The organism is Bradyrhizobium zhengyangense (assembly GCF_022012555.1).
Classification (GTDB): Bacteria; Pseudomonadota; Alphaproteobacteria; order Rhizobiales; family Xanthobacteraceae; genus Bradyrhizobium; species Bradyrhizobium zhengyangense.
Map to the genome: position 1 here is coordinate 1 of NZ_JAKLTZ010000025.1, position 57,671 is coordinate 57,671.

The following is a 57,671-nucleotide window of genomic DNA, read 5'->3' on the forward strand; positions in this document are numbered from 1 at the left end:
CCGGGCGACATCATCCCGGAATGGTGGGCGAGATCATCTCGGAATGGTGGGCGACATCAAATCGGAACGGTGGGCGAGATTATTCCGGAATGGTGGGCGACATCGAGCGGAATCAGCACACAGGTCTCTCCTTTTGCGGGTTGCCTCTGGCCTCAATGGTACAATTCAAACCGGACGGACCTTCTCGTTATCCCCACATCGTTGGAGACTCCAAATGCCCTTCGTTGATTTCGCGGAGCTGAAGACCCGTGTCTCCTTGGAGGACGCCATGCGACTGCTTGGCCTCACCCTCAAGGCGCACGGCAACCAACACCGAGGCCCCTGCCCGGCCTGCAAGTCAGGCGGAGAACGAGCTTTGGTCATTACCCCCGGACGAGGCTTCTATTGCTTCGCCAAGCGCGCAGGAGGCGACCAGATTGCCTTGGTGGCTCACATCCAAGGTTGCACCCTTCCCGAAGCAGCAGCCTTCCTGGGCGGGAACAGTACCGTTTCCACGACCGGCCGCCGGAACAGTACCAGTACTGTTCCTGTTACCGTTCCCCCTGCCCACCAGAAGAAGCCAGGCTTCGATGCGGAAGCCTACGCGGCCAAGCTGGACCCGGCTCACGAGTCCCTGTCGGAGCTTGGGATTTCGGCCGAGACCTTCCGGGACTGGAAAGCGGGTTTTGCGAGCACCGGGACCAACCGGGGCCGCTTGGCTATCGCGCTCCACGACCCCATCGGGAATGTCCTCGGCTTCGCCGGCCGCGCGCTCGGGGCCGAGCAGCCGGTACTCACGATCCCGAACGGGCTCAACCCGCAGGAGATCATCTTCGGGGCTCACCGAGTCGACGCCGGCACCCTCTACCTGGTCCGGGATGTGCTCGATGTGCTGCGAGCGTACGAAGCCGGCGCGATCAACTGCGTCTGCTTCCTTTCGGAGATCACCGGCCTCCAGGTCGAAATGCTGGCCGCCCTCATGGCAACCAAGCACTGCGACACGCTGGAGCTTTTCTGAGCAAGAGGCCCGCTACGCGCGGGCCTTTCTTCTCCCTACTGCCCGGCATCCGTGACCTCTCGGATGCCGCCAGTGAGGAGAAGCGCTATGAGTGATGCAGCAGATAAGACAGCTCGTATTCGCGAGCTAAACGACAGCTTCCGCAAGACGTTTGCCGGCGGCCGCATGATGATGTCGGCCAGCGTGGCCGCTTTACCAGAGATGGTGCGGTCGACGGCGTGGCTAAAGGTGTCTGATTTCAACGAGTGGGACGCCGGCAACGATCCCCACCATGAGCACGACTTTCTCAGCTTCGAGCTTTGCAATCGCACATTTTTCTGGAAGTGCGATTATTACAACAAAGCGATGGACGGCGGATCTGAAGATCCATCCGATCGAGAACAAACAGTTCGCGTCGGCACATTGATGCTTGCGGAGGACTACTAATTGAGATCCCTTCGCATCAGACAAAAAAGGCAGCCCGATTGGGCTGCCCTCTTTTAACTCAGAAGCTTTAGAATGACCGCAGCCGTGAGCACGAAGATAATCTGCACGAGTCTTCGTTGAGAAGATCCGATTGAAGGTTGCCATGCTAGCGCTGGTGGCCCAGGCCAATTCCGAGCGTCCGCGCCTTTTGCCGCAGCGATCCCACACTGCGCTTTGTCTGCTTCGCTATCTTTTCTACCGGCGTCCTGGCTTTGGAATGGGCGCGCAATTCCTTCACGTCCGCCTTCGTATACGCCCGTCGCGCCGGCTTCTTCGCAGCCTTCTTAGTCTTCTTTGCCTTTTTCACTACTGACTCCTCAATTAATGTGGGCGCGTTCTACCAACATCGCGCCCATTTCTCAACCTTGCCGCGGTGTAGAATATTGGTAGCCCTGCTCCTTCCCACCTAGGCCATCGGTCAGCTAAACGCACTGGCGAGTGTTATGCCCCGTTGGGGGACCGTCGAGACACGCCCCTACTACGTTCGATTCGTAGAGGTGCTCCACCAGTGAGCAGGGCTAACTCATTCAGGAGAGTATCATGCTCGTACCCTACGTGCTTCCCATGCACTTGCAAACGCATGTCCGTGGCCTGTTCGTTGTCCAAGAGATGTTTGACCCTACCGAGTTCGCGAAGCTGGTTGAGGCGTCAGACGTCATCCCAAAGAGGCTGTTGGCGGATTACTGCAAGGACTATGAGGAGCTTGCCGAGTATGAAGGTGCATCAATCTTTCGCGACGTACAGCTTCCATGGATAATTGTGGTCTTTAAGTCGGAGCCACGAAGGATTCGAGGCATCGCACTGCATGAGACCGTCCATTTGGCGGATCACATGACGTGCAATCCCGAAAACCGGGCCCGCTTCATCGAACACGTCTTTATGACGTTTTCCGATGACCTCGATGATCGTCAGGCTCGCCACTGAGGCGAGCCTTTTTCTTCGTATCGGAGTTGCGGTTGATGGTGCGCGGGATGGCCTGAAGGTTTATGAGAGCCTTCGAAATCTGATTTTGACAGATGCGCATGCTGGTGCGGAACGTTTAGCCCCGTCAGTTCCAATAGAAATTGTGCCGTGACCTATCCTCCGAAAGGAGCGTCGTTCCCGGTTTCTTGATCTCTAAGATGTCCAAATAGCCGTCCGAAGTTACGACACAAAAATCCGCATACTGCGTGGCGGCAACGATAATGTTCAGCTTCTCCAGGCGCCGGATGTAGCTCTCTTGAAAGAACAAGATGTTCTTCTCGAAGTATTTTTGCCACCAGCTCTCATCGTGGCCGGCAGTGACTTCCACATCGAACTCCTCCACCAACCGCCGTAGGTAGATAAGCTGCACGTCCTGTTTGGCTTGATAAGCGGTAGGAATGTCGAGCGACTGGCTCGTGGATGCGCCGGTAACAAATTTCGTCAGGGCCTCCCGATCTTCCGCTGAGATCACTCTCTGATCTACGCTGGTCAAGATCTCTGCAAACATGCCGCGCTGATAGGCGTGATAGTTCGCGGAAGGAAAATGTTCGGGGTATACCTCAGCGAGCATCTGCTGGCTTAGCTTCAGGTTCAACTGCCGGGTGCCATCCCAACGCTGCGTGCCGTACTTCTTGATTACCCGCGCCGATAAGCGAACTTTATGGAGCGCCCCGTCCTTCAGCACCGAATTTTCGTCCGGGGTAATGGTCAGCGTGAAATTCTTGAACTTCTTCTTGAGGTGCTCAAGCGTATGCTTCAGCCCCCCAAAACCTCGACCATTTGCTGGCAGAAATGCGGGCGTCTTACCAAATCCGGTGTAATAAATGGTCGTCCCGGCTAATTGTCCATAGCTGCGGGCGGTAAGTTTATATGCGCGTGGTCGGGCCATAATGAGCTGAATGGAAAAATGGAATCAAACTCCCAAAGTGTACAGCTTCCATCGTTCCCGTCCAGCGCGAAGGCCCGCTTGAGCACCGGTTCGATTGGCGCGCTATTTGCGCTAGCAGTTGTCCTGAGTTTGAATTCCGGTCGCGCGCCTCGCTAAGCAGCAGATACTTCTTCCCCGTCTTACGCGAAAGCCAAACAAGTTGTGAAGCTTGATGCATTGGAAAGCTTTGCGGTACTGTTGACCGTTCTGCACATCGCTCAAGTCAGTATGAAATCCTTCGCGCTCAGACTGTGAAGAGTAGTATTTCGCAAATCAATGATATTCAGTGTATCGGTGACGATTGCAACATCAGGTCCGACCTGGAAGCTGTGATGCAGGATCAAGTCGAAAGTTGCTGCCGTCGACGCATGGGGGTCCGCCTGGTGAAATAGTGAATGATCGAGCTCCAATACGTCATGGTTGGATGACGTCGCATCGAAGTTATTGACAATGTCCAGTCCAAATCCCGGCTTGAATACGAACGTGTCAGCGATATTGGCGTTACCAGACTCGAACCCGCCCTTAGCGACCTGCACATTGATAGCTTGCGTGTCTTGGATGCCACCGTCGGACGCAGCGACAACAACTTGATAGCCATGTCCATCCTGCGGCGTCGATTTGAAAGAAAGCACGCCGGACGTCGGATCGATGGCAAATAGCTTTTGGTCTTGGCCGCCGACGATCGAATACTTCATATTCGTATTGGGATCAGGATCAGTGGCGTGAACCGTATCGACGTATTTTGTGTCGTCGGCGATGATGATCGACGCTGAACTACCACCGCCGTCGGAGGTGATGACCGGCGGATGGTCGGTGACGGTGAGGTGGAAAACGTCGGTAGCCGCCAAACCACCGGTGTCTGTTGCCGTTATCTTGATGTCAAAGCCACCTACATCGCTGGCAGCCGGCGTGGCGCTGAGCGTCCCCGTTGCCGAATTGAAAGTAAGCCACGACGGCAGCGCGGAGCCGTTGCTTAACGTCGCCGTGAGCTTCAAGTGGTCGCCGTTGTCAGGATCCTGAAAAGTGTTGCTGGGCAAGGTTAATGAAAACGGCGAGCCGGCTGTTGCGGACTGGCTCACAGTCTGATGGAGCAGCGTTGGCGCGTCGTCGGCGCCGGTAACATTCAACGTCAGGGTATCCGCAGTAGTTAGAATACCATCAGTAACGCCGTAGTGGAACACGGCGAGGTCGCTTTGCGACGACCCCAAGCTGTTGAACTTCGCGATACCTGTGGCCGTCAGAGAAAGAATCGAACCACTCAGCGTGTAGTCGGTCCCAAGGACGAGTGACCTCCCTCCTGCAGTCGTGACGGCTGCATCCAGGCCGTAGACCGACAGAGAGTCTCCTGCATCGGGATCCCTCGCTCCCGACAGAAGATCCTGGTTGAATGTAGGACCGTCCTCTCCCATGCTCCGCGTAATCGGCGAGACGACGGGAGCTGCATCCGCAACCCTAATTGTAAAGCTCTCTGATGCGGTGTTTCCGGCCGCATCGACGGTATTGACCGCAATTGTGTGGGTGCCGAGCGCAAACGTATCGCCGGAATGCACCACGCTACTGCCGTCCATGAACACGACCGGGTCGGCTCCGTCTACGAGGTCACTCGCCGTCGCTGAGAATGTAACTTTTGCGCCCGCCAAGCTCGTTGCATGCACCGTCCGGTCGCTCACCGGCGTCAACGTCGGCGGCGTCGTATCGACTACTTTGATCGTGAAGTTCTCCGCAGCGATATTCCCGGCCGCATCAACCGCACTTGCAGTGATGGTATGCGCACCTAATCCGAAAACATCTCCGGAATGGACGACAGTATTGCCTTCCTTAAATACAACCGAATCCGCGCCGTCGACCAAATCGAGGGCTATCGTCGTAAACAGCGCCACTGCGCCTGCCGGGCTCCCGGCCTCATTCGTCTGGTCCGAGACCGAGCTCAAAACCGGAGGGGTGGTGTCGATGATAACAATGCCGGATGGATTTGCGACTGCTCCCGCCAGGTCGGCGTCATTGTTAGTCAGGTCACGTACGACCGCGCCATTCAGGTCGGTCCCTACGACAGCTACGTCGGCGCTGTTCTCGCCGGCGGACACAAAGTAAGTAAAGACTAGTTTGGAAGAATTAGCGAGCGCTGCCGTTGCGGCCGCGTCGAAACTTGCTACCCCTCCGTCGTCGAGCGACAGCGTTGGCACGCCACCCGTCACGATCACTGGCTTACTGAAAGTCAGGATCAGTTGCACCGAATGTCCGACGCCGAGATCTCCGTTGCTCGGATTGATCGCTAACGAAGACACCACCGGCGGCGTTGCAATGTAATTCAGCGATGCCGAGATAGCGTCGTTCAGATTGCTCCCGGTGAGCGTGTCAAGCACATTTTGGAATTGTTCCGGATGCTCGGCGAGCGTCTTGAGCGCGTCCGACGCGGCTCCCTGTGCCACGTTTTCTACCGCGCCAACATCCGCGACGAAGTTGGGACCGGAGCCATCGGCCGTTAATTTGCCCATCAACGCGCTGTTACTCGCCGCAATAGCCTGCGCCGACGCGCTTTCTTCGCTGGGGTCGAGGCTCCTGCCCTCGATCTGAAGGACGGAATCGATAAGGCTTTTGACAATAGCGTCGTCGGTTAAGTCCAGAATCTGACCCTGTCCAAGACTTACAACCTGGGCCGCCAAGGCAGCAACTGTATCGTTCCATGCCGTGCTGTAATGATTCGCGTCTGTTCCGCCGATAATCGACGCGATCATGCTAAGCGTATCGCCGATCTCGGTCCCGGCGGCGAAACTGACAGAACCCGCCTGGGCGCCGGACTTTGCGGCGGCCACCGGATCGAGAGAAAGCAGGTCAAGGCCGACATCAAGCCCAAACGCCGCGAGGACCTTGCCCTCGGCATCGGGAACCCCATCATCCACGAGCTTCGATACGATTGTCGTCAGCGGCGTGATGACCTGCGAACCGGAAGGAGCCGACAGAGTGCCTGCGAAAGGAAGGCCGCTTGACGTGTCCGTTCCGCCGAACAGCACAAGACGGCCAGAGCCCCCTGCCAGATCGAATCCGCCGGTTGCATCTGTCGTCGCAATCGCTTCTCCGGCATCGACCCGTCCATTGCCGTTGGCATCGGCAAACACTGTCGCCCCGCGAATATACCCGTCAGCGCCGAGGAATAGAGAACCTTTCCAGCCGACGTCCAGCAGACCTGACCCAAGTTCGCTTCCGCTTCCATTTGGATGACTAAGCAGATTGATTGGGGGGGCTCCGGCCCAGCTCCCATACTGAAATTCAAGGTTCGTTATCCTGTAGAGCTCTCCAACAACGGCTCCGTTGTAGGAGAGTTCGACATGGGTTTGCGAATCTGCATCGTCAATTGTTTGCCAACGGTACCCTGCTGGCGATTCGTTGATTACAACGTTATTGACCGCTCCTGGCCCTCCGTCCACGTAGTGCACTTTGTTGGAAATCGGGCTCCAGAAGAAGGTCATGTTTTCTGGTGCGAGCAGGCCACGCGAATCGTAGACACCTCCCAGGTCCACGTCGTCATTTCCGTCGATATGGATCAGAGGCGAGTTCGGCTGTCCGACACCGACCTGAATAGAAGGACCTTGATACAAGCTATTTGTTTCTAGTGCTTGGCCGAGTTCACTGATCGAAGGTTGCGCGAGGACTTCGTGAAAGACGCTCTGTGGATCGATTGCAAAGGCAGTAAGCTTCTGGATGTCTGCAACATAGAGTTCAGGGCTATGCTCCTCGAACGACCACGTATTCGATACATCACTGTTCAAAAAAATGTCGTGGCCTTCCTGCGACTTCGGTTCAATAGATGCAAGCACTCCGGCTGCAAGCACCGCCGCCTCCGCGGCAACAGGACCGGCGGAAGCTTCCACCGCCAAAGGCACTGCGGCGAGAATCAAGTCCTTTTCGGCCTGGGGAAGGCTCGACAACTTTCCCAACCCATAAACCAGATCGTCAGTATGAATGAAATTGTTCGCGAGCCCGTCGGCTATCTGAACATCGGCTTCCACGCCGGGATAGCCATCTGTGTAGGCCTCCACCTTTACCGACTCTGGCAGGCCCGGCTTGATTGCACTCAGGAAATAATCAACCATCGCCGAACCAAGGCTATGGCCCGAGACCAAGACCTGATCAACCTTGTTGGCATCAATGAATTGCTTCACGACCTCTACAAGCGGAGCGAACTTTGCCCAATGTGTAGCAAAATCCAGATAGTCTAAAAAATCGCTCGCTTGGTCCGTGCCGGCAAAAGAGATAGTAAGCGTGCGCTTACCGCCCACGAGCGCGGTCAAGACTAGGGCGTCGGCTTCAGAGGGATCAGACAAAAGTTGTTCAGCTGAATCAGTGCTGTGAGCTTGGTAGTAGCCGTTGACGAAAGAATATTGAATTGCCCCCTCTTGTCCACGCGAGTTGATGCCGAGTTCGTCTGCCGAGAGAGCATGCCAGTGATCCGATTGAATAGTAGTCAGCGCAGGTTGATTCGGTGACCGCCCCAAAGCTAAGCTATCGTGGAATGTCTGCTGACTCGGGTAGGCATCGAGAGCGAGCCGAAGCATTTCGGCCGCGAGACCGTCAGGTAGGGACACCTCCTGGGCCTCCCCATGAACTGTCACTGTCGCCGTCTTCCATTCCGAACTTCCGCCGTGACTGTCCGTCACCTCGTAGAGGAAAGTGTCGGTCGTCGTCACGCCCACGGGCAAATACAAAAATTTCCCGTTCGGATCGTAAGTGAAAGTGCCGTCGCCATTGTTGATGACCGTGCCTTTCGTTCCGGCAGTGTCTATCTTGAAAGTAAACGTGTCATTCGCATCTGCATCTGTAAAAAGTGCCGTTAAGATGATCGGCTGGGGATTCGTATCTGCGTTCGCGTCGCCTGATATGTTCGACGCAGCCGGCGACGCTCCTCCGGCTTGAGCGGGTGCGAGCTCAACCATGATGGATGAAACGTCATGGTTGAAACCGGAAATTTTATGGAACTGGGCCGAAACGTCGACTCCACCTGTAGGTCCGTTCGAATCAAACAAATAGACTGCAGAACCCGAGGAACCTGAAGAGTCCGCCCGCGTTCGCCCGGTGACATCAACACTGGCGTTGCCGGCGTTGTCGCCGATGCCACCCACCACCCACGAATAAAGCGCAGTATGGAGTGGTCCGATTGTAATCGAGTTCTGACCTGCGTCGGTATCGTAAAGATAATTCACCGGGATCGTCTGCTCGACACCGGTGTAGTCTGCCGCGTCGATGTTGATCGTTCCAATAAATCCCGGGGCCGTCGTAACGCTGATGTTGTGCGCTCCGGTGGGCGGCGCAACTAAAACATATAGATATTGTTCCTCACCTGCTCCGCCAATTTTCTTGACAAGCGAAAGCTCTTCGCCGGCGTAGATGACGGACGTAACCACATCGGGTTCGCTGAGGTTAGCACCGTTTCCGCAGGCTATCGAAACGACAAGAAGTCTATTCGAGCCGGCGACACTGATTGGGACCGTGAAGGGACTTGCAGCGGAAGCAGTGCTAAAGTACTGCGCCGCGGTCGAATCCACTGCGATTGGAGACGGACTGGCCTTAATTTCAGTTTCACCGTCCGAACCGGCGGACACGGAAAACAATACGCGCGATAGGTCCTGAGCGGGATCAAAGTTGAGGTTATGTGCTTTGCCGTCCTCTACAATGCGAAGCACGTTCCCCGCTCCCAGAAAGACGGAAGCACCACTGTCGTATCTCACAGTTGACAATTCGATCGTGTCGCCAATAGCGAAACCAGAAATAGTGCCGGTATATTCCGAAGGATCGCCAAGCTTCAACATGCCGCCAGCGCCTGGGAAATCCACAAACGGGCGCGAGCCGTAGCCATATCCGACAATGGACCCGTTATTGCCAATGCCGCTCGCTACTGCACCATAGGGCGAGAGAAACGATGGATCATCAATCGACGTGAATGCTCCATTTGAAAAGAGATATGCGTGATAAACGTTGTTGCTGTCCCAGTATGTTCCTACGATCTGTCCGGCGTCATTGATTCCGAGCGCTTGGGTTCGTCCAGCTCCTAAAGGATCATCGAATGTCGTAAACGCGCCGTTCTCATACACGAAGCCATGTTGGCCCGCGCCGTCATTGTAATAGCCGACGATCTCTCCAGCATCATTGACTGCGGAAACGTGTGTTGTATTCGCCCCCGCAACGCTGATGCTAGTAAGAGTGCCTGCTATCTCCAAAAAGCCGCGTTCGGCAAAACCAGTACTGCTGTTGCGGTAGGTCCCAACAATCTCGCCACTATTGTTGATCCCAGTCGCGCTAGTATAGAACGGATTCAAGGGATCTGCGTCGAACTGAAACTCACTTCCATCGCTGTAGCGGACAAATGCGTGGACGAACTGTCCGTCATAATAGTCTCCAACAATATCACCGCTACCATTTACTCCCTCGACTACTGTTTGGTCTCCGGGGAATGCATAGTTGAAAAGCGTGACGCTTCCGTTTTTGTATATAAAACCTTGGTCGCCGAAAGACCCAACGACTTCACCGGCATCGTTCACGCCATGTGGTCGGCCAACGTTTCCTGAAGACGGATCGACAAGAGAAGCGGAGAGGCTCGAGAAAGCGCCGTTTGCGAATCGCACATTGACACTCGAAGCCTGATCGAATTCCAAGGTACCGTGCGTTTCAATTGACGCGCCAACGCCGAGTGCGGGCCCTTGAACAACGAGTCCTCCAACCTTTACGTCGATGTTGCCTTCGCTGCGGAGTGTCCCTGTTATAGTGAAGGTTCCGCCGGTTATAGCCAGCGTAGCGCCGTAACCTTCTATATCGAGTTGGGATACTTGGTTGTCATGGGCGCTGGTTACCGTATATGTCTGCGATCCCGGCAGCGCAACGATAGCAGTGGACGGCGGAACGGAGTCGGCCCAATTCGCTGACGTATTCCAATCTCCATCCAGATCAGTAGACGCTGGCCCAATCCATCTGACGACCGTTTCACCAGGCGGTGGACCGGAGTCACCATACGCGCCGTAGTACAACAAGTTCGAGAGCAGAATTTCCGAAGGAGCTACATTGCTATAGGCGAAATGTGGATCAGCAATGCTCCCTAAAATTACAACTCCCGCACCATAGTGCTTTAGGCCGATGGCAGTAACGGGATTGCCCAGACCGTCCGTTCCGGCCGTGACCAGCGGCGTGAGGTCAGACAAGGGGAGCAAGTCAGGACCCGCGATGATGCCATCCGAGAACCAGTTGCCTGTCCAGTTGGCGCCCGCATCCCCCACGGGCCCAAGGAAGATCGGATCGCTAGGATCTACGGCATCTCCGCCACTAGAAATTCCATTCCACAGCGTCGCTCCGAATCCAAGATAGACGTCGTCGGCGCCGCTTCCATCGTTGATAAAAAGTCGTCCCCCATTGGAAACGAAGGCCTCGATCGCACTCAGATTTGCGTTTAGAAACTGAGCAAATTCGGATTCCGTACCGACACCCGTATTGATAAAAATGAAGTTGTAGCTGCCGTCGAAAACCGCAGGGGTAAACCCCTGAAATTTTGTCCAGTTATCGACCCCGAATGCCAGGTTCATGGCTGTTTCGGGAGATCCAGGGTCGTCCGGAGAAATTCCCCAAGGATTGGTGCTGCCGGTCATGTAGGCGACAGAAGCCATGAAATTATCCCCTGCTCAGCGTTGATAAATGGAAACCGATCGAAAGAACTTGCGCTCCTCTGAGTGAAAAGAACGCACTCCTCTTCTAGTCAAAAGCCGCCATGATGATTTGAACATATTTGTCGCCGCTGAGCGGCTCTTGAACTCTCGATCACCCCTGCCAGTGTTGCTAAATATTCAGGGCATCGGTTGACGACCTTACGATCAACAAAATCCGCGTTCGCGCGCCTCAGCGACAAAGGCTCCTTTTTCTCGTTGCGACAATAGGTGACGTGTCGCGCGTTCACGATCCGAAGTGCGCGTAAGCTCTTCGTACATAATTCGGAACAAAGAATTTGAATGAAGCAACGCGTTCCCTCGGTGCTGCTTCAAGCTTTTCGAGCGGAGCGCTTCTTATCGGCTTCGCACTACCATGGGCATATTGGCGGCTTGCGCCATGCCGAAATCCCACGCGTAAAAGCTGCGAGCAGCATAAGCTCATACCACGCCCCCATCCCAAGCGACTACGCCGCGGGGACACGCGGCATGTCACGGATTCTTCAGCCTTGCCTCTCTAGGGTTGCGTTATTAGGCTGGTGGATCAACACCTAAAATTGATGGTCTAAGGATTGTCGACGCTTGAATCTCGGGAATCCGGTCCTTCTCTCCTGAGCCGCACGCGGGCGGTTACGGCGAGGGATGCAGACGCTTTTGCCTCATGGATAAATCGAGACTTCCCTGTCCCTTCGCAACTGCAAAAGGTCCTCCCTGCCCTGCTTATGCGCCTGATTTCCGAAGAGGTTTTACGAGGGGCGGCGGTAGAATACCTCGGTCAACCTTCTCGGGTACCCGTTCTTGTAGCTTTTGGACTAACCGGCTTTCTCAGCAACGCACTAGCAGCTCAGTATCTCGCCGGCCCTTACCCACATCTTGAACTCGACCTGCTCCATCAGGCGGACCAGTCCCGAGGCTCGGGACCGTTCCTGTCCGACGAAGATATCGCCAAAGCCAACGCCGGCGAGGGGCTTACCGCCTTTCCGCTTCTTTGGCTGCAGCGCACAAACGATCCGAAAGAGCCCGAAGCGCAAGCACTACAGATGGCTAGCCAGCAGAGCTTTCTGCGCATCCATCGCGGATACCGGCTCGCGCGTATCCTCAAAGAGACAACGGCCGATCGCGCCGAGGCCTTTCGCGCAGGCGGCTTTCAAGAACGTCATCGTTTTCCTGTCGGGACACCTTTGCCTGTCTTAGGCGGAATGTTGAAACAAGAGCACGTGGTATTTGAGGCGCGAAGGTCGGATTTCGAGAGCGTTCTGCCGGGATCTACAGTGAGCTATCTTTTCCTGTATTCGCCTCCTCGCTGCGGCTTCACGCAATTCGAAAGGCAGGTACTCGAACGGGCTGCTGACAGTTTAACGGACGAGGAAATTGCCCTAGCTCTGGGGATACGGCCGGGCGCCGTAGCTTTACGCTGGCGTTCCATATATGCACGCGTCACAAAGCATGTGCCCGCCTGGTTTGATGCTCACGCCAGTCCCGGGTCTATGTCTCGCGGAAGAGAGAAGAGACGGCGAGTGATTTCATTTGTAACCGAGCACCCGGAAGAACTCCGGCCGTACCCGATCCAATAGATGTTCACCTCTTGGCGCGCGAGAACTCGACCTCGCATTATTTAAACAGCAGCGTGGCGCCTCTTAAAAGACGCTCGCTTGACCTCGGGCGATGTTCCTTCGAAGACATCCGACACGCCTTTTCCGCCGGCTTGCTGAGCCTCACGAAACCGGACCTTAATCCGACAGGAGTAGTTTTGTGAAACGCAGCGCCCTCGGAGACCATTCGAACGGGAAGTGCGGCGGGCTCGTCACATCGCGGCCCGCCTGCTATTTAATATGTCGGCAGGGCAATATTGCTGGTGTGCGGTTTGTCGTTGGCGGCCGAGCCAGTTAGTCGCGTAAGACCCGATTTTCGGCACGCTGGATCACCGCTGAAACGTTCACGCGAAAGGCACCGCGGGCCAGCCACGCCATCACACCTACCTGGTGCTGAAATCGTCAGAGCCGCATTTCCCTATTGCGCGCACGCGAAGGTTGAGCAAAGATGGGCCGTTCGTGCCGGCCGCTCGCAGGATTTCATACGACGACCGGCCTCAATTGCTGTCGAACAATCAATTCCCGATTAGGACACTGCACCGCGCCAAATAATTAGAAGATACTCTGCAACTTCGCTTTTGCTTGCCTGTGTGTGGCCTTCCCCAAGCGCCCGATCAATTTGGAGAGCGATAATGCGTAAATCAATTACTGCAGGATTGTGCCTTTTGGCTTTCGCCGTGGCTACTGGCCGATGCGCGGCGAAAGAATGCGACCCAATCGAAATTTTGATACGAGATACAGCCTCGGCGGCATCTGACCAACAACGAAAGCTGATCAAGGATACTTCTAAAGACACTTCTACGACCAATAAGGAAAGCTCATCCGGAGGCGTCAACTTTTTCGATATCGTGAGCGCCAACGGAGGACAAGCAGACGAATTCTCAACGTCTCTACGTGAGAAATTCCATCTCGACTTCTCTTCACGAGATCGACGCTGGGAGACCTACACTTATTTGTCTGACAATGCTAAAGAGGCATACATTGCGTGCCTCAAGGCTCAGGATCAGTCGATCTTTATCCTGCCATCCGACAACGCGATGACCTCACCCGAAATGTCCATAACGGTAAAGCTTCACCCGTTCGTGATCTACCAGAAGATTCCCGTCAAATTTTCAGCGCAGAATGCCGAGATCATCGACCGTGAGCCAGACGCCGAGATGGTCCCTGGCGGAAAATCCGTGATCAACTTGAAGCGCGATCTTGATAAATCAATGAACTTCAAAGCGAAGGTCGGAGATCAGACAGAAGAAATTACACTCCCGGCGCGACAGGGTTTCAAGCTTCAACGAGAGCTTCGCTACTCAGCCGGTACCACCCGCTACGGCCACGCATGCGACGAGTGTCACGATACGCACCCCATTTGCGTTGTACTAGACAACAATGATGATGCCGTTGTAGTCCCCGGCACTTCCCGATTTATCGATATCGTCCACCAGGAGGACGGCATTAAAACGACTGTAAATCCAGTGCCGAAATATAGCCCGAAGCAGGCCTGCTTACAGGGCGCACAAACCGTGGGCGCCAACAATGCAAACGCCAATGTGTGTGGTTACGCGGTAACGGAAGTCATCGCCAAAGTACCACTAAATGCTCAAGCGTCGGCATATGCGAAACAACCGGCCTACGTGGGAGATCCGAAAACCTGCCATTGACTTTAGCATCTGATGTATCAAAGAGGCTGCCAGCAAGGGCGGCCTCTTTGACGCATGAATGTTTGCCGCAGGTTCGTTGATTCCCTTGGCAAGACTGCTTGAATTCTTGAGTCCGCGGAAAAACCGCACTTGGCCAAGTAGACTTCGGCACACTCCATCGAACACATCCGTATGACGATTCCGATGACCGTGATCTTCGATCGTACCCGCAAACTGCGTCACTTCGGGGTGACGTCTGACGAGCGCGCTCTGGGTAAGTGCACTGCCTACGCAGCCGCGGATGTCTTTTTTCGTAACGGCTTCGGTGAGTTGGGGCACTTCAACCGTAACGTTAGACTTCCTTTTCCGCCGAGTTTGCCACCGGTGCCGAGAAGCCCAATCTGTCCTTCCGCGGTGATCTCCAATTGAATATCTAGCGCGTCGACTTGGAAAGACCCAATTGAGTCCGGCATAGTAAGGGAGCTTTCGAGTGAACTTAGAAGGAGCGCATCAGCGGAAACCCAACTTCGGCATGCCTTCTCAGGCCAGCTTTGAGACATGGACGACCGAAGCCTCGTGACTTGATCTTGCATTGCTAGAGCGATTCGTAACCGGCAAATAGCTACGAATCCATCTCGGCTCCGAATGCCGACCGCGGCAGTGGCGACCTCAATCCTAAAAATGGAAGGGCTCCGATGAGTAACCGCAATGCCCAGGTGCGCGAGCTACCCCGCAGGAAGTTCAGCAAAGGCCAGAAGCACGGCCGCCAGCACGAAACCGTACGGCTGCTGAATTGCCGCAGAAGCTTGCCTACTTAATCAAAGACGTATTGGAGCTTTGTGCTATTAGCCGAGCCTCGTTGTACGTGGAAATCAGCAAAGGACGACTGCGGATTGTGAAGCGCGGACATCGATCCCTGATCCTTGCCGCCGATCTCCAAGAGTGATCAGAAATTGGTCCGCATCGCGCGGTCTAACATGAGCCATCGCTGGTGAAACTCAAGCCACAAAGACACAAGAAGCGAACTTCCTTTCTTCCGGATGGTAGCAAAGAAAGAGATAACGATCCTTTTTCTTCGTCGCTTGACATTGCGTAAGGTACGAAGAAAAGCGATCAAAAACGTTCCCAGCGTACCTGTGCTGGCAAATTGCGACGCGATGGTCCGCTCTCGCGACCAACAGTTTGTCTAGCGGTTCGAACGATGGATAGCCTGTAGAACCACTTACGTACCAACTACAGCAAAGCACGAGCGGAATACTATTCGTAACCCACCAGTCACCGCCTGTGTTTAGATCACGCCAGAGCACGTCATAGGACCATCCCCTTTGGCGATCGTAATCGTTTGACGTGAATCCGAGACGACGACCTAGCGCCGAAAGACGCTCAATGAATGTCTTTGACCAGACTTCCTCATTGATAGAATCATAACTCGAAGCATCGAGGCCTGATCCGCGCTTTCCTATCATTCGGGTCAGGTACGATCGATTGTCGGCCCATAGCGCCGACTCTTGCAAGACCGATGAGACAGCAGCAATAACCTTCTGTTCAATTTCGTCCGGTCCTGGCTCGCCCTTCATGTCAATAGCCTCCGACGACTTCTGAGTTGAGGTATCTAAATTTTCGTCGCGTCCTAGGTCTGTTGTAATATTTCGCGGTGCTTTACGCGACCGGCAATAACGACGTGTCCGCGCTAGAACATCAAAACGAGGAGCTGCAACAAAGCAGAAAGAAAAGCGGCTGCGCCCGCCGCAGCGCTCAACCGCGATTGCTTCGCAAACGCTACGCTTATCGCAGCATCGTTCGCCAACTGCTCGGCACGCGCATACAGCACTTTCTGCTCAAGAACGAACGGCTCGTTGAATGGATCGCTCAGCGTAAGCGGCACCTTTGCAGACCAGATCCAAAGGCACCAGATGCAGCGGCGAGCGGAACTGATACCCACTGCAAGATCGAGCCGAGATGTGGCAATAGATCCATTAACAGCCTCCGGTCATTTGGACGGCAGGGGCGGATCGACAGCCGCGTTGAATGTCGCGCGATTGGCGCGGGCTCGCGTCGGATTACCATCTCCTTTGAGCGTTCCCAGATTATCGAAGAGGATCTTTGTGCACTCGGAATCAATCAATTCCAAGTATTTCCGAAATTCTACCAGGTGCTCGTCGAGAGTTTTTGCTGGATCGAATTCGAGCGGCATACGACCACAATATTGGTGAAAAGTAATTTGGCGAGATGTGCTCACCCCGGCCAGTCCGAGGTTGACGTGTAGATAGTGTACAACCTGATGAGCATTCGTCCAAAGGATTGGCATTCAAAGGCGCATTAGGATACCGGATCGCCCTTTGCGATCCCCAACGCAATATGGCCTGTTCAAGAAATACTCTCCATTGCCCAACGCCCTTTCCGCATACTGATCTATCACGACGATGATCGCTGGACGTGCTGATAGCAGTACCCCTCCATTGTTGCGCGGTGCCGCATTCTCTCAAGCGCCTTTATCCAAGGAGTATTGTCTGCCTTGTGTCGTACCACTTGAGTGGATCACGCGAGCCCACGGTGTCAGCTCCGCTTGCCGCCTACGCGGATTTGCGGCCCGAGGATGAGCTTGTCCTTCCATTCGTATTTGCGGCGAGATTCGCCGACTAGCCGGTCGCGCTCGGCGCACAGCTCGTCGACCTTATTCAGCATCCGCGCCAACAACTCTTCTGCAGACTTCGTGCTGATACCCGCACGTTGAAGATCGAGAATTTCCCTTCGCTGCCGCGCAATCTGCCGGCGCCGTTGCTCGATGTCCCCTCGAATGAACTCAAGATCCATGGTCTTGTCCTCTAACTCTCGATAAGAACAAACTAAGAACAAAGATGCAAGCTGCAAAATATTCTTTGCCGTGCGACAGCGCTCGTTTGGCGGTGCCAAATCGGTGCCACGCGATTTCTATTTGCTGAGGAGAGTGTGCAGCGGAAATTAAAAAAGCCGCTGCGCGGCAATCACTTGGGAGTGGTGGGCGCACCAGGGCTCGAACCTGGGACCCGCTGATTAAGAGTCAGCTGCTCTACCAACTGAGCTATGCGCCCGAAAGGCGGTCAATGCCTTGCGAGGCCGGTCGTTTAGCAAAGCGATCCGGGTCTGGCAAGCGATGTGACGCATGTTTTCCAAGGTTCTTCCACAGCCCCCTGAAATGCGAAAAGCCGCTGGATTCCAGCGGCTTCGCGGAGGTTGATCCCGGGGAAATCCGGGTGCGCTCAGAGCCGGCCTTCCCGGTCTCCGCCGCCGTCCCGATCGCCGCCGCGCATGTGGTCCATGCCGCGGTCCATCATGCGACCCATGCCGCGCTCCATGAAGTGGTGGGGCGGGCCGTCTTCACCGCCGCCGAACGGGCCGCGGTGGCGGGTCAGCAGGGCAAGGCGCCGCTTCTGGCCGTCATCGAGGGTCTTGTAAAGCGGATCGGCGGCATCGGCGATCTTCTTCAGGGCTGCCGAGCTCGCGCCCATGTCCTCGGCGCGCTGACGCAGGCGGGCGACCGGATCGTCCGGCTTGTCGGCGTCCCTGTTCGAGTCTCCTGGACCGGCGTTCATCCGCGCATTGGCGCGGTCGATGCGCAGCTTGGCGAAGTCGCGCACGGCGGCCTCAACCGGCGGCCACAGCTTCTCCTGATCGGCGTTGAGCTTCAGCCCGGCATGGACGGCAGCGATCCGCGCATCGACCAAGGCGGCGCGATCTTCCGGGTTCATTCGCATGTGGTGGAAGTGCTCCATCCACGGGCGATGAAATTGGGCATAGACCGCGCCGGAGCCGGCGATGCTGAGCACGGCGATGGCGGCGATGGTGAACTTCCTCATCCGAACCTCCTCTGGAAGGATACCCTGAAGATGAGCGTCGCGAAGCCAGTGTGCAACTTACAACTTGGACAGAGAGGCCACTCTTACGAAGATGTAACTCCTTGATCTGGATCAAAATCGCCAGCTGGAAATCATTTGTAACAAAGGGCTTCCGCGTCGCAGCACGGAAGCCCCTACATTCATCGAGCGCCTAGATTAATTGGTCGTGCTCTTGGCTTCCTTCTGGAATTCGTCGATCAGCGGCTGGCCGACGCGGCTTGCGGCGTCCTTGTAGACTGGCTCCATCGCCTTGCGCATCGCCTCGTCCTGCTCGGGCGTGAGCTTGATGATCTCGCTCTTGCCGCTCTTCTTGATCTCGGCCATCGCATCGTCATTTTCCTTCTGCGACTGTGCGTTGTTGAAGTCGGTGGCTTCCTTCATCGCCTTCGAGAGCTGGTCGCGGATGTCGGCCGGCAGATCGTCCCAGAACTTCTTGTTCACGATCACGACGTAGCCGATGTAGCCGTGATTGGTCTCGGTGATGTACTTCTGCACCTCGTGCATCTTCTGGGTATAGATATTCGACCAGGTGTTCTCCTGGCCGTCGACCACGCCGGTCTGCAGCGCCTGGTAGACTTCCGAGAACGCCATCACCTGCGGCAGCGAGCCTAGCGCCTTGAACTGCGCCTGCAGCACGCGCGAGGACTGGATGCGGAACTTGACGCCCTGATAGTCCGCGGGCGTCAGCAGCTTCTTGTTGGCGCTCATCTCCTTGAAGCCGTTGTCCCAATAGGCAAGGCCGATGATGCCCTTCGGCTCGAGCAGCTTGAGCAGCCGCGCGCCGAGCGGACCTTCCGTCACCTTCCGCAGCGTCTTGAGATCAGGGAGGATATAGGGCAGATCGAACACCTCAAACTCGCGGATGCCAAGCGGGCCGAATTTGGAGTTTGACGGCGCCAGCATCTGCACGCTGCCGAGTTGCAGCGCCTCGAGCTCTTCCTTGTCCTTGTACAGCGTCGAGTTCGGATAGACCTCGACCTTCACCTTGCCGTTCGTGTACTTCTCGGCGAGCTCCTTGAACTTCTCCGACGCCTTGCCCTTCGGCGTGTCGGTCGCGACCACGTGGCTGAACTTGATGATGATCGGGTCGGCGCTGGCAGGCCCGGCAAGGCCGAGCGCCAGTGCAGCGATGAACGCCGCGATCGCGAAGGTGCGCATTTTCTCTCCCTGTTGTTTTTTGGGCTGCCCGGCATCAGGGCGGCCGATCTTGAGCCGGCAGCATCAATAGCGGCTGCGAGGCGGAGCCGCTATTGGCCGTTAGCAGGGCAGCTATTCATCGCCACAAGCACCGTCATTCCGGGGCGGTCCGCAGGACCAAACCCGGAATGACGAGCTACGAGCGTCAGCCCGCCGCAGCCGTCGTTACGTTGTCGCGCTGGCGCTTCATGACGATCTTGTTGAGCGCACCGAGATAGGCCTTGGCCGAGGCGACCAGCGTATCCGGATCCGCCGCGCGGGCCGTCATCGAACGTCCCTCTTGCGACAGTCGCACCGAGACTTCAGCTTGCGCGTCGGTGCCTTCGGTCACGGCGTGAACTTGATACAGCTCGAGCTTGGCCTCATGCGGCACCAGGCGCTTGATGCAGTTGAACACCGCGTCCACCGGACCGTTGCCCTCGGCCTCCTCGATCTTGATCTGGCCGTCGACGTCCAGCTTCATGGTCGCACGCTGCGGGCCATGGGTGCCGGCGATCACGGTCAGCGAGGTCAGCTTGATGCGGTCGTGCGAGGCCGCCATCTCCTCATCGACCAGCGCCTCGATGTCCTCGTCGTAGATATCCTTCTTGCGATCGGCGAGCGCCTTCATCCGCGTGAACGCGTCTTCCAGCTGGTTCGGGCCGAGCTTGTAGCCCATCTCTTCCAGCTTGTGCACGAAGGCATGACGACCCGAGTGCTTGCCGAGCACCAGCGAGGACTGCTTCAGGCCGACCATTTCGGGCCGCATGATCTCGTAGGTGGAAGCGTCCTTCAGGACGCCGTCCTGGTGGATCCCGCTCTCATGCGCGAAGGCGTTGCGGCCGACGATGGCCTTGTTGTACTGCACCGGGAACGAAGTCGCGGCCGACACCACCTTCGAGGCGCGGGTCAGCTGCGTGGTGTCGATCTTGTTCCAGTACGGGAATTTGTCGTTGCGCACGTTGATCGCCATCACGATCTCTTCGAGCGCGGCGTTGCCGGCGCGCTCGCCGATGCCGTTGATGGTGCACTCGACCTGGCGCGCGCCGCCGACGACCCCGGCCAGCGAGTTCGCCACGGCCATGCCGAGGTCGTTATGGCAATGCACCGAGAATACCGCCTTGTCGGAGTTCGGCACGCGCTCGATCAGCGTCTTCATGAAGTGGGTGTATTCCTCCGGCACCGTGTAGCCGACGGTGTCGGGGATGTTCACCGTGGTGGCGCCGGCCTTGATCACGGCCTCGACGATGCGGCAGAGATAATCCATCTCGCTGCGTGTGCCGTCCTCCGCCGACCATTCGACGTCGTCGATCTGATTGCGCGCGCGCGCGACCATCGCGACCGATGTCTCGAGCACTTCTTCCGGCGTCTTGTTCAGCTTCACCCGCATGTGCAGCGGCGAGGTCGCGATCACGGTGTGGACGCGGCCCCGTTTTGCGAATTTCACCGCTTCGGCGCAGCGGTCGATATCGGCCGGATGGGCACGGGACAGGCCGGCGATCACGGCGTTCTTGGAGCGGCGGGCGATCTCGCTTACCGCTTCGAAGTCACCCTGCGAGGTGATCGGGAAGCCGGCTTCGATGACGTCGACGCCCATATCGTCCAGCAACTCGGCGACCTCGAGTTTTTCCTCGAAGGTCATGGTGGCGCCGGGGCATTGCTCGCCGTCGCGCAGCGTGGTGTCGAAAATGATGACGCGGTCCTTGTCGGACTTGTTCACGGGGGCCATTGCAAAATTTCCTTTTGAGCTTTTGCGCCGTCAGTCTTAGGGGCGCTTGAGGTGTTCGGTGATCTCGACCAACCCCTGAGTGCCCAGGCGCGCAGCGCCCAGCCGGCCCTCAGGGGCAGCTAAGAAGAAGCCCGCCAAGAAGCAGGGTGGGCAGCGCGGCCGGGATCGTGGCGGCGGCCAGAGCCACCTCCCCAAAAATCCCATCGATTTGGCCGCGAATCAGCATTGCCAGACCCTTTTGAGCCCCAAATCCTCGGTCAAAACCGTTGACGGTTGGTTGCCGGAAGGCTCAGTGCGCCGTTTCTAGACGAGAAATGGCCGCAACTGCAACGCCAAAAGATGGTCAGGGGGGCTGACCTGGTTGCAGGGCACCGCGGTCCGTGTCCCGGACGCGCTGCAGCGCGGAGCGTTGCTACGCAGGGCCGGGACCCGGGAGGCGACATCGTACAACGCGGATCAGGATAGGCGAAACATACGACAAATCCGAGTTTCGGAAATGCAGAATATTTTGAACCATGCCTGTTGACCCAGCGCTTGGGTGTTTTGCCCGTCGAGCAACGCGAATTCTTGTAGCCGCCGATACGCGGCGCTCAACCTACCCCACCCGGCGCGCGCGGGCCCTGGTTTCCCAGCGATCCAGCATCAAACCAAGCTGACCAAGCTCGCCGGTGGCCGCACGCGCAATCTGATTGGCGGCGGTCACTTCGTTGGTGTTGGCGGGCGCATTGGCGTTCAACCAATCCGGCTGCGCGTAATCGCTCCAACGGCGGGCGTCCGCACGGCGCTTGCGAGACTTCAGATCGCGCAGGAAATAGCCGGCAGCAAACGCGATCCCGAGCAGTACGATCAGTATGACGACACCCACAACCAACTCCGAGACTTGTCCCGGCGCGAGTTCTGCGCAGCAATATGGGCGAGGTCAAGGCTGACCGCTGCATGATTCTCAGGCGAACGAACAGTCGTTCATGCCGGTGGAACCGTCATGCGCACCCGCGGTGGAAAACGCACTCTACTGGCTGGTCGTGGCTGGACAAGCAGTGACATTCGCAGCTGTCGACGTGCCATCAGGATGAGTGCGCAGCCAATTGATCAGCTTGACGCCATCCGGGCTGCCCCAACCCGCAACTGGTGTCCAACCTGGACCTGCCTTGAAGCCGGTGACACCAGACACGCCGTTGTCTCCCTCGGTGATCTCACGAAACAGCTTCGCCGGTCCGAACTCGCGATAGAACCGCGGGGTCACGTAGCCGAGGTTGTGGCCGTTGGCCTGATTGAGCAGCGCGATGAGGCCGCCCCAAAGTGGAACGACTGCTCCGGTGCCTCCCACGACCACCGCGTTGCCATGCACGAAGAGCGTATAGCCCACCGCAGGGTCAGCCGTGGCGACGACATCCGGCAGGCCGCGTCCTGTGCTACCGTCTGCCCGAAGTGGCACCTTGACTCCATTTTGCCAGTCTGGTCGTGCAAACTTCTCACTCACGCCGCCACCTGTCGCCGACTGACCGTCGCGCCAGATCTTCTCCGATTTGATTTTGCCATCCTCGATCTTGACGGTCGTGCCTCCGACCGACAGGACCCAAGGGCTCGACGCTGGATAACTGACGTGGCGGCGCCCGTCAGTCATACCGTCCGTAACACCGTTTTCGCCGGAAGGTGCGATCACCGTGATGCCTTGTTTGGCGGCTTGCTCCAATGCACCGTCAACAAGCTTGATGTCCTCATCCTTCCACTGGCTCTCGGTCAGCCCCCAGCCGATCAACAGCACCGAGACCTGATCGGCCGTGGCTTGCCGAACCGCTTGGGCGAAATCCGCCGCATTGAAACCCTCAGTCTTGGGTACCGGCGCAAAATAGACCTTTAAATGCGCGCGCGGCGCGGTACCGGCGGCGATCTCGATGTCCATCGCGGTTTGCATGTCAGTCCCGTCGTCGGTCATGGACGGATGATTGCCCCCGCCGTTGACGGGCACAGCGATGATCTCCGGCACCGGAAGCTTCAACCTCGAGAAATACTGCTCAAGGTCCTTCCTGTCGAACCCACCACCGAACTCGACAATTCCGATGGTTTGTCCCCTCCCGTCCACGCCCGGCGGGAAGTTGTAGAGTGAAGCGACCAACGGCGGCGACAGCAGGTTCGCCGGGCCTGCCGGCGCGGTGCCCGATAACGACGGCAGCACGGGATTGTCGCTGTCGATTGCGTTGCGGATCCGGCAATCACCGTCCGCGAGCAGACCAGCATCGATGAAGAAGTGTATGTTGCGCTTTGCAGCAGCCGCATCGTTCGTCGCCATCGCTTGCAGTACCAGATTGTACTGCGCCTTGGTCTGCTCCAACGCCTGATCGTCTTTCGCCTTGCTGTGCTCTGACAGGATGTTTCCAACCAAAGACCCGGCCGCCGCGAGGATCGCGAGCGTCAACGGGTCAGCCCTTCGCCACCATGGGGCATTCGCGGACTTGAGCGCCTTTTCCGCCTCGATCTGCCGTACGTGCAATTCGTCCGCCTTGATCTCGTCTTCGGTTTTCGACGGACCATTCTTCGGGGCAACACCAGCCATGTCGCTCTCCCCCTCGCTCCTGCTTCGAATGCTGGACCAAAATGCGGCGCGAGAAAAGTCGGCAATTTCACAATTGCGCGCTTTAGTTGTGTCTCAAATTGCATTCCCAGCCCTCGCAACCGGAAATGAATGGGACTAACCTTGCGCCTGCTCGGCCGGATCAACCGGCCAGCCAACATGACCCGGGAGGACGCGAATGACACGCCAACAGCAGCGTGAGCAGGATGTTGCGCTTTCACGACGAACGCTGGTTCAGGGACTTGCGCTTGGTGCCGCGGCCACGATGGCCGGAACGGGCACGGCGCTCGCCCAGACCGGCCCTGCCGCCCCGCCGACGACGATCACCACACCGCCGCGCGATTTCAGCCCGCGCGGCGCGCCGACCACCTATTTCTGGGACCCCGACATCATCGCGGTCGATCCGTCGTTCAACGATCTCGCGCAGCCCAACACAGCGATCAAGCGGCTTTATACCGGCGTGTTGTGGGCTGAAGGCCCGGCGTGGAGCGCGCAGGGCCGCTATCTGTTGTGGAGCGACATCCCCAACAACCGGCAGATGCGCTGGAGCGAGGACGACGGCCATGTCAGCGTTTTCCGCACGCCGTCGAACTATAGCAACGGCAACTCGTTCGACTTCCAGGGGCGCCAGCTCTCCTGCGAGCATCTGACGCGGCGGGTAACGCGCTACGAGAACGACGGCACCGCAACGATCCTCTGCGACAACTACAATGGCAAGAAGCTGAACTCGCCGAACGATGTCGTCGCCCATCCCGACGGCAGCTACTGGTTCACCGATCCGCCCTATGGCGGTCAGCTCTACGAGGGCGAGCCCGACTCGGGCGGCAAGCTCAATCCCAGGATCGGCCAGCCGGCGGACTTCATACCGAAGAAGCGCGAGTTGCCGACCAACTGCTATCGCATCGATCCCAGTGGCCGCGTCGATCTCGTCGTCACCGAGGACCAGGTGCCCGATCCGAACGGCCTGTGCTTCTCGCCCGATTACAAGAAGCTCTATGTCGTCTCGACCGGCAAAGGCCCCGGCGACACCGGCGCCGGCGGCAAGGGCGAGGTCTTCGTGTTCGATGTCGGCAGCGACAACAAGCTATCGAACCAGCAGCGGTTCAGCGACTTCATGATCGACGGCGTGAAGTGCGGGCCGGACGGCGTGCGCTGCGACGTCAATGGCAACGTCTGGGCCTCCAGCAACGCCGGCCGCGCGGTTGGCTACAACGGCGTAACGGTGTGGTCGCCGGACGGCAAGCTGCTCGGCCGCATCCGCCTGCCCGAAGTCTGCGGTAACATCACCTTCGGCGGTCCCAAGCGCAACCGCCTCTTCATGGCCGCGAGCCAGTCGCTCTACGCGGTGTACACGGCGACACAAGGTGCAGGGCCCGGCTGAGCGACGCAGGCCGTAAGCGACACGGCGCCGGGATCTCTCGCCGGCGCCGCGTCTCCTTGTCACTCAGCTGTTCGGTTGCAGGAACGTGCCGTACTGCTTGCCCTCCGCAACCGTGGCAGCAGCCTGGCCGACGACGCGCATCGCCGCCATCATGGGCCATGGCCCGAGACTCACCCGCTGGACGCCGAGGCGGGCGAGATCCGAAATTTCCGGAGTGCCTTGCGTCACCATGATATTGACCGGCAGCGGCGTGGCCTTAACGAGCTTCTCGATGAGGGCAAGGTCGGTCAGGCCGGGGACAAAGATGCCATCGGCCCCTGCTTCGGCATAGACCTTCGCGCGCCTTGCAGCTTCGTCGAGGCATTCATCCGGCGATCCGAATTTCAGCAAAAATGGATCCGTTCGCGCATTGACGAACAGCCGGACTCCAGACTTCCGCCCTGCGTCTCGCACCGCCCGGATCTTCGCCGCATGATAGTCCGGTCCGGCGAGCTGTCGTTTGCCCCCGAAGAGCCCGTCTTCGATGTTGATACCAACCGCGCCGGCCTTGAGAATCCTAGCCACTGAAGTCGCCGCAGCTTCCGGCGTTTCGCCATATCCTGCCTCCAGATCAATCGATACGGGAACCGACACCGCGGCAGTCATGCGCGATACCAAGCCCTCGACGAGATCAAGCGGCACGTTTTCTCCATCCGCGTAGCCGAGTGCGGCCGCAACCGCACCGCTGCTGGTGGCGATGGCCGGAGACGCCCTTGCGATCGCCTTCGCGGTCGCGACGTCCCAGGCATTGAACAGGATAAGCGGGTCTCCCCGCTTGTGAAGACCGTAAAACGTCTCGGCGTATTTCTGCTGCGTGCTGGCGTCCATGGTCCGTGCTCCCGATCAAAAGCCAGAAGGATGTCGTCGTTGAAAAGTCCTCATCGTGAGGCATTCACTCAATCGGGTGCATGCGCCTTGAACCAATCCATGATCAGGGTGGTGACTTCGTCCTCGCGCTCGAGGTGCGGGAAGTGGCCGACGTCAGGCAGGACAACGCGCTTGTGCGGCCCCTTGAACAGCGACTCTTCCTTGAGCGAATATTTTGCGGTCGGATCGTTGCTGCCGTAAATCGTCAGTGTTGGCGTATGCATGTCGTTGATCGGCAGCCGGCCGAGACGCCCGGCCTCGGTCAGCCCTCCATAATATTTGAGCGCGGCCGCCATCGTGCCGGGAGAGCCGAGCGTCTTCTTGATCGAACGAAGATGCGCTTCGTCCTTGAATGATGGTGACCACAGCTTCCAGAGATAATCGACGAAGGGAAGTCCCTCGATGTTAACCGCCGATTCCGCCCCTGGAGACTGGAAATAGTACACATGGAAGATGGAGCGAACGACGTCCGGATCCCTCCTGATGCTTGAGAACGTGATCGGGTGCGCCGTGTTCATGACCACGGCGGCCTTGATCGCCGCCGGCGCAGTGGCGAGCGCCTGAAACGTCGACGTACCGCCCCAGTCCATGCCAACGACGCACGCCCGGCCGTCGCCGCTCAGCGCTGCGATGAGCGCTTCGAGATCCTTGCCCAAGGCGACGGGATCGAAAACTCCGTCCGCGGGGATCTCGGTCGGCGCATAGCCACGCAAGAACGGCGAGACGGCACGATAGCCTGCGTCCGCGAAAACTTGCAGCTGCTTCCGATAAGACCAGGCGTTGTCGGGAAAGCCATGCATGAACATGACCAGAGGCCCGCTCCCCTGCTCGAGGTAAGCAAACCGCACACCGTTGGCTTGCACGTATTTCAAGGCAGGTTCGCTGCCCAAGGCGTTCGTCGCTACTGCGGCCGTGCTTTGCATAGTCATCGCCTTCTCCCTGTTTCTTCCTCGTCTTCACGCCCCAGCGAATCGCTCTGCACCGCCCGCTGCCGCACAGCCCTGCTCCACCAACTCAGAAGCGCGGGTGATCACATGCAGCGCCAATGACTGCAGGGATCATCATCCAGATAATATGTGCGTAGCGCACATATTTGGTCAAGTTGTTTTTTGTGCGCTCCGCACATATTCTCCCCCGCATGGACACAGGAATCGCGAATTTGCTGGGTGCACTGTCGCTCGCCGTCATGGATCGCATCGAGCAGCGCGCGCGCGACGTGGTGGGCCGGGGTGGCGAGACGCCAGCGGCGTTGATCGTCATCGGCTACGGCCGGGGCATGACGAACGACAAGCTCAGGCGGATCCTTGACTTGTCACATTCCGGTACGGTCCGGCTCGTCGACCGGCTGGTCACCGATGGGCTTGTCGAACGCCGGCCGGGCAAGGACGGTCGCGAAGTCGCCCTGCATTTGACGACGAAGGGCGCTGCAAGCAGGAAGGAGCTGTTGGCGTCAAGGATTTCAGCCGTTGCATCGCTTTTGGACGTGCTGTCGCCGGCTGAAACCAAACGCCTGGGAACGCTGATACATGACTTGCTGGCGAGGCAGGACACATCCGAGATGGATCGCTTTACGATCTGCCGGATGTGTGACGACCAGTGCTGCAGCAACTGTCCATTGCCCACAAGCAAAGGCAAAGGCGATCGCTAGCCGCGAGTCGAGTCTCGCGACGGCATACCATCTCTGGCGGTGGCGCGATCAGCGCCTACACCGCCTGTTTCTTTCGCCGAGCAGCAAGGCTCGGCACCGCTTGTCAATCGTCGCCACGCTTCGGAGGCGCGGGCACGGCGGTCCGATTGGACGGCACGATCTGCGGTTGGAATGCGAACACTTCGCGGCTTCGGTCGTCCACGAATACCTTCAGCCAGTGCACGTCGTTGTTACCGTTCGCCTGATTGTCACCAAACGTCTCAACGCGGACGAAGTTTTCGAGCCGTCGCCCCTTGGCATCGAGAAATGGGCGATCGACCCGGAAATAGTGGGAGTCGCCATGAACGTAAGCGACGGGCCTGCCGAAGGCGACAACTTCATCGCGCAGCGCGACGAGAAAGGCCTGGAAACCGTCGGGATTGGCATCGGTTTCCGCGAGCGTCTTCGGGTCACGCAACGGAGCGCGGGTTCCGTCCGACTGGTCCCAACCCGGATCGGCCTGCGAGATGAACATGACAGCCGCGGCACGGTATGTTCTCGCAACATCGAAGGTCTGCTGCATCCAGAAAATGTTGGCGTTGTTGCGCGCGGCCCATTCGGCGTCGTCGGGTAGCGTATCGCAACGGTTGTTGCACGACCCCTGAATGTTGAGCGTCGCGTAAACCACACCCTTCATGATCCAGCGACGGTTTTCGACGCAACCGGTCAACTGGTTGTTGTGGTCGAGGCACAGCTTGTCGTGCTGGACCTGTTGCTTGATGGGCCGCTGGCCAAGTGAGAGATCGGTGCTGAAGAAGATCTTCCGCTCGTAGTCGAGCCTTTCGCGCGAGGAGAACGACCCATTCGATGCGCGATCGCAGTCGGTCCAGTCGTTGTCGCCGGTCGTGAACATCGCGGCTGAATTCAGCGCGTTGAAATAGCCGAGCGCTTGTTGGTACAGCGCATCGCTGCATGTGGTTGGCGTCACCGATCCAGGCGTCCCGTTGCCAGCCTTCAAGTCGCCGTCATGGACCGTGAAAGCCAGCCTCTGCGCGTTCATGTCGGCGATCAGGTTCGGCACGCCGACCTGCGCCTGGAGGTCGGAATACGGCAAATCGCCCCAGAGCCCGATGGCGTAAGCCCGGCTCTCGCCTCCCCTGTCGCGGTCATCATTGTCGGCGCGCGCGCTAACAATCGAACAAATCGCAAAGCAGGCTGCAAGCACAAGAAAGGCCGTCGCGCGCAGCTTGCCGCAGATGGCCCTCGACTTCCCCTCACCTCGCCTCGTCATCGTCATCGTCACTCCCGAGAGTTGCTTTGGACAAAAGAGGGCTCACCGCAGAAGGCAGCGTTGAGTTGCCCCGCGCCGAGTCCGGTTTACGAAAATGAGAAGAGGCCCGCCCGTGGCTCCAAATTGCCGCCGTGAACGTATCGAGGGGTTGTGACGCCCACGTGAAACATTTCCCGGCGAAGGCGGACCGGACTAGGATTCACGATGACGCGCCAGCGTGCCCCACTGGCGCCGCGGATCCGTTCGGCGATATCCTCGAATTGTCCAAAGACGAGCTGCGACGGCAGGTTGCGACGCCTGCCGCGCTCTCCGAGCATATCCATTTTGCGCGGCCGACTTCGGCGGCGCGTGCCCCCGTTCAAGAGGCAGAAGGTTTCAATGCGTCCAATCGTGATCATTCCCACCCGGCTCGGTTCGACCAGGCTCCCGGGCAAGGCACTGACCGACATCAACGGCAAACCCATGATCGCCCACGTCTGGCGACGAGGTCTCGAGGCGGATATCGGCCCCGTTGTCGTTGCCTGTGGCGATCAAGCCATCGTCGATGTCATCGATGGCTTGGGCGGTCGTGCGGTCCTGACCGACCCAAATCTCCCGACAGGATCGGATCGTGCGCACGCGGCCCTTCAGCTGAGCGATGCGGGAGCGGCACACGATGTAGTCGTCGTGCTTCAGGGTGACCTGCCGACCATTGATCCCCTGACGATACGGGCGACCATGGAGCCGTTGTCGCGGCATGCCGATTGTTCGATCGCCACGCTCGCCACCGAGATCGAGGATCCTCTTGAGCTCCAGGCACCGAGCGTTGTGAAGATCGCTCTTGCGATCCATCCCGGAGACACCATCGGCCGCGCGGTCTATTTCAGCCGGGCCGTGATTCCCGCAGGCGCAGGAACGCATTATCATCACGTCGGCATGTACACCTATCGGCGCGAGGCGTTGGCGAGATATGTCGGCCTGCCACGTGGCATTCTCGAGCAGCGTGAAAGTCTCGAGCAACTCAGGGCGATCGAGAACGGCATGCGGATGGACGCGAAGGTGATCAAGACGGAGCCGCTCGGCGTGGATACGCTGGCCGACCTCGAGCGTGCCCGAGATATCTTGGCGACCAGGACGATCTAGTCTGCGCAGGCAGTACGTGACTTCCGGGCAAAGCGCGTGATAATTGAGCCATGACAGACAAAATTCGCGTCGTTGTTCTCTATGGCGGCAGGTCCGGTGAACACGAGGTCTCGCTGAAATCGGCCGCCTCCGTGCTCCGGCATCTCGACCATGCGCGCTTCGAGGTGATCCCTGTTTCCATCGACAAGACCGGCCGGTGGCAATGGAACGATCTTTCGGCGATCGACCCGGCGCAGGCCTCGCTGCCGATCCTGTCCGATGCGCCCGAGATGCGGCTCGCCAGAGGCACTGACGGACGCGGCGTTCTCATGCCTGTTGTCGAGGGCACAGGCGGCCCGATCGAGATCGACGTCGTGTTTCCGGTCATGCACGGCCCGCTGTGCGAGGACGGCACCGTGCAGGGCCTGCTGGAGCTGGCCGATATTGCCTATGTCGGATCGGGCGTTCTCGCCTCCGCCGTCAGCATGGACAAGGATGTCGCCAAGCGGCTGGCGCAATTCGCCGGCGTGCCGGTCGCGCCCTATCGCGTGCTCACCCGCAAGGCTTTCGTCGCCGATCGCGCTGCGTCTCTCGCCAGGGCGATCCAGGGCCTGACGCTCCCGGTGTTCGTCAAGCCGTGCAACATGGGCTCTAGCGTCGGCATCCACAAGGTCAAGACTGCCGATGCGCTCGGGCCCGCGCTCGATGACGCATTTCGCTACGATCTCAAGGTGCTGGTCGAACAGGGCATCGACGCCCGCGAGATCGAGGTCGCCGTGCTCGAGGGCGAGACGCCGTTTGCAAGCGTTGCCAGCGAGCTCAATCCCAACGCCCAGCACGAGTTCTATTCCTACGAAGCCAAATATCTCGATCCTGACGGCGCACGCGTCGATCTTCCGGCGAGGCTCGATGCAGCCCAGATGGCGCGCGTGCGTGCGCTGGCGGTGCAGGTGTTCGCGGCGCTCGAATGCAGCGACCTCGCGCGCGTCGATTTCTTCCTCGACCGGCAAACCGGCGAATTCTGCTTCAACGAGATCAACACCCTGCCCGGCTTCACCTCGATCAGCATGTATCCGAAAATGATGGAGGCCTCGGGCGTGCCGTATGGCGAGCTGCTGACACGCCTCGTCCATCTGGCGCTGGACCGCTATCAGCAGCGTCACGCGCTGGAACGCGGGTATTCGAGCTAGGTTGTCTTCGCAAACGTAGGCGCGGATCAGGGAACAAGCCATGCGCGTTGTGATCTGCGGCGGCGGCGTGATCGGGGCCTGTACTGCTTACTTCCTGAGCCGCCATGGCGTCGATGTCATCGTCGTCGAACGGACCGAGGTGGCGGCCGCCGCATCGGGAAAGGCCGGTGGCTTTCTGGCGCGCGACTGGTGCGCAGGCACGCCGCTCGACGCGCTGGCGCGACGCAGCTTTGCACTTCACGCGCAGTTGCCTGAGGAGATTGCCGGCGATTGGGGCCATCGCCCGATGACGGCCTACAGCGGCTTTGTTGCCGACGACAACGATCCGCGCCGAAATACGCCGTCCGCACTCGATTGGCTGAGCGATGGCGTCGTCATCGCGCAACGCATCGGGACGACCGAGACGACCGCGATCGTTCATCCGCAAAAGTTCACGTCGGCGATGATGAACGCGGCGATCGTGCAAGGTGCCGAGCTTCGCCGCACCCGCTTCACGGGCATCGTGCGCGATGGGGATGGGGCGCGCGCGAAGGGTGTCGAGGTTGACGATAGCATTATCGAGGCGGATGCCGTCGTGATCGCGATGGGACCATGGTCGCTGCTCGCCGCGAACTGGATGAGCTTGCCTGCTCTCTATGCTCAACGCAGCCCGAGCATCGTGTACGACACGGGCACGCATGTGTCGGCAGACGCCTTGTTTCTCGAGACGAAGATCTACGGCGAAACCACCTCTGTCGAGGTGTTCCCTCGACCGGATGGCAGCACCTATGTGACCGCTTGCCCCGACACAGGAGCCTTTCCCACTGACCCGATCGACGTGAGGCCGGAGCCCAACAGCATGAAATGGGTGGAAGAAATATCGGGCCGACTATCGCCGCTGTTCCGACCGGAGAAGATCATCGCGAAACAGGCGTGTTATCGTCCGGTGACGGAGGACGGCTTGCCGCTGATTGGCCGCGTACCGCAGGATGAACGGCTCTATGTTGCGACAGGACATAGTGTCTGGGGTATTCTCAACGCCCCAGCGACCGGCGAAGCGCTGGCGGAGTTGATCGTCGAAGGCGCAACGCGCAACGTCGACCTCGCGCCATTCGATCCGGCCCGCCTCTAGCCGCTCGATCTGCCGCGGCGGCGATTGCGCTGACACGCTTGCGCGCCGCGATACAGGCGCATGCCCGTCGGCGAAATCTGCATGCCTGCGTGCGGAATAACGCTCCGTCCTGCCCGATATTTACGCAGCTAGACTTTAGTCCCCATCGTACACTCCTGAATACAGTTTCACTTGCCGAGGATTCTCTCGCCGTTATAGTCCGGGCCCAATAGCTCAAAGAAGCTTGGTTCAAGGGAGAGAACAAAATGAATAAAGCACTCTCTGGTGCATTGCGAAGTGCGTTTGGTGCGGCCGCGGCGGGCGTGGTGTTAGCGGCCTCAGGTGCGGCCTTTGCAGCCGATCCGATCAAGATCGGCGTCATCGCGGAAGCGCAGGCGATTGCCGGCGCTTCGATCCCGCAGGCGGCGCAGCTCGCCGCCGACGAGATCAACGCCGCCGGCGGCGTCGACGGCCGCAAGATCGAAATCATCGGCTACGACAATCACTCCTCCTCGGCAGACTCAGTGCGTGCCTTCCAGCGCGCGGTGAACGAGGACAAGGTCAATATCGTCATCGCCAGCTACATCAGCGAAGTGGTGCTGGCGCTCGAGCCCTGGGCGTCGCGGCTGAAGACGCCGTTCGTGACGCCGGGAGCTGCCTCCAATGAGATCAGCAAAAGCGTCCACGCCGATTACGAGAAGAACAAGTACACTTTCCACGGCTATTTGACCTCCGCGGCATTGGCACTCTCGGTCTGCGACGGCGCCAAGGACCTGCTCGTCGACAAGATGCACATGAAGACCGCGGTCATCATGAGCGAGGATGCCGCCTGGACCAAGCCGCTCGATGTCGGCTACGAGGAATGCCTGCCCAAGATCGGGCTGAAGGTGCTCGACCATATCCGCTTCTCGCCTGACACCACCGACTTCACCCCGATCTTCAACAAGATCGAGGGCGCCAAGCCCGACGTGATCATCACCGGCATCTCCCATGTCGGCGTGCAGCCGACGGTGCAGTGGAAGAACCAGCAGGTGCCGATCCCGATGTTCGGCATCTCATCGCAGGCCACCAACGAGACCTTCGGCAAGGACACCAACCAGGCCGCCGAAGGCGTGCTCTATCAGGGCGTCTCCGGGCCCGGCGTCGCGGTGACGCCGAAGTCGGTGCCGTTCGCGGAAAACTTCAGGAAGAAGTTCGGCAACTACCCGTCCTATGCCGGCTACACCGCCTATGACGAGGTCTACTACATCGCCGACGCCGTGAAGCGCGCCGGCTCGACCGACGCCGACAAGCTGGTCGATGCGCTGGAGAAGACCGACTGGGAAGGCACGATCGGCCGCGTCCAGTTCTACGGCAAGGACGATCCGTTCACGCACTCGATCAAGTACGGCAAGGGCCTGATCACCGGGCTGATGTTGCAATGGCAGGACGGCAAGCAGAGCGCGGTCTGGCCCAAGGAAGTCGCCAAGATCGACATCAAGTTCCCGAGCTTCATCAAGCTCAGCAACTGATCGGAATTGCTCCCGGGACCATCTCCCGGGAGCTTCCACTTGCGGCGCTGCACCTTTCCTCAAAGCGGCAGCCTGACTGCCAGCTCATAGAGCGGATTGCCAATCATCAATGCGAGCTTTCCAGATTCTGATCGATGGCTTTGCCATCAGCGCTCTCTACGCTCTCGGCGCCACCGGCTTCACACTGATCTTCGGCGTCTCCGGCGTGCTCAACCTCTCCCACGGCGCCATCATGGTGGCCGCCGCCGTGGCGGCCTGGGCCGCCGCGAGCATTCTGGGTGTCGGCACTTATGCCGGCGCGCTGATCGGCGTCGGCGTCGCCCTCCTCACCGCCTTCCTCACTTACTTCGCCGTCGTGAAGCCGATCCAGGATTCCCGGCGCATCCCGAATGAGGAGAAGGAGATCTTCGTCCTCACGGGAACGCTGCTCTGGGGCATCATGATCCAGGAGCTGATCGCCTATTTCTTCACCAATAACGCCAAGACCGTGCTGCCGATCGTCGAAGGCGTGGTCGAGATCCTGGGCGTCCGCACGCCCAAGAACGAGATCTTCACGGCGATCGTGTGCTGCCTCGTCATCGGACTGCTGTGGCTCTTGGTGAATCGCACCCGCACCGGCAAGGCGGTGCTGGCGGCCTCGATGAACCCGCGCGGCGTGACGCTGCTCGGGCTCGAGCTCACCAACATCTACATCGTGGTCTGGGCGATCTACGGCATCCTGGCCGGCATTGCCGGCGTGCTGCTCGGCATGTTCCTCGGCGTCAGCTCCTACAGCGTGGGGCCGCTGACCGCGAGCGCGTTCTCGATCGTGGTGCTCGGCGGCCTCGGCAGCGTCTCCGGCTCGCTGATCGCGGCCTTCGTTGTCGGTTATCTCGAAACGCTCACGGCCTATCTGGTCTCGCCGGCCTATCGCACCATTCCAGCGCTCTTGCTGCTCGTCTTCGTGATGTACATCCGGCCCCAGGGCCTTCTGGGGAGGCGCTGAGATGGCCGGTTTCTTTACCTCGCGCCTGTTCTTCGTCTCGCTGGCGCTCGTGATCATCGCGGCGACGCTGCCGCTTTATGTCTCCGGCTATGTGCTCGGGCTGCTTACCGTCGCTTTCTATTTCGGTGTGTTCGCGATGGCCTGGGATCTGCTGTTCGGCTTCGCCGGCGAGGTCAATTTCGGCCCGACCTTCCTGATCGGCGTCGGCGCCTACACCGCCGGAATTTTGAATGCGCAATTCGGCTCGTCGGTCTACCTCTGCATCGTGCTGGGCGCGCTCGCTTCCGTCGTCGCCGGGCTCGTGCTGGCGCTGCCCGCGCTGCGCGTGCGCGGGCCGTATTTCGGCCTGACCACGCTGGTTGCGGTGTTGATGCTGCAAAACTTCGTCGTCGTATTCGCGGACCTCACCGGCGGCGAGATCGGCCTCACCATCCCCGATGTCATCACAATCGATGCCGGCGCCAATTACTGGATCGCGCTCGGCTTCATGACGATCTCGGCGGCGATCCTCTACGGCCTGTCGCAATCGCCCGTGGGCCTCGTGTTGCAGGCCAGCGGCCAGGATCCGGTGCAAGCAGGCGCGCTCGGCTTCAACATCGTCAAGCACAAGCTTGCCGCCTTCATCGTCAGCGCGTTCTTCTCGGGGCTGTCAGGCGCGCTGCTGGTGTTCTATTTCGGCACCGCCTCGGTCGGCACCGTCGTCGATGTCGCGGTCGGCGTCAACGTGATCGTCTCAGCCGTGCTCGGCGGCCGCCGCACCGTGCTGGGCGCAGCGCTGGGCGCAATCTTCCTGATCGTCGCCGGCGAATTCCTGCGTCCGACCGGCGAGCTCGCGACCTTCATCGTCTCGGCGGTCGCCCTGCTCGTCGTCCTGTTCTTCCCCGGCGGCTTCTTAGGGGCGGCCCTCTCGCGCGAGGCTCGCTCGTAATGGATCAGAGGCTTTCCAACCGGCCCGTGCTCGAAGTCCGCGGCCTGACCAAACGCTTTGGCGGGTTGACCGCGGTGAAGAACCTCGGCTTCGAGGTCAACAGCGGCGAGATCTTTGGCCTGATCGGGCCGAACGGCTCGGGCAAATCCACCGCGATGAAGAGCGTGATGGGCATCGAGCGCCCGACCGCGGGCGACGTCGTGTTCGAAGGCGAGAATGTCGCGGGCCTGCCTGCGCACAAGATCGCGCGCAAAGGCTTCGGCATGGTGTTCCAGCACTCGCGGCCGCTGAACCGGCAGACGGTGCTGGAGAACATCATGGTGGCGCTGCTGCCGGACAGCCTGTTCATGCTGTTTCCGGACAAGGCGCTGGTCGAGCGCGCAAAATGGATCGCCGACCGCGTCGGCCTGGGCTCCGTGATGAACCGCCGCCCGCCGACGCTGCCCTTTGCCGATTTGCGTCGGCTCGAGCTCGCCAAGGCGATCGCGCGTGATCCCAAGGTCGTGCTGGTCGACGAACCTTTCGCGGGCCTGACCCGCGCCGAGGTCGACGTGTTCTCCGACCTGATCCGCAGCTTCCGCGACGAGGGTCGCGCGGTGATGCTGGTCGATCACAACGTCAAGAGCGTCGCGGCGCTGGTCGACCGAGTGCTGGCGATGTATCTCGGCGAGGAGATCGTCACCGGCAAGGCCGACGACGTCATGAAGAACGAGACCGTGCGGCGGGTCTATCTCGGCGGCGCCATCGAGACCCATGCGCGACCCGAAACCAGCTTCAAGGACAAGGTGCCGCTGCTCCAGGTCGAGAATGTCAGCGTGCATTACGGCAAGGCGCAGGCGCTGGAGAACGTCTCGATCCACATCCACGAAGGCGAATTCGTCTCCATCGTCGGCCTCAACGGCGCCGGCAAGACCACGCTGTTCAACACCATCTCCGGCTTCCTGCCCTACACCGGCGAGATCATTCGCAACGGCGAGAAGCTGCGCGGCACGAGCCCGGCGAAGATCGCCCGCAGCGGCCTCGTCCAGTGCCCGGAGTCGCGCGAGCTGTTCGGCGAGATGACCGTGCGAGAAAACCTCGATCTCGGCGGCCACCATCTGACCGACGATAAGCGCGCCGCGCAGCTTGCGTGGCTGTTCGAGCTATTCCCGATCCTGAAGGAGCGCCAGGGCCAGATGGCACAGACGCTCTCGGGCGGCGAGCAGCAGATGCTGGCGATCGGTCGCGCGCTGATGATGCAGCCGCAAATCCTGATTCTGGACGAACCGACGCTGGGCTTGGCGCCCGTCATCCTCGAGCTGCTGTCCAAGGCACTGGAGAAGCTGCGGCAGACCACCTCGATCACCGTGCTGCTCGGCGAGCAGAACGTGACCTTCGCTCTGCCCCATGCCGACCGCGTCTATGTGCTGGAGCATGCCAGAATCGTCTGGGAGGGCGATCCCGGCCGCTTCGCCGCTGAGGCCGGCGCCGATTTTCTTTGAGTTCACGTACCAACAAAAAACGAAAGGGAAACGACCATGCGATCATCGACGGTTTTGGCTTCCGCCCTCGTCAGCTCCGCGTTGGCGCTCTGCCTCGCAGCTCCCGCCTACGCGCAGTCGAACGACCCGATCAAGATCGGCGTCATCGCCGAGGTGCAGTCGATCGCAGGCGCGGCAACGCCCGGCGGCGCGCAGATCGCCGCCGACGAGATCAATGCCAAGGGCGGCATTCTCGGCCGCAAGATCGAGATCGTCACCTATGACAACAAGAGCTCCTCGGCCGATTCCGTGCGCGCATTCCAGCGCGCGGTGAGCGAGGACAAGGTCTCGGCCGTGATCGCGAGCTACATCTCCGAGGTCGTGCTGGCGCTGGAGCCCTGGGCCGCGCGGCTGAAGATGCCGCTGATCACGCCCGGCGCCGCCTCGAACGAGATCACCAAGGCGATCCACAACGACTACGAGAAGAACAAGTACACCTTCCACGGCTATCTGACCTCGGCCGCCCAGGCCCAACTCGTCTGCGACGCCGCCAAGGACCTGCTGGTCGACAAGATGCACATGAAGACCGTCGCGATCATGAGCGAGGACGCCGCCTGGACCAAGCCACTCGACGTCGGCTACGAAGCCTGCCTGCCCAAGGCAGGCCTCAAGGTCGTCGAGCATGTGCGCTTCTCGCCTGATACCACCGACTTCACGCCGATCTTCAACAACATCGAGGCCAAGAAGCCTGATGTCATCGTCACCGGCATCTCCCATGTCGGCGTGCAGCCGACGGTGCAGTGGAAGAACCAGCAGGTGCCGGTGCCGATGTTCGGCATCAGTGCGCAGGCGCTGAGTCCGACCTTCTGGAAGGACACCAACGGCGCCGCCGACGGCGTGCCATCGCTCGCTGTCGCGACGCCCGATGTCGCCGTGACCTCGAAGACAAAGCCGTTCGCGGCCGCGTTCAAGGCCAAGTTCGGCGCGCCGCCGGCCTATACCGGCTACACCGCCTATGACGAGGTCTATATGATCACCGATGCGATCAAGCGCGCGGGATCGACCGACCCGGACAAGATGGTTACTGAACTGGAGAAGACTGACTACGAAGGCACGATCGGCAAGATTCAGTTCTACGGCAAGGATGACGAGTTCACCCACGGCATCAAGTCGGGCGCCGGCTTCGTGACCGGCCTGGTCTTCCAGTGGCAGGATGAGAAGCAGGTCGTGGTCTGGCCGGAGAAGATCGCGGAAGGCAAGCTGAAGTTTCCGAACTTCGTGAAGCTGTCGCAGTAACAGGCCCAACGCCAGATCACATGCGCGATGCCCGGGCCTTCCCGGGCATTTCGTTTTTGCTCCTTGCAGCGAACCATCTTGCAAATTCGGCAAGGTCGATCAAAGTAACGACCGCACGCAGGCCCCCTCAAGAATCTGCGGCTCATCAAGGAGGACGCATGCTCCCCTATGTCACCCACGATCCTCGCTTCGATCGGCTGGTCATCGGCCATGTCAATCTCGAAAAGCTCACCAGCGGTTGCCGCTGGGCCGAAGGTCCCGCCTATTTTCCCGCCGGGCGCTACCTCATCTGGTCCGACATCCCGAATAACCGGATGATGCGCTTCGACGAGACCGACGGATCGGTGTCGGTATTCCGTTCGCCGAGCTTCAATTCCAACGGCAACACCACCGATCGCCAGGGGCGGCTGGTCAGTTGCGAGCATTTCATGCGGCGCGTCACCCGGACCGAGCATGACGGCTCGATCACCGTGCTCGCTGACAAGTTCGAGGGCCGCCGGCTGAATTCGCCCAATGACGTCGTGGTCAAGTCAGACCATTCGATCTGGTTCTCCGACCCGACCTACGGCATTGACAGCGACTATGAGGGACAGCAGAGCCCGTCCGAGATCGGCGCCTCCAACGTCTACCGGATCGACGGCAGCTCCGGTGCCATCACGCGCGTCGTATCCGACCGGGTGCAGCCGAACGGGCTGGCCTTCTCGCCGGACGAGACGCGGCTGTACGTCGCCGACACCGGCGCGACGCATGTGCGCGGACTGCCGCCGACGATCTGGTCCTATGAGGTCAAAGGACAGACTGTCGGCGACGCCTCACTGTTCGCGACATGTCCAGACGGGCTCTATGACGGTTTCCGCGTCGACATCCATGGCAACATCTGGACCTCCGCGGGCCGCAGCGTGTTCTGCTATGCACCTGACCGGGCTCATATCGGCACGGTCCCGATCGGCGAGATCGTCGCCAATGTCTGCTTCGGCGGCCCGCGCCGCAACCGGCTCTATATCTGCGGACAGACCTCGCTGTATTCGATCTATCTTAACACGCGGGCGGCTGTGTAGGGAGAGGAAGCTACACGGCTGCTCTCGCTGCATATTGCTCGCGTGGGCCTGCCTGATACGTGCCGGAATGCGATGCGCTCGATCGCTCGTCGATGTGGTTCGCAACAAACTCCGCGTCACGCCCGATGCCGACGAACCGGCCTGAGCCCCAGGTGTAGAGCCACGGCAGGCCGACCACATAGGCGCCGTCGACCGAGGTGACGCCCCGCTTGTGGGTTGGATAACCGGTGCCATCGAACATCGGCAGGTCGACCCAGGACCAGTCGGACCGAAAGCCGGTCGTCCAGATGATGCCAGTGACGCCGCTTGCCGCGAGATCGAGCTCTGTGGGCACCGCATCGGGGGACCACACGGGCTCGTAGTGGGGCGTCACGGGCGCCGCAATTCTATTTCTTGCAATGTGCTCGTCGATCATTCGGCAGATGCCGTTGTAGACCCGGTCGGCATTGTCGAGATTGACCTGGAGATCATCGCCAAGCTGCAGGCGCGTCCCACGACCGTCCTTGAGGCGACCGTAGAGTTTCATGCCCTCGAGTGCGAACTTGCGCAGGTCGATGTCGCGGCCGCCGTCCCGTCCGGTCAGGTAGTGGTTGGCGTTCTTGCGGACCCCCTCTTTCAGAGAATGCTTGTCCACGGGCAGGTCATACTGGCCGAGATCGTCGAGCCAGTCGACGGCGTCGCGGCCGCGATAGAAGCGCGGGCAACGTGGCGCGCTGCCGACGGCGAGATGTACCTTGCGGCCAGCCAGGTGCAGATCCTCCGCGATCTGGCAGCCCGATTGCCCGCTTCCCACCACCAGGATCTCGCCCGGCGGCAGCTGATCCGGATTGCGGTAGGCGGACGAGTGGATCTGCATGATCGACGGATCAAGCCGGTCGGCAAACGGCAGCACCTTGGGAACGTGGTATCCGCTGACGGCCAGCACGACGCTGTCAGCAGCGATCTCGCCTGCGTCGGTCTCGAGCATGAAGCCGCGACCGGATTGCCTGAGGCGTGTGACAGCGACGCCCTCGCGAACCGGCGCACCGATGTGCCTAGCGAAATCCTCGATGTAAGTGACGATCTCGTCGCGCAGCATGAAGCCGTGCGGATCACTACCGGCATAAGGAAATCCCGGGAGCTTGCATTGCCAATTCGGCGTCACCAGGCAGAACGCGTCCCACCGCTGGGTCTTCCAGGAATGTGCGATGGTGTTTTTCTCGAGCACGACATGCTCGATGCCGCGCGCCTTGAGTTGTGCGCTCATCGCAAGGCCAGCCTGGCCGCCGCCGATCACGACGACCGGATAGTGAGAGTGAAGGTCGGGCATGATCAGCTCCTGCTAGTCTTCAAACGAGACGATGGTGACGGAAGCACCGGGCGTGGCCTCGAACTGTGCCGCCGTCGCCTCGATCCGGGTGAGTTGCCCGAGCGCACGCGAGCAGAGAAAGCCGTACTTCTCGCGGACACGCTCAGCCGCGATCGTCAGCGCAATGCGGCTACGTTCGCGAAAATCGTCGAGCGCATAGGTCGTGCCGGCGACGAAGTGGTCCTTGATGACGAGCGAGGGCGAATAGCAGGCCTCGATCCGCTCATCGGGCCAGCGCACATGGAAGTGCATCTCAGGCATAATGCACCTCGCGCATCTCCTGATAGGTCGCCATGTGAGCCTTGGCGGTGCGGCCCCAGTCGTGAAATCGGGCGACCTTCGCGCCATTCGCAATCAGGCGCGAGCGCAGGGGCTCGGCGAGTGCACTGAGGGTGGCATCCGCGATCGAGCCTGCGTGATGCGGATCGCACCAGGCAACGTCATCGGCGCCGAGATATTCGGTGAATGGCGCGAGATGCGAGACCACCGCCGGCAAGCCGCTGGCCATCGCCTCCAGCACAGCAAGGCCAAAGCCTTCGCGCAAGGACGGGAACATCAGCGCATCGGCCAGACGAAACAGCGATGGCATCTCGGCATCCGGCAGCGGACCGGTCTCGATGACGGCATCCGCAGGCAGCCCGGCGTCGCGCAGCCGCGAATTGAACTGTTGCCGATAGAGGCCATGGTCCAGCAGAGATGCACCCCCGGCGATGACGAGCTGCGCGGACCGATGCACGGCATGCACCTGCCGGAAGGCCTCGATAATGCCGAGCGTATTCTTCCGCTGCTCGACCCCGCCGATGGAGAGCAGGATCGGGCCAGCGCGAAGGCCGAGCCGGGCGCGCAATACCTGATCGCCAGGAGTCGCTGCGGGCGAATAGCGTACCGTGTCGACGCCATTGCCGACCAGCCCCGCCGAGCGGGACATCTCTGCCCTCAACCGCTCCTGCCAGAACCGGCTTACGACGAATAAGCCGTCGGCGCGGATGATCGAGCGACGATCCAGCTCGCTGAGCCGCTCGTCGGTGAATGCATCGATGTGATGAACGGTGCGGACATAGCGCTGGATCAGGCCACGCTGTTTCAGCGTCGCGAGCGCATTGCCGGAAATGCCGTCCTGGGCGTGGAAGATGTCGAACTGGCGACGCGCAGAATCCTCAAAATACCTGACATAGTCCTTGATGCGCGTTTCGACCGTCGCGACGACGTCGCCCGAGGCGGGCGATGCAGGCACGGAACGCGTCGCGGCGATGCTGCGGCGGAAGAAGCCCTTGCCGGCGGGGTCAGGCGCATGCACGACCGGCATATGTCCGAGGTCCGCGAGCGCATCGGCAAGCGCGAGCGCATGCACCACGCCGCCCCGTGGATTGGTGGAGTGCGTGAGGATCGCAATGCGAAGCCGGGACGAACTGCCGCTCATGCCACACTCCGCCGCTGATGGTTCTGATCTGGCGCACAGCCGATCAGGGGTTGCGCCGCGAAGTCCCAGACAGTTGCACGGGCAGAAGCAGCGCTGATATCGACGCGTGTTCCCGCACTGACGTCTCCGATCGCGGCGGCCGCGATGTCGCGTCGCTGGAAACGCGACAGGATCGCGTCGACGTCGCCGGGCTTGACCGACAGCAGATAGCCGAAGCTCGGGAACGTCAGCAGCCAGCGCTCGAGCGGCGCTCCGGCGGGAATCGGAACCGCCTCGACGTCCAGTGTGATGGCAACCTGCGAGCACTCCGCCAACATTGCGGCGGTCCCGACAATGCCGCCCTGACTGATGTCCTTGGCTGCCAGTGCGAGCCCTGCCTCAGCAATCGACGGCAGGATCTCCAGATCGCCGCGCAACCGCTCCGCGGGCGCGTCGGTCGCTGCCTCCCAATTCGCAAATGGATCGCGGTAGCGGCCACGAAGGTCGATCGCCGCGATGAGCTTGTCGCCAGGCCTGGCATCGAAGCTCGTGAGAAGCCGCTTGGCCCGACCGAGGATCGCGACGGCAAACTGGCTCTGGCTGCTGCGCACATTGGTGTGGCCGCCGATGACAGGCACACCGAATGTCTTCGCGGCGGCTTTCAATCCTTCGAGAATGGGCGCGGCCTCATCAGCGCCGTTGGACCAGATCGCATTGACGATGGCCGTCGGTCGTCCGCCCATCGCAGCGACGTCCGAGATGTTGACCATGGCGCCGCACCACCCCGCGAACCAGGGATCGGCCGCAACGAATTCGTTCATGAAGCCTTCGATGGCGAACAGGGTGTAGCCGTCGCCCTCGGGGATCGCTGCGCAATCGTCCCCCACCGCGATGGCGTCGCTGCCCGACAGATCGAGCGCGGCCGCAACAGCCGCGATATCGGCCTTGGCGGCGATGCCGCGGCTTTTGCGGAGCGTTTCGGCGAGGCTCGTGAGTGCGGCGTCGGTCAGCATCATCAGGCTGCCAGCTTTGCGAGCGAGAGGAAGCCGGTTTCGGGCGTGCGGAACGGCGGGTAATGGTCGAGATCGGCCTCCATGCGATGGTGCGGCCGGCCATGGAGCTCGAATTCGCCGAGCGAGCGCCAATGCATGTGCTGGAACAGCAGCGCGTTCTGACTTTGCACATTGGCAAGGAACCGCCGGCAGCCGCGCGCATGCGCGGAGGACACGGCAAGCCGGATCAAGCCGGCGCCGACCGCGCTGAGACGCCGATAGCTCTTCTCGACGGCAAGGCGGGAGCCCCACCACACATCCGCCTCGTGATCGTCGGCATGAATGCGCACGGTACCGACGACCTCGTCCTCGGCGACGCCGAGCAGCGACACGGCCACGAGCGGGATGGCTGAAACGTCGACCGCGTCGCGATCATCGCCTGAAAACACGCCCTGCTCCTCGCAGAAGACCTTGCGGCGCAAGGCTGCAGCGGCAGCGCGCTCCCAGGCTTCGGTTGCAAACTTCACCTGGAATTCTGGCGCGACGAACGGCTTGAACGGCTCGAACATCATGCACTTGCTCCGCGCTCGTAGGTGGACAGGGCCGAGCAGGCGCCGCATTTGCCGCAACCTGCCTTGATATCGGTGGCGCGCAAGCCGCCGGCGCGCAGCATCTCGGCGAGCGGGCGCAGAATCTCATGCATGAACGCCGCAGACGGCGTCGCATGGCTCTCCAGCGGCGTGCCGGCGATCGGCACGAACGGCACGACGAAGGGATAGACGCCGAGATTGATCAGCCGGCGCGACAGCGCGAGGATTTCGGACGGCTCGTCACCGAGGCCAGCCAGGATATAAGTCGAGACCTGACCCCGGCCGAAGACCGGCACGGCCGCGGCAAACGCGTCCATGTATTGCTCGACCTGGACCTGCGCCTTGCCGGGCATGATCCTTTGCCGCACGGCTGGCCCGATCACCTCCAGATGCATCCCGAGCGCGTCGACGCCTGAGCTTTTCATGCGCTGAAACCAGGCAAAATCATCAGGCGGTTCGCATTGCGCCTGGATCGGCAGATCGACGGCGGCTTTGATGGCCTGCGCGCTCTCCGCAAGGATGCCGGCGCCGCGGTCCGACGTGTGCGGCGTGCCAGTCGTCATCACCATATGCCTGACACCGTCGAGCTCGACGGCGACCTTGGCGACTTCGGCAAGCTGTGCCGGCGTCTTGCGCTCGACCGTGCGACCCGCCGCGAGCGACTGGCCGATGGCGCAGAACTGGCAGGTTTTGGTGCGGCTCTGATAGCGGATGCAGGTCTGCAGCACCGTGGTGGCGAGAACGTCGCGCCCGTGCAGGGTCGCGATCTTCCAATAGGGAATGCCGTCCGCGGTGGTGCGGTCGTAGAACTTGGGTCGCAACGGAAACGAGACGTCGGCCAGCACCACGCCGTCGCGCGAGATGCGGCTGCGTCCGGCCTCGTCAGGGCGCTCGACGAGATAGGGGCTCTCGAAGGCCGGCGCGTTGTGCACCGGGATCATCACGGTGGCGCCATCGATCGTGAACGGCGTGTGATCCGACGGCCCGGCGCCGCCGCGGCGGCTCGTGCCCCCGGTCTTGGGATCAGCGAGCCGAACCCCGAAGGACTGCAACTCGTTGATCAGCTGCTCGGTCGGCATCGCCTGGGGTTGCGACATCTGCACTCTCATCTGATTGGTCTTTCGACATGGGCGTGAGGCGGTTTGGGTGAAAGCCGTGCATCGGACGCGCCGGTTGGTCGTTCAGCACGAGCGACAGCAACTCCGGCCGGGCGTAGTGGCCGACCGAGTCCATCATCCGCTTGCGCTTGGTGATCAAAGCGAGATCGAGATCGGCAACAAGGATGCCCTCACCGCTGGTCAGCGGTGGCGCCAGATGATTGCCTTCGGGAGAGACGATCGCGGTCATGCAGCCGCCGCGCAAACCTTTGCGCAGGCCTTCCTCCGGCGAGATTTTCGCGATCTGCTCCTCGGTCAGCCAGCCGGTGGCGTTGACGACGAAGCATCCGCTTTCAAGCGCATGATGCCGGATCGTCACTTCGATCTGGTCGGCGAACACCTGTCCGACCAGCGATCCCGGAAACTGGGCCGCGTGAATTTCTTCGTGCTGGGCCATCAGCGCGTAGCGGGCGAGCGGATTGTAATGCTCCCAGCAGGCGAGCGCGCCGACACGGCCGACCGCGGTCTCGACCACCTTCAGGCCGGCGCCATCGCCCTGCCCCCAGATCATGCGCTCGTGAAATGTCGGCGTGATCTTGCGGCGCTTCAGGAGAAGCGCGCCGTTAGCATCGAACACGAGCTGGGTATTGTAAAGCGAGCCGTGATCGCGCTCGTTGACGCCGAGCACCACGACCATGCCGTGGCGCTTGGCCGCTTGCGCGACCGCGTCCGTCACGGGACCAGGCACGACGACGGCATTGTCATAAAGCTGGATGTGCTCGGCACCGCTCAGAACCGGCGGACGGACAAAGGAGAAATACGGGTACCAGGGAACGAACGTCTCCGGAAAGACGGCGAACTGGACTCCCTTGCCCGCCGCCTCCGTGATGGCCGCCAGGATCCGGTCGACCGTTCCGGTCGGCGTGTCCAGATCTGGCGCGATCTGAACAGCGCCAGCCCTGATCGTGCGCTTCGCTGTCACTTGTGCTCTCCCTCGTCCGTCGCGCGAGCCAACCGAGGTCAGACTGTCCAGGTGTGGATCATGAACGCGTCGTCCCTGCGGTGAAGCAGGATGAGGTCGAGCACATCGAGCGGATTGATCGGCCGGATGCCCGGAATCAGCGACGGCTCGCCATGGCCGTAAAGCGCCTGCAGCGCGAACCGGCAGGCATAGACCTTGCCGCCTTCATCCATGAATTTCGCGAGCTGGTTATTGAAGTTCTGCGCGCCCGGGAACGCCTCGTCGCCGATCTTCGGAAAGCCGCGCTGAATGCCGAGCGTGACACCGGGACCGTAAAGCAGAACCGAGGTCTCGAAACCTTTCCGCTTCAGGCGCAGCGCCTGGAGAATATTGACGAGGCCGATCGAGCCTTCGAACGCGACGGTGTGGAAGGTGACCAGCGCCTTCTCACCCGGCTTCGCTTTGACGTCCTCGAAAACCTTCTCTTCGTAGTCGACAAGAAAGTCGCCCTTCTGACGCGCGGGCATGTTCACTGCTGGCATAGACACCTCCTGTTCACGTCCGGCCCTCCCGGATCGAGATCAGGTTCTGCAATCAATGTGCCAAGCAGCGTTCTGCACTACAAATCATCACACCATTCAATTTGCATTCATTTATACATTCAATGTTGAATGGAGACCTGACTGGATTTGGATGTGCTCGCGCCGTGCTCGAAAAATAGTGCCTGAAAAATACTAAGCAGCGCGCCTGATCGATGTGCAACGCGCTCAACCGGAACCCTCTTCCAAAGCAGCAGAAATCACCGATACAATTGCGTCTGTGCTTGCAACAATATACAGTCAATTCTACTGACGTAATTGACCGGAACCGAACTATGGCCGACTGGCGACCCGATCTCTCGAGCAGCGACAAGCCGCGTTATCTCGCCATCGCAGACGCAATTGCCGACGACATCGCAGCCGGACGGCTTGTGATCGGCGACCGCCTGCCGCCACAGCGGAAGCTGGCCAAGCGCCTCGACGTCGATTTCACGACCGTCGCGCGCGGCTATGTCGAGGCGCAGAAGCGCGGACTGATTGAATCCAAGGTCGGACAGGGAACCTTCGTGCGCGACAAGCCGCGGCCGCGGCGTTCGGCAACGAGCTTTCCGCCTCGCCCCGTCGACCTCTCGATGAACCTGCCGCCCGAGCCCGACGACCCTGAATTGATCGAGCGCATGCAGGCCGGCGCCGAACATGTGCTGCGCGACATCGCATCGCTGCTGCGCTACCAGGGCTTTGGGGGCACGCAGGCCGACAAGGATGCCGCCTCGAGCTGGCTCGGCCGCCGCGCGCTGGTGCCGGCACAGAATCGCATTTTCGTCTCGCCGGGGGCCCATCCGGCGCTGCTCGGCATCCTCTCGATCCTTGCGAAAGCTGGCGACGTGGTGCTGTGCGAGGCCATCACCTATCCCGGGATCAGGTCGATCGCCGCGCAGCTTGGCATCAATCTCGTCGGCCTGCCGATGGATCAGGATGGCATCGAGCCGCAGGCGCTGACCGATGCCTGCAAGAAGCTGAAGCCCAAGGCGATCTACCTCAATCCGACGCTGCAGAATCCGACGACGCTGACGATCCCGGATTCGCGACGGCGCGAGATCGTCGCGATCGCGCGACGCTTCAAGCTGCCGATCATCGAGGACGACGCCTACGGCTTCATTCCCGAACATGGCCACGGCCACGCGCCCTTCGCGGCGATCGCGCCGGACCTGACCTGGCACGTCGCGGGACTGGCAAAGTGCATCGGAGCAGGCTTGCGCACCGCCTATGTCGTCGTGCCCGATACGCGCTCGGCCTGGCCGTTTGCCTCGGCGCTGCGGTCAGCGACCGTGATGGCATCTCCCCTCACCGTGGCGATCGCGACGCGCTGGATCGAAGACGGCACCGCGGACACGATGTTGCGGTTCATCCGCGCCGAGACGTCGGCACGGCAAAAGCTCGCCGCCGAAATCCTTCCCAAAGGGTCCTATCGCGGCGATCCCCTCAGCTTCAACCTGTGGGTCGAGCTGCCCACACCTTGGAGACGTTCGGCTTTCGTGGAGCACATGCGGCAGACCGGCATCGGCGTCGTCGCAAGCGACGCCTTTGTGGTAACTGACCCGCCCCCCGAAGCCGTCAGAGTATGCATCTGCGGTCCTTCAACGCGGGCGCAAATTAGATCCGCGCTCGAATACGCCGCTCACGCGCTGGTCGAAACGCCAGCCCTGGCGTCGCCGTTTCTCTAACGTCAGCTCGTGACGCGTTCGCCGCGGCCGTAGACCAGCAACATGAAGATGATGACGAGGCCGTAGATTACCTGGCGGCCAGCCTCGGGCATATCCATGATCGACAGCACGCTGTTGAGCAGCACGATCAGCACGACGCCGATCAGCGTGCCGAGATAGCGGCCGCGGCCGCCGAGAATGTTGGTGCCGCCGATCACCACCGCTGCGATCGACGGCAGCAGATAGGCGTCTCCCATGCCCTGATAGGCCTTGGTGGAGTAGCCGGCGAGCAGGACGCCGGCGAGCGCGGCCGCGAGGCCGCAGAGGACGAAGCAGATCACGGTGATGCGGCGGGTATCGACGCCGGCCAGATACGCGGCGGCCTCCTTGTTTCCGATGGCATAGACGTAGCGGCCGAGCGTCGTGCGCTGGAGAACGATCGCGATGAGCACCGACACGGCGATCCAGACGAACAAGGCATTGGGAATACCGAGCGTGCGGTCGCCGGCGAGCATCCGCATCAGGTCGGTGGCGCCGGTCTGCGGCGCATAGCCACCGGTATGAGCGACCATCAGGCCGCGCATCACCGCGTTGACGCCAAGCGTGAAGATCATCGAGGGGACGCGCAGGTAAGCAATCCCGATGCCGTTGATGAGACCGACAACCAGCCCGACGCCAAGCCCGACCGGAATGGCGAGCGGCCCGCCGATCGATGTCGCCATCATCGCCGCGGCGGCGAGCGTCCACGGCACCGACAGGTCGATCTGCGCGATCAGGATCACCATCATCATCCCGGCGGAGACGATGCCAAGGAAGGCGCCGATCTGGAGCTGCTGCAACAGATAGGTCGGTGACAGCAGCGGCGCGCTGCCGAACCGGGCAAAGGTGTAGACCGTGCCGGCGACGAGGATGACGAGGATGAACAACGCCGCGATCAGGATCGGACGGTCGTCGCGAGAGAGCCCGAGGGACGCAGTCGTCATCGAAACAGCTCCAGCGTATTCTTGACGCGCAGGACTCCGAGCGCACTGATGCTGACCGCCCCCAGCAGGATCAGCCCCTCGAACAGCGGCTGCAGCAGCGGCGCGATGTCGAAGATGCGGAAGAAGAACGAGATGACGCGCAGCACCATGGCGCCGAAGATCGAGCCGATCGCGCTGCCGGTGCCCCCCAACAGCGAGGTACCGCCGATGACGACGGAGGCGATGGAGTTGAGCGTGTAGGCTCCGGCCTGCGGGATGTCGGCATTGCCGGAGGAGGTCTGGATGGCGAGGAACAGGCCGCCACAGCCGGCAAAGAAGCCGGCGAGCGTGAAGGCCGCGATCTTGGCGCGCTCGATCGGAAGGCCGGACATGTAGGCGGCGCCTTCAGCGGAGCCGACAGCATAGACGGCGCGGCCAATCACGGAACGGCGGAACGGCACCCAGACCAGGAGCGCGATCAGGATCAGCAGCACGAACGGCACCGGGATCCAGGCCACCGGTGTAAACCAGCTCGCGGCGCCGTCGTCGAAAATATGGACGGTCGCGGCGAAATCGCCGAGCGAATTGGTCAGCGCCCAGTTGAGATCCTCATCGATCTTGCCGCCCGGCGTCGGCCGCAGAAACAGCGCGATGCCGATATAGACCGCGCCGGTCGCGAGCGTCGCGATGATCGGCTGGATGCGTCCGTAGACGACGACGCAGCCGTTGATGAAGCCGGCAAGTGCGCCGGTCGCGAGGCACAGCACGATGCCGAGCAGGATGCCGCTCACCCCGCCGGGGAAGGTGCCGAGGCCGAGCTGCAGGCCGAAGATGTCGAGATGCAGCGGCGTGCCGTCCGCCGCCCCCGTGAGCAGATAGCTTGCGAAACACCCCACCATGGTCATGACGGCGCCCACGGAAAGATCTAGTCCCGATGCCAGCACCGGCACTGTCTGGGCCATCGCCAGCATGGCGAGCGCAAAGATCTCGTCGCCGTTCTGCACCAGCACCGCCGACGAGAAGCCCTTGGGATGGGCAAGGTTGTAGAGCAGATAAAGGATGGCGAACAACAGGACGGCGGTGACGATGCCGATGTTCTGGCGGACCCTGATGGCGATATCGTCAAGCATGGGCGGCTCCGGCAGCATCAGGCGTCGCGGCGTCGATGTTCAGCGCGCTCGCGATGATGTTGGTCTCGGTGAGCTCGTCACCTTCGAGCTCGCGCACGATGCGCCCGTCATACATGATCGCCACCCGGTCGCAGCAGCCGATGAGCTCGTCGTAGTCGGTCGAGTAAAACAAGATCGCCGCGCCCTGATCGGCGAGCTCGCGCATCAGTCGGTAAAGCTCCTGCTTGGTCCCGACATCGATGCCGCGCGTGGGATCGTTGAGCAGGATGAGCTTGGGATCGGTCATCAGCCATTTGGCGAGAACGACCTTCTGCTGGTTGCCGCCTGACAGCGTGGAGACCGCGTCGCCAGGCGCGCCGATCTTGATCTGGAGCCGCGCGATGGCGCGCTTGATCACCTCATTCTCGCGCGCGCGATCGACCAGAGGGCCGGTCGAGATCGCATCGAGCGAGGCGATCACCAGATTGTCCGCGATCGACATCGGCAGCATCAGGCCTTCGGTCTTGCGATCCTCCGGCACCAGCGCAATGCCGACCGACTTCGCCGCCGCCGGAGACGCCGGGCGCACCTCGTGGCCCTCGACGGTCACCCGCCCGGTGACGCCGCGCAGCACGCCGAACAGCGCCAGCAGCAGGGATTTCTGGCCCTGGCCGTCGAGCCCGCCGAGGCCGACGATCTCGCCGGCGCCCACCCGGAGAGAGATGCGATCGAGGCGCCTGTCCCAGCTCAAATTCTCGATATCAAGCACCGGCTTCAACGCTTCACGCGCGGGCTTGGGCGGATATTGGGTCGCGATGTCGCGCCCGATCATGAGCTGAACGATATCGGCGGTCGAGCGCTTGCCCTTGTCGAAGGTCTCGATATGGCGGCCGTTTCGAAACACGGAGGCACGGTCGGCCAGCGCCTCGACCTCATGCATTCGGTGCGAGATGTAGAGAATGGCAACGCCTTCGGCCTTGAGGCGCGCCAGCATGGCATACACTTTCTCGACGTCGGCGCTGGTGAGCGCCGAGGTGGCTTCGTCGAGGATCAAGAGCTGCGGCTTCTTGCCGAGCGCCTTGGCGATCTCCACCACCTGACGACGCGACAGCGGCAGGTCGCGCACGCGCATCAGGGGATTGACGTCCTCGCAGCCGATCTCGGCCAGCAGCTGTTCGGCACGACGGCGCTGCGCTCGCGCGTCGATCAGGCCGAAGCGGCGCGGCGGCGCGGCGATCGAGATGTTGTCCGCGACCGAGAGGTCGGGCATCAGCGACAGCTCCTGGAAGATACAGACGACGCCGGCGGCATTGGCGGCGGAGGGCGTTGCAAAGCTGACGTCCTGTCCGGCAAGACGCATGCTGCCGGAATCGGGCTGCACCACACCCGAGATGATCTTGATCAGCGTCGACTTGCCGGCGCCGTTCTCGCCCAGCACCGCGTGGATCTTGCCGCGCTCGCAGGCGAAGTCGACGCCTTCGAGCGCACGCACGCCGGCGTAGCGCTTGGAAATTCCAGAGAGCGTGAGGAAGGCAGGTTGGGTCAGGACGGCATCGGACATGTCGGGGCTCACGCAGCGGCGGCCCGGCAAAGGCCGGGCCGCAACCGTAACGTCTCCAGTAGGCTCACTGGGTGTTCTTTTCGCTCTGCGACATGATCTCCGGAGCCGTGAAGTTGACGCCACAGGGCGTGAACTGGTTCGGCGCGAAGAAGTTGGCGTTGAGGTCCGGCCAGTAATTGGTGCCGGGCTTCAGGTCCTTGTAGGTCGCGACCGGGATCGGGATCGAGATCAGCTGCGGCATGACGTTGCCTTGCAACGCGGAGATCGCCGCCTTGGTGGCGATCGCGACGAGCGCCGGAGACTGGCCGTAGGACATGCCCTTGAGACCGTCCTTGGCGTGATCGGCTATCTGCTTGCGGTACTCGTTCTCGCCCTCGCCCGACATCGGGACGAAGGGGTGCTTGGCGGCCATCAACGCCTGCACGGTGCCGTCCGAGCCGCCTTGCGTGAACACGCCATCGAAATGGCCGTGCACGGCCAGCGCGTCCGCCGTCACCTTCTGCGAAGTGCCGGTGTCCCAATTGCCGACCACTTCGGTGATCTTGAAGCTGTTGCCGGGCGCTTCCATGACCTCGCGGAAGCCGAGATGGCGATCACGGTCGACCGAGTTGCCCGGCAGGCCGCGGACCTCGAGGATGTCGCCGCCCTTCTTGCCGCTCTCATCCATCAGCCACTTTGCCGACATGCGGCCCATTTCCTTCTGGTCCTCGTTGACCATCATCACCTTGTCGGTGTCGAGGACGTTGTCGAAGGGCACCACGACTACGTTGTTCTTGTCGGCGAGGCGGATGATGCGGTCGAAGCCGTCAGGAGCGACCGCGATGGTGACGATGGCGTCAAAGCCCTGATTGATGAAGTCCTCCATCGCGCCGAGTTGCGCTGCAACATCGGTGCCGGTCGAGACGACCTTGAACTCCTTGATGTTCTCCTTGATGCCCGGCTGCGCGGCGAAGGCCTTTGCGGTCTTCACCATCTGGATGCGCCAGGTGTTGCCGACGAAGCCGTTGACGAGGGCGATCTTGTAGGGACCGGGCTTCTTATCCCACTGGAAGAACTTGGTTTGAGCAGACCAGGGCTTGAAGCATGCGGGATCGGCGCCCGGACCGGACACGACCTTGGGCCCTGCGAGGGCGCTGGCCGAAGACAGCAACAGGCCAACGCAAGCGAGCCCCGTAAAACGAAGCGTCCACACCATATCTCTTCTCCTGAGCTTTTGTTTCCACCCTTAACGCGGCGCAATGGCCAAGCCGGGAATTGGGCTTCCCGTGCAATTTACCGCGCTAGGATGCCACGCAACCTCCGATGCGCACAAGCCGAATGCCGGTCATGGGCCCTGCCCTGCTGCGAACGCGTGGAGCAATGCCATCACATCTGCGGGAGATGATGCCGCGTTGCGACGAAGCTGAAAATACCCGCATGACAAGCGGATGTTCAGCGCCACCCCGATGCAGCGCCGGCGAATGATTGCGAACCAAAGACGGCACTGCGCAAAAAGAATGAGACTCAGGGAAAAATGCAGACGCGATCACGGTCGGCTGCATGCATCCGAATTGCCTAGTGCGGCGCATGTTGACTTTCGGAATCGCCCTCCAAATACTTGCCGGAAAACATAAGGCAAGTCGCAAACGACTGACCGGAGGGAGGGATAGGATGCCGACTTCACGCAGGCAGCTGCTGAAGGGTACGGCGGCTGCCGCCGCCACACTCAGCCTCGATTGGACCCGGGCCCAGGCGCAAGCCGAGAATTTGCGCATCGGCCTGATCTACGATCTCACCGGACCATTCGCCGCGGGCGGCTCGGTCGCCTCCTCGGTCGGCGCGCAGATCGCCATCGATCTCGTCAACGAGAAGGGCGGCATTGGCGGCAAGACCAAGATCGTGCCTGTCCCCGCCGACTCCCAGAGCAAGGCCGACGTTGCCATCAACGAGGCCGAGCGCCTGATCAGCCAGGAGAAGATCGACATCATCAACGGCGTCTATTCCAGCGCGCATGCCGTGCCGATGGCCGCGAAGGTCGAGCAGCAGAAGAAGATCCTCTGGATCACGACCGCGGTGTCGACCGCCGTGTTCAAGGACAAGAACCTGCAATATGTGTTTCGCGCGCAGATCCACTCCGACCAGTACGGTCAGGCCTTCGCCGGCTTCATGAGCGAGCACGCCAAGGCAAAGCTTGGAATGGATCCAAAGGACGTCAAGATCGCGCTGATCCACGAGGATGGGCCCTATGGCGTCGGGGTCGCGGCCGCGGACGAGGCCTATGCCAAGGAAGCCGGTCTCCAGATCGTGCTGAAGGAGGGTTATTCGGCATCGGCTCCCGATCTTTCGGTGCTCGTCACCAAAATCAAGCGCGCCAAGGCCGACGTGATCTCGCATGCCGGTTACAACCCCGACATCACCCTGCTTCTGCGGCAGGCGCGCGAGAGCGGGCTGCGCTTCAAGATGCTGTTTGGCAACGGCGCCGGTTACAGCCAGCTCGACAAGCTGCGGGCGACCTTCGGCACCGACATCGACAATTTCTGCAATATCGATCCAGTGCCTGCGCAGTTGCTCGATCCGTCGAAGCTCGCGCCGGGCTTGGGCGACCTGATCAAGACCATGGTCACGCGCTACCAGGCCAAGACCGGCGCGACAGACGTGCCGCCGCACTGCTCGATGGGCTTTAACCAGACCTGGGTGCTGCTCAACAACGTGCTGCCGGTGGCGAAAGAGAAATATGGCAGCTTCGAGCCGGAAGCGATCCGCAAGGCCGCGCTCGACGTCGACATCCCACCCGGCGGCACCATCCAGGGCTATGGCGTGAAGTTCTTCCCGCCGGGCACGCCGCTGTCCGGCCAGAACGAACGCTCGACGCCGGTGGTGATGCAGAATGCCGGTGAGCACATTTCCGTGGTGTGGCCGACCAACATCAGGACGCAGGATCCGGTGTTTCCATTGCCGAAGGGATCGACCTACGGGGCGTGAAACTGACGCATCACAGGGGTAAGTGAGCCGCGCCGACAACGCGCCGACAACCGCGTGCAAGCAGGAACACTTGCACCCACCGGTCATCCTGTTCGCGCTAGAGTTGGAATTTCGCCCCTCGAACAACTCGCGCTGGTTGTGAGACGAAGTCTTTTTGAAACAAAAGCCTTCTAGAGTGTGATCTGGGTTACTAGTGGCGCTCGATTTCGTACGTACAAACCGGTCAGCCGACGGCATTTTCAGCCTGGGTTGGCATCGCAGGGCAAACCGGCTCGCATTTTCGAAGCCGTCCAGCGGGATCACATATTTCAGAGCTTGAATTCCAACGATGGGGGTGACAGTGCCCGCCATATTCGAATTGCTCTACAAGGAATTTTGCCGTGCCCGCCTTGCCGAGATGCGCAGGCAGCTTCTGCTCGTCGGCAAACATCCAAAGCTCTTTCGTCCGGATGACGCTCCATCCGATGCGGATGGGATGGACGGGAAGCACGATGCCGAGTTGAAGCGCTCGAGGGAATAATCACCTCGCGACAACAGTCTTTCAGGAAGGCGGTCGATTTCAGGAGGCGACATTGAACACCCCCGAATTCTATGCTGCGTCGATCGCCTGCCTCTCGTGCCTGACCATCGTCGTGATGATGGCCGTCGGTGCCTGGTAGGCGAAGGCCGAGACATTGCCGGCACGCTACAGCACCACCCGCCGCCCCTCCTCCGCCGCCCAATAGCCGGCGTAGTTCACCTTGATCGTCTCGTAGGCCAGCGCAAGGTCCGACAACGGCTGCCGTCCTGTCGCTGCGCATTCCATGAAATCCTGGATCTCCTGGAGATAACCGCGCGTCCATTCCTCCTCGAGGCAGACATATTGCCAGCCGGTTTTGCGGTCGACCTTCTCGGTGATGTAGACGGAGGCGAGCTTCTCCTCGGACGTCTGATAGCTCATCAGATGATTGTTGGGGGTGATGTTGGCAAACAGCGAGCCGCCTGACGTGTAGGTCTCGATCAAATTGCGCACACCGCCCATGATCATGTCGCCGGAGAACACGGTGGCCTTGGTGCCGTCGGAGAAAGTCGCGGTCAGCGTGCCCCAATCCTCGACGTCGACGGGGTTGGCCTTGATGTAGCTGCGCTCCTCCGGCTTGAGGATTTCAGTGACATTGCCGACATCGCCGGTGACGCTGGCGACCTTGATGATCTCGCCGCGCGCTTTCGCTTCGACCTGCTTGAGATGAAGCACGGCGGAGAGCGGATGGCAGCCCATCCGGATCAGCGAGCCGCCGCCGGTCATCGCCCATTGCGCGGCATGCGCGGCGTGCGAACCGGAATGGCTCTCCTCGCCCTTCATGAACAGGACCTTGTCCTTTGTCGCCTTGAGGATCTCCGCGGTTTTGGTCACCGCGGGCGCGTAGATCCAGTCCTCGGCATACATGAAGAGTTTTCCGGTGCGCTCGATCGCGGCACGGGTTGCGTCCATCTCCTCGAGCACGCGCTCATACATCAGCGCCTTCGGTACGCGCTTGCCGATTGGCCGCTCGTCGCCATCGCGGCCGAAATAGCCGGCAAAGGGCTTTTCGCAGATGACGTGCTTGCCGGCCTGCATGCTGGCGACGATCATCTCGGCATGGAGATTGGGCGGCGTGCAGATATCGACCACGTCAAGGTCGCGGTCCGCGATCATCTCCGCAAGGCTGCGATAGACACGCGGGATGTTATGGCGCGCGGCAAAGGCGACGACATGGTCGCCGCGCGCGGCGACCGCCGTCACCTCGACGTCGATGCCATAGACGCGCCGGAACGCATACATGTGCAGCTCCGACACGAAGCCGCAGCCGACGAGTCCGACCCTGATCCTGGCCATGGCGCCCCCTTGATCTGGAGCGCACTATAGCGCGACGGCGGAGCTATTCCACCGAGACCCGCACCACGCCTGCGCTCATCATGCCGAGCGCACGGGCGGCGGGCACCGAGAGATCGACGATGCGGCCGCGAATGAAGGGGCCGCGATCATTGACGCGGCACTGAATGGTGCGTCCGCTGTAGGACACTTTCAGCACGCTGCCGAACGGGCGCGTCCGGTGCGCGCAGGTCAGCTCGCCGCTCCTCGCGGCTTTTCCATATCCATAATATGAGGCAAGTCCGCTTTCGGCGTGGGCGACGGAAAATGCAGAAAGCGAGAATGTGGTCAGACAAAACAATAACGTCGGCTGCGCTCGCACGGCACCGCTCCCGGTTGGCCCTGCCCCGCGCTGCAACGTCGTCAAGTTCCAGATGGTTCCAGGAACTCCGCCGGGCCATGCCCGGCGGGTCCATCACACATTGTTACTGTTTGTGGAACACCAGCGTGCGCACCTCGATGCTCTCGCGCGGGGCCGCATCGGCAGGCGTGGTCGGGTCGACGAAAGCGGTGTGCGGCCCGAAGCGGGTGCGGCCGTCAGTTGCGGAATCATAGCATTTCAACAGCAGCGCCTCGTCGCTCGTCATCTCCGGAAAATAGAACCAGCGATGATCGGGATTGTATTTCACCGAATAGATCTCACCGCGGCGATCGGGATAGATCAGGTCCGAGGCGACGAGATCTTCCGGCGCGACCGTCGTGCCGTCGGCCATGGCGAGCGGTGAATCACGCAACGGACCGCGGATCGGGCGCCAGAGGTTGATCACCTGTACACGGCCTCTAAGCAATTCCTCCGCCTCGTCAGGCAGATGCTCGCGCACGCGATTGGCGCCGGAGATGATGGTCTGATCAACGTGGACGCGGGTCGCCGGTTGGCGCGGCCCGCCGTCGCGAGTATCAGGCGCGCCCTCGACGCGCTTGCGGACGGTGTGATCGAAGATGACAACGCGGTCGGCCTTCAAGGTCGCGCGCAGGAAGGCTTCGACGGCCGGATAGTAGACGCTGCGGATTTCCTCGTCGTTGTAGAAGTCCCGCACCCGATGCGGATGGCGCACCAGCGCAAATCCTTCGCGGTCGAGTGAGAAATTCTGCGCGATCAGTCGCGCGTCGAAAATCGGGACATT

General features: G+C 60.7%; 48 protein-coding genes and 1 tRNA gene (1 of these 49 running past the window's edge). 19 read left to right on the plus strand and 30 right to left on the minus strand.

Annotated features, from left to right (window positions below; translation table 11 throughout):
• Positions 1-214: 214 nt before the first annotated feature.
• Together L6639_RS39505 and L6639_RS39510 are read left to right on the plus strand one after the other, a co-directional pair.
• Positions 215-997: a hypothetical protein gene (locus L6639_RS39505; RefSeq protein WP_237866877.1), complete on the plus strand. Its 783-nt coding sequence runs from the start codon at positions 215-217 to the stop codon at positions 995-997.
• Between the two features lie 87 nt (positions 998-1,084).
• The gene (locus L6639_RS39510; RefSeq protein WP_237866878.1) at positions 1,085-1,423 is read left to right on the plus strand and encodes a DUF3768 domain-containing protein; all 339 of its coding nucleotides are present in this window, start codon (positions 1,085-1,087) and stop codon (positions 1,421-1,423) included.
• Between the two features lie 145 nt (positions 1,424-1,568).
• Here the strand turns inward: L6639_RS39510 and L6639_RS39515 are convergent, their stop codons facing one another.
• Positions 1,569-1,769 (minus strand): hypothetical protein, encoded by a 201-nt coding sequence (locus L6639_RS39515; RefSeq protein WP_237866879.1) that lies wholly within the window; start codon positions 1,767-1,769, stop codon positions 1,569-1,571.
• A gap of 233 nt (positions 1,770-2,002) precedes the next feature.
• Between L6639_RS39515 and L6639_RS39520 the strand changes: the two genes are divergently transcribed.
• Complete coding sequence (locus L6639_RS39520; protein WP_237866880.1) at positions 2,003-2,386, plus strand: hypothetical protein; 384 nt, start codon at positions 2,003-2,005, stop codon at positions 2,384-2,386.
• Between the two features lie 124 nt (positions 2,387-2,510).
• Here L6639_RS39520 and L6639_RS39525 read toward each other — a convergent pair whose 3' ends face one another.
• A complete protein-coding gene (locus L6639_RS39525) occupies positions 2,511-3,314 on the minus strand; it encodes a Shedu anti-phage system protein SduA domain-containing protein (protein ID WP_237866881.1) in 804 nt (267 codons plus the stop codon).
• 257 nt (positions 3,315-3,571) lie between these two features.
• Positions 3,572-10,999 (minus strand): putative Ig domain-containing protein, encoded by a 7,428-nt coding sequence (locus L6639_RS39530; protein WP_237866882.1) that lies wholly within the window; start codon positions 10,997-10,999, stop codon positions 3,572-3,574.
• A 758-nt stretch (positions 11,000-11,757) separates the two neighbouring features.
• Here L6639_RS39530 and L6639_RS39535 point away from each other — a divergent pair.
• Positions 11,758-12,609, plus strand: coding sequence for a helix-turn-helix transcriptional regulator (locus L6639_RS39535; protein WP_237866884.1), 852 nt, complete (start codon positions 11,758-11,760; stop codon positions 12,607-12,609).
• Between the two features lie 650 nt (positions 12,610-13,259).
• Positions 13,260-14,279 carry a hypothetical protein gene (locus tag L6639_RS39540; RefSeq protein WP_237866886.1) on the plus strand — a complete coding sequence of 340 codons (1,020 nt, stop codon included), beginning with the start codon at positions 13,260-13,262 and terminating at the stop codon, positions 14,277-14,279.
• Between the two features lie 266 nt (positions 14,280-14,545).
• Here the strand turns inward: L6639_RS39540 and L6639_RS43615 are convergent, their stop codons facing one another.
• The gene (locus L6639_RS43615; RefSeq protein ID WP_420839247.1) at positions 14,546-14,851 is read right to left on the minus strand and encodes a Pepco domain-containing protein; all 306 of its coding nucleotides are present in this window, start codon (positions 14,849-14,851) and stop codon (positions 14,546-14,548) included.
• Positions 14,852-15,912: 1,061 nt separating this feature from the next.
• Here L6639_RS43615 and L6639_RS39545 point away from each other — a divergent pair.
• Positions 15,913-16,524 (plus strand): hypothetical protein, encoded by a 612-nt coding sequence (locus L6639_RS39545; protein WP_237866888.1) that lies wholly within the window; start codon positions 15,913-15,915, stop codon positions 16,522-16,524.
• A 290-nt stretch (positions 16,525-16,814) separates the two neighbouring features.
• On the opposite strand, the gene L6639_RS39550 is transcribed toward L6639_RS39545, so the two are convergent.
• The 7 genes from L6639_RS39550 to L6639_RS39580 all read right to left on the minus strand — a co-directional run bounded on the left by L6639_RS39550 (position 16,815) and on the right by L6639_RS39580 (position 23,592).
• On the minus strand, positions 16,815-17,072 hold the full coding sequence (locus L6639_RS39550) for a hypothetical protein (RefSeq protein WP_237866889.1): 258 nt from the start codon (positions 17,070-17,072) through the stop codon (positions 16,815-16,817).
• Between the two features lie 181 nt (positions 17,073-17,253).
• A tRNA-Lys gene (locus L6639_RS39555) sits at positions 17,254-17,329 on the minus strand.
• A 168-nt stretch (positions 17,330-17,497) separates the two neighbouring features.
• Positions 17,498-18,094, minus strand: coding sequence for a Spy/CpxP family protein refolding chaperone (locus L6639_RS39560; RefSeq protein ID WP_237866891.1), 597 nt, complete (start codon positions 18,092-18,094; stop codon positions 17,498-17,500).
• A 195-nt stretch (positions 18,095-18,289) separates the two neighbouring features.
• Entirely contained in the window at positions 18,290-19,291 is a 1,002-nt protein-coding gene (locus L6639_RS39565; protein WP_237866893.1) for a TRAP transporter substrate-binding protein, read from the minus strand.
• A 184-nt stretch (positions 19,292-19,475) separates the two neighbouring features.
• Positions 19,476-21,038, minus strand: a complete 1,563-nt coding sequence (locus tag L6639_RS39570; protein WP_237866894.1) for a 2-isopropylmalate synthase — start codon at positions 21,036-21,038, stop codon at positions 19,476-19,478.
• A 595-nt stretch (positions 21,039-21,633) separates the two neighbouring features.
• Entirely contained in the window at positions 21,634-21,909 is a 276-nt protein-coding gene (locus L6639_RS39575) for a hypothetical protein (RefSeq protein ID WP_237866895.1), read from the minus strand.
• Positions 21,910-22,047: 138 nt separating this feature from the next.
• Entirely contained in the window at positions 22,048-23,592 is a 1,545-nt protein-coding gene (locus L6639_RS39580; protein WP_237866896.1) for a S53 family peptidase, read from the minus strand.
• Between the two features lie 196 nt (positions 23,593-23,788).
• Between L6639_RS39580 and L6639_RS39585 the strand changes: the two genes are divergently transcribed.
• Positions 23,789-24,991 carry an SMP-30/gluconolactonase/LRE family protein gene (locus L6639_RS39585; protein ID WP_237866897.1) on the plus strand — a complete coding sequence of 401 codons (1,203 nt, stop codon included), beginning with the start codon at positions 23,789-23,791 and terminating at the stop codon, positions 24,989-24,991.
• 63 nt (positions 24,992-25,054) lie between these two features.
• On the opposite strand, the gene L6639_RS39590 is transcribed toward L6639_RS39585, so the two are convergent.
• Together L6639_RS39590 and L6639_RS39595 are read right to left on the minus strand one after the other, a co-directional pair.
• Positions 25,055-25,858 carry an isocitrate lyase/PEP mutase family protein gene (locus L6639_RS39590; RefSeq protein ID WP_237866898.1) on the minus strand — a complete coding sequence of 268 codons (804 nt, stop codon included), beginning with the start codon at positions 25,856-25,858 and terminating at the stop codon, positions 25,055-25,057.
• A 68-nt stretch (positions 25,859-25,926) separates the two neighbouring features.
• Complete coding sequence (locus L6639_RS39595; RefSeq protein WP_237866899.1) at positions 25,927-26,826, minus strand: alpha/beta fold hydrolase; 900 nt, start codon at positions 26,824-26,826, stop codon at positions 25,927-25,929.
• Positions 26,827-27,056: 230 nt separating this feature from the next.
• Between L6639_RS39595 and L6639_RS39600 the strand changes: the two genes are divergently transcribed.
• Positions 27,057-27,545 carry a MarR family winged helix-turn-helix transcriptional regulator gene (locus L6639_RS39600; protein ID WP_237866901.1) on the plus strand — a complete coding sequence of 163 codons (489 nt, stop codon included), beginning with the start codon at positions 27,057-27,059 and terminating at the stop codon, positions 27,543-27,545.
• Positions 27,546-27,648: 103 nt separating this feature from the next.
• Here the strand turns inward: L6639_RS39600 and L6639_RS39605 are convergent, their stop codons facing one another.
• Entirely contained in the window at positions 27,649-28,821 is a 1,173-nt protein-coding gene (locus L6639_RS39605) for a hypothetical protein (RefSeq protein WP_237866903.1), read from the minus strand.
• A gap of 372 nt (positions 28,822-29,193) precedes the next feature.
• Between L6639_RS39605 and L6639_RS39610 the strand changes: the two genes are divergently transcribed.
• The 9 genes from L6639_RS39610 to L6639_RS39650 all read left to right on the plus strand — a co-directional run bounded on the left by L6639_RS39610 (position 29,194) and on the right by L6639_RS39650 (position 39,434).
• Positions 29,194-29,937, plus strand: a complete 744-nt coding sequence (locus L6639_RS39610; RefSeq protein ID WP_237866906.1) for a 3-deoxy-manno-octulosonate cytidylyltransferase — start codon at positions 29,194-29,196, stop codon at positions 29,935-29,937.
• Positions 29,938-29,987: 50 nt separating this feature from the next.
• Positions 29,988-31,106 carry a D-alanine--D-alanine ligase family protein gene (locus L6639_RS39615; RefSeq protein WP_237866909.1) on the plus strand — a complete coding sequence of 373 codons (1,119 nt, stop codon included), beginning with the start codon at positions 29,988-29,990 and terminating at the stop codon, positions 31,104-31,106.
• Between the two features lie 40 nt (positions 31,107-31,146).
• A complete protein-coding gene (locus tag L6639_RS39620) occupies positions 31,147-32,217 on the plus strand; it encodes an NAD(P)/FAD-dependent oxidoreductase (RefSeq protein ID WP_237866910.1) in 1,071 nt (356 codons plus the stop codon).
• Between the two features lie 245 nt (positions 32,218-32,462).
• A complete protein-coding gene (locus L6639_RS39625; protein ID WP_237866911.1) occupies positions 32,463-33,707 on the plus strand; it encodes an ABC transporter substrate-binding protein in 1,245 nt (414 codons plus the stop codon).
• Between the two features lie 109 nt (positions 33,708-33,816).
• On the plus strand, positions 33,817-34,692 hold the full coding sequence (locus tag L6639_RS39630; RefSeq protein WP_237866913.1) for a branched-chain amino acid ABC transporter permease: 876 nt from the start codon (positions 33,817-33,819) through the stop codon (positions 34,690-34,692).
• A gap of 1 nt (position 34,693) precedes the next feature.
• A complete protein-coding gene (locus tag L6639_RS39635; RefSeq protein ID WP_237866915.1) occupies positions 34,694-35,620 on the plus strand; it encodes a branched-chain amino acid ABC transporter permease in 927 nt (308 codons plus the stop codon).
• A complete protein-coding gene (locus L6639_RS39640) occupies positions 35,620-37,101 on the plus strand; it encodes an ATP-binding cassette domain-containing protein (RefSeq protein WP_237866917.1) in 1,482 nt (493 codons plus the stop codon). Before L6639_RS39635 ends, L6639_RS39640 begins: the two co-directional genes overlap by 1 nt.
• A gap of 36 nt (positions 37,102-37,137) precedes the next feature.
• Entirely contained in the window at positions 37,138-38,376 is a 1,239-nt protein-coding gene (locus tag L6639_RS39645; protein ID WP_237866919.1) for an ABC transporter substrate-binding protein, read from the plus strand.
• Positions 38,377-38,534: 158 nt separating this feature from the next.
• The gene (locus L6639_RS39650) at positions 38,535-39,434 is read left to right on the plus strand and encodes an SMP-30/gluconolactonase/LRE family protein (protein ID WP_237866921.1); all 900 of its coding nucleotides are present in this window, start codon (positions 38,535-38,537) and stop codon (positions 39,432-39,434) included.
• A gap of 10 nt (positions 39,435-39,444) precedes the next feature.
• On the opposite strand, the gene L6639_RS39655 is transcribed toward L6639_RS39650, so the two are convergent.
• From L6639_RS39655 to L6639_RS39690, 8 genes are read right to left on the minus strand one after another with little or no spacing between them, the layout of a single operon-like run.
• Positions 39,445-40,743: an MSMEG_0569 family flavin-dependent oxidoreductase gene (locus tag L6639_RS39655; protein ID WP_237866922.1), complete on the minus strand. Its 1,299-nt coding sequence runs from the start codon at positions 40,741-40,743 to the stop codon at positions 39,445-39,447.
• Between the two features lie 12 nt (positions 40,744-40,755).
• Complete coding sequence (locus L6639_RS39660; protein WP_237866924.1) at positions 40,756-41,043, minus strand: MSMEG_0570 family nitrogen starvation response protein; 288 nt, start codon at positions 41,041-41,043, stop codon at positions 40,756-40,758.
• Positions 41,036-42,202, minus strand: coding sequence for an MSMEG_0565 family glycosyltransferase (locus tag L6639_RS39665; protein ID WP_237866925.1), 1,167 nt, complete (start codon positions 42,200-42,202; stop codon positions 41,036-41,038). The genes L6639_RS39660 and L6639_RS39665 overlap by 8 nt, the downstream gene beginning before the upstream one ends.
• Complete coding sequence (locus L6639_RS39670) at positions 42,199-43,194, minus strand: sll0787 family AIR synthase-like protein (protein WP_377819183.1); 996 nt, start codon at positions 43,192-43,194, stop codon at positions 42,199-42,201. The genes L6639_RS39665 and L6639_RS39670 overlap by 4 nt, the downstream gene beginning before the upstream one ends.
• Before the next feature lie 2 nt (positions 43,195-43,196).
• On the minus strand, positions 43,197-43,745 hold the full coding sequence (locus tag L6639_RS39675) for an MSMEG_0567/Sll0786 family nitrogen starvation N-acetyltransferase (protein ID WP_237866927.1): 549 nt from the start codon (positions 43,743-43,745) through the stop codon (positions 43,197-43,199).
• Positions 43,742-44,860, minus strand: a complete 1,119-nt coding sequence (locus L6639_RS39680; protein WP_237866928.1) for an MSMEG_0568 family radical SAM protein — start codon at positions 44,858-44,860, stop codon at positions 43,742-43,744. The genes L6639_RS39675 and L6639_RS39680 overlap by 4 nt, the downstream gene beginning before the upstream one ends.
• Complete coding sequence (locus L6639_RS39685; protein ID WP_237866929.1) at positions 44,787-45,842, minus strand: Nit6803 family nitrilase; 1,056 nt, start codon at positions 45,840-45,842, stop codon at positions 44,787-44,789. Before L6639_RS39685 ends, L6639_RS39680 begins: the two co-directional genes overlap by 74 nt.
• A gap of 38 nt (positions 45,843-45,880) precedes the next feature.
• Positions 45,881-46,363 (minus strand): MSMEG_0572/Sll0783 family nitrogen starvation response protein, encoded by a 483-nt coding sequence (locus L6639_RS39690; RefSeq protein ID WP_027526573.1) that lies wholly within the window; start codon positions 46,361-46,363, stop codon positions 45,881-45,883.
• A gap of 332 nt (positions 46,364-46,695) precedes the next feature.
• On the opposite strand from L6639_RS39690, the gene L6639_RS39695 reads away from it, so the two are divergent.
• The gene (locus L6639_RS39695) at positions 46,696-48,084 is read left to right on the plus strand and encodes an aminotransferase-like domain-containing protein (RefSeq protein WP_237866930.1); all 1,389 of its coding nucleotides are present in this window, start codon (positions 46,696-46,698) and stop codon (positions 48,082-48,084) included.
• 2 nt (positions 48,085-48,086) lie between these two features.
• Here L6639_RS39695 and L6639_RS39700 read toward each other — a convergent pair whose 3' ends face one another.
• From L6639_RS39700 to L6639_RS39715, 4 genes are all read right to left on the minus strand, one after another.
• On the minus strand, positions 48,087-49,046 hold the full coding sequence (locus tag L6639_RS39700) for an ABC transporter permease (protein ID WP_237866931.1): 960 nt from the start codon (positions 49,044-49,046) through the stop codon (positions 48,087-48,089).
• Complete coding sequence (locus tag L6639_RS39705; RefSeq protein WP_237866933.1) at positions 49,043-50,155, minus strand: ABC transporter permease; 1,113 nt, start codon at positions 50,153-50,155, stop codon at positions 49,043-49,045. The genes L6639_RS39700 and L6639_RS39705 overlap by 4 nt, the downstream gene beginning before the upstream one ends.
• Positions 50,148-51,695, minus strand: coding sequence for a sugar ABC transporter ATP-binding protein (locus L6639_RS39710; RefSeq protein ID WP_237866934.1), 1,548 nt, complete (start codon positions 51,693-51,695; stop codon positions 50,148-50,150). Before L6639_RS39710 ends, L6639_RS39705 begins: the two co-directional genes overlap by 8 nt.
• A 64-nt stretch (positions 51,696-51,759) precedes the next feature.
• Positions 51,760-52,890 (minus strand): sugar ABC transporter substrate-binding protein, encoded by a 1,131-nt coding sequence (locus L6639_RS39715; protein ID WP_237866935.1) that lies wholly within the window; start codon positions 52,888-52,890, stop codon positions 51,760-51,762.
• Positions 52,891-53,345: 455 nt separating this feature from the next.
• Here L6639_RS39715 and L6639_RS39720 point away from each other — a divergent pair, with 455 nt between their 5' ends.
• The gene (locus L6639_RS39720; RefSeq protein ID WP_237866936.1) at positions 53,346-54,656 is read left to right on the plus strand and encodes an ABC transporter substrate-binding protein; all 1,311 of its coding nucleotides are present in this window, start codon (positions 53,346-53,348) and stop codon (positions 54,654-54,656) included.
• Between the two features lie 223 nt (positions 54,657-54,879).
• Here the strand turns inward: L6639_RS39720 and L6639_RS39725 are convergent, their stop codons facing one another.
• The 4 genes from L6639_RS39725 to L6639_RS39740 form a co-directional block, all read right to left on the minus strand.
• On the minus strand, positions 54,880-55,086 hold the full coding sequence (locus tag L6639_RS39725; RefSeq protein ID WP_237866937.1) for a hypothetical protein: 207 nt from the start codon (positions 55,084-55,086) through the stop codon (positions 54,880-54,882).
• A 255-nt stretch (positions 55,087-55,341) separates the two neighbouring features.
• Positions 55,342-56,511 (minus strand): Gfo/Idh/MocA family protein, encoded by a 1,170-nt coding sequence (locus L6639_RS39730; protein WP_237866938.1) that lies wholly within the window; start codon positions 56,509-56,511, stop codon positions 55,342-55,344.
• A gap of 43 nt (positions 56,512-56,554) precedes the next feature.
• Entirely contained in the window at positions 56,555-56,869 is a 315-nt protein-coding gene (locus tag L6639_RS39735) for a septal ring lytic transglycosylase RlpA family protein (protein WP_237866939.1), read from the minus strand.
• A gap of 103 nt (positions 56,870-56,972) precedes the next feature.
• On the minus strand, positions 56,973-57,671 hold the 3' portion of the coding sequence (locus tag L6639_RS39740) for a CmcJ/NvfI family oxidoreductase (RefSeq protein WP_237866941.1). The gene runs 147 nt beyond the window's last position; 699 of the gene's 846 nt are visible here — the last part of the coding sequence; the start codon falls outside the window, past its right edge — the gene reads right to left on this strand; the stop codon is at positions 56,973-56,975.

Excerpts from the sequence above, each read along its gene's own strand:
- L6639_RS39505 (WP_237866877.1), top strand. The coding sequence starts at position 215 with ATGCCCTTCGTTGATTTCGCGGAGCTGAAGACCCGTGTCTCCTTGGAG.
- L6639_RS39510 (WP_237866878.1), top strand. The coding sequence starts at position 1,085 with ATGAGTGATGCAGCAGATAAGACAGCTCGTATTCGCGAGCTAAACGAC.
- L6639_RS39520 (WP_237866880.1), top strand. The coding sequence starts at position 2,003 with ATGCTCGTACCCTACGTGCTTCCCATGCACTTGCAAACGCATGTCCGT.
- L6639_RS39525 (WP_237866881.1), bottom strand. The coding sequence starts at position 3,314 with ATGGCCCGACCACGCGCATATAAACTTACCGCCCGCAGCTATGGACAA.
- L6639_RS39530 (WP_237866882.1), bottom strand. The coding sequence starts at position 10,999 with ATGGCTTCTGTCGCCTACATGACCGGCAGCACCAATCCTTGGGGAATT.
- L6639_RS39535 (WP_237866884.1), top strand. The coding sequence starts at position 11,758 with ATGCGCCTGATTTCCGAAGAGGTTTTACGAGGGGCGGCGGTAGAATAC.
- L6639_RS39540 (WP_237866886.1), top strand. The coding sequence starts at position 13,260 with ATGCGTAAATCAATTACTGCAGGATTGTGCCTTTTGGCTTTCGCCGTG.
- L6639_RS43615 (WP_420839247.1), bottom strand. The coding sequence starts at position 14,851 with ATGCAAGATCAAGTCACGAGGCTTCGGTCGTCCATGTCTCAAAGCTGG.
- L6639_RS39550 (WP_237866889.1), bottom strand. The coding sequence starts at position 17,072 with ATGGATCTTGAGTTCATTCGAGGGGACATCGAGCAACGGCGCCGGCAG.
- L6639_RS39560 (WP_237866891.1), bottom strand. The coding sequence starts at position 18,094 with ATGAGGAAGTTCACCATCGCCGCCATCGCCGTGCTCAGCATCGCCGGC.
- L6639_RS39565 (WP_237866893.1), bottom strand. The coding sequence starts at position 19,291 with ATGCGCACCTTCGCGATCGCGGCGTTCATCGCTGCACTGGCGCTCGGC.
- L6639_RS39570 (WP_237866894.1), bottom strand. The coding sequence starts at position 21,038 with ATGGCCCCCGTGAACAAGTCCGACAAGGACCGCGTCATCATTTTCGAC.
- L6639_RS39580 (WP_237866896.1), bottom strand. The coding sequence starts at position 23,592 with ATGGCTGGTGTTGCCCCGAAGAATGGTCCGTCGAAAACCGAAGACGAG.
- L6639_RS39585 (WP_237866897.1), top strand. The coding sequence starts at position 23,789 with ATGACACGCCAACAGCAGCGTGAGCAGGATGTTGCGCTTTCACGACGA.
- L6639_RS39590 (WP_237866898.1), bottom strand. The coding sequence starts at position 25,858 with ATGGACGCCAGCACGCAGCAGAAATACGCCGAGACGTTTTACGGTCTT.
- L6639_RS39595 (WP_237866899.1), bottom strand. The coding sequence starts at position 26,826 with ATGACTATGCAAAGCACGGCCGCAGTAGCGACGAACGCCTTGGGCAGC.
- L6639_RS39605 (WP_237866903.1), bottom strand. The coding sequence starts at position 28,821 with ATGACGATGACGAGGCGAGGTGAGGGGAAGTCGAGGGCCATCTGCGGC.
- L6639_RS39610 (WP_237866906.1), top strand. The coding sequence starts at position 29,194 with ATGCGTCCAATCGTGATCATTCCCACCCGGCTCGGTTCGACCAGGCTC.
- L6639_RS39615 (WP_237866909.1), top strand. The coding sequence starts at position 29,988 with ATGACAGACAAAATTCGCGTCGTTGTTCTCTATGGCGGCAGGTCCGGT.
- L6639_RS39620 (WP_237866910.1), top strand. The coding sequence starts at position 31,147 with ATGCGCGTTGTGATCTGCGGCGGCGGCGTGATCGGGGCCTGTACTGCT.
- L6639_RS39625 (WP_237866911.1), top strand. The coding sequence starts at position 32,463 with ATGAATAAAGCACTCTCTGGTGCATTGCGAAGTGCGTTTGGTGCGGCC.
- L6639_RS39630 (WP_237866913.1), top strand. The coding sequence starts at position 33,817 with ATGCGAGCTTTCCAGATTCTGATCGATGGCTTTGCCATCAGCGCTCTC.
- L6639_RS39635 (WP_237866915.1), top strand. The coding sequence starts at position 34,694 with ATGGCCGGTTTCTTTACCTCGCGCCTGTTCTTCGTCTCGCTGGCGCTC.
- L6639_RS39640 (WP_237866917.1), top strand. The coding sequence starts at position 35,620 with ATGGATCAGAGGCTTTCCAACCGGCCCGTGCTCGAAGTCCGCGGCCTG.
- L6639_RS39645 (WP_237866919.1), top strand. The coding sequence starts at position 37,138 with ATGCGATCATCGACGGTTTTGGCTTCCGCCCTCGTCAGCTCCGCGTTG.
- L6639_RS39650 (WP_237866921.1), top strand. The coding sequence starts at position 38,535 with ATGCTCCCCTATGTCACCCACGATCCTCGCTTCGATCGGCTGGTCATC.
- L6639_RS39655 (WP_237866922.1), bottom strand. The coding sequence starts at position 40,743 with ATGCCCGACCTTCACTCTCACTATCCGGTCGTCGTGATCGGCGGCGGC.
- L6639_RS39660 (WP_237866924.1), bottom strand. The coding sequence starts at position 41,043 with ATGCCTGAGATGCACTTCCATGTGCGCTGGCCCGATGAGCGGATCGAG.
- L6639_RS39665 (WP_237866925.1), bottom strand. The coding sequence starts at position 42,202 with ATGAGCGGCAGTTCGTCCCGGCTTCGCATTGCGATCCTCACGCACTCC.
- L6639_RS39670 (WP_377819183.1), bottom strand. The coding sequence starts at position 43,194 with ATGCTGACCGACGCCGCACTCACGAGCCTCGCCGAAACGCTCCGCAAA.
- L6639_RS39675 (WP_237866927.1), bottom strand. The coding sequence starts at position 43,745 with ATGATGTTCGAGCCGTTCAAGCCGTTCGTCGCGCCAGAATTCCAGGTG.
- L6639_RS39680 (WP_237866928.1), bottom strand. The coding sequence starts at position 44,860 with ATGTCGCAACCCCAGGCGATGCCGACCGAGCAGCTGATCAACGAGTTG.
- L6639_RS39690 (WP_027526573.1), bottom strand. The coding sequence starts at position 46,363 with ATGCCAGCAGTGAACATGCCCGCGCGTCAGAAGGGCGACTTTCTTGTC.
- L6639_RS39695 (WP_237866930.1), top strand. The coding sequence starts at position 46,696 with ATGGCCGACTGGCGACCCGATCTCTCGAGCAGCGACAAGCCGCGTTAT.
- L6639_RS39700 (WP_237866931.1), bottom strand. The coding sequence starts at position 49,046 with ATGACGACTGCGTCCCTCGGGCTCTCTCGCGACGACCGTCCGATCCTG.
- L6639_RS39705 (WP_237866933.1), bottom strand. The coding sequence starts at position 50,155 with ATGCTTGACGATATCGCCATCAGGGTCCGCCAGAACATCGGCATCGTC.
- L6639_RS39710 (WP_237866934.1), bottom strand. The coding sequence starts at position 51,695 with ATGTCCGATGCCGTCCTGACCCAACCTGCCTTCCTCACGCTCTCTGGA.
- L6639_RS39715 (WP_237866935.1), bottom strand. The coding sequence starts at position 52,890 with ATGGTGTGGACGCTTCGTTTTACGGGGCTCGCTTGCGTTGGCCTGTTG.
- L6639_RS39720 (WP_237866936.1), top strand. The coding sequence starts at position 53,346 with ATGCCGACTTCACGCAGGCAGCTGCTGAAGGGTACGGCGGCTGCCGCC.
- L6639_RS39725 (WP_237866937.1), bottom strand. The coding sequence starts at position 55,086 with ATGTTTGCCGACGAGCAGAAGCTGCCTGCGCATCTCGGCAAGGCGGGC.
- L6639_RS39730 (WP_237866938.1), bottom strand. The coding sequence starts at position 56,511 with ATGGCCAGGATCAGGGTCGGACTCGTCGGCTGCGGCTTCGTGTCGGAG.